Origin of the sequence: Delftia sp. GW456-R20 (genome assembly GCF_001622915.1) — a bacterium.
Lineage (GTDB): Bacteria > Pseudomonadota > Gammaproteobacteria > Burkholderiales > Burkholderiaceae_C > Comamonas > Comamonas acidovorans.
This window is the reverse complement of record NZ_LWCN01000004.1, coordinates 1,250,250-1,304,028: the sequence shown is the minus strand read 5'-3', so window position 1 is coordinate 1,304,028 and position 53,779 is coordinate 1,250,250. Positions and strand designations below refer to the sequence as shown.

Sequence of the window (53,779 nt, the reverse complement as noted above, 5' to 3'; positions counted from 1 at the left end):
CCGTGGACTTTGAACCGTGCCCGGAACCTGCCGAAGCCGTGCAGCCCTGGCTGGCGGGCCGCACCGTGGCGGTGGCGCGTGATGCGGCCTTCAGCTTCATCTACCAGGCCAACCTCGACTGCCTGCGTTCCATGGGTGCGCGGATCGCCTTCTTCTCGCCCCTGGCCGCAGAGCGCCTGCCGGATTGCGATGCGCTGTGGCTGCCCGGCGGCTATCCGGAACTGCACCTGGACGCGCTGGCCGCCCATGCCGCGCTGCGCGGTGACATTGCCGCCCACGTGGCTGCCGGCCGCCCGGTCTGGGCCGAGTGCGGCGGTATGCTGGCGCTGTGCGAACGACTGACCGACACTGCGGGCCGGACCACGGACCTCTGGGGCCTGTTGCCCGGCCATGCACGCATGCAGCCGCGCCTGGCCGGCCTGGGCATGCAGCAACTGCCCACGCCCTGGGGCCTGTTGCGCGGCCATACCTTTCACTACAGCCGGCTGGACACGTCCATGGCCGAGGCCGGGCGCAGCAGCCGCCCGGGCCAGGCTCCCCAGCCTGACCGGGGCGAGGCGCTGTACCGCCAGGGCAGCGTGCACGCCAGCTATTTCCACGCCTGGTTTGCCTCGCAGCCGCGCGCCGTGGCGGCGCTGCTGGGCGCTGACATTCCCGCAGGCCAGGCGTCATGACCGACCAGATCTCCACCTATTCGCTTGCGCGCAGCCAACTCATTCTGGGCGGCCAGAAAAGCGGCAAGTCGCGCCGTGCCGAATTGCTGGCCCGCGCCTGGCTCGATGGCGCCCTGGACCGCGAGGCCGCGCTGATCGCCACCGGCCAGCCCTGGGACGACGAAATGCGCGAGCGCATCGCCCGCCACCGGCGCGACCGCGCCGAGCGCGTGCCCGGCATGGCCACGCTCGAGGAGCCGCTGGACCTGGCCGCCATGCTTGCGCGGCACAGCACGCCGCAGCGCCTGCTGGTGGTGGACTGCCTGACGCTGTGGCTGACCAACTGGATGATGCCGGCCCAGCCTTCCGAGGAACTGGCGCGCGGATGGGAGGGCCAATGCACGGCCTTTCTTGCCGCCTTGCAAGCTGCGCCCGGCCCGGTGATCCTGGTCGGCAACGAGATCGGCCTGGGCGTGATCCCGCTGGGATCACAGGTGAGGGCCTTTGTGGATGCGCTGGGGGTGCTCAACCAGCGTGCGGCGCAAAGCTGCGAAACCGTCACGCTGATGTGCGCCGGCCTGCCGTTGGCGCTCAAGGGCCCGCAGCCGTGAGGCCATGGCGTCTCGCCCTGTGGGGCCTGGCGTTGGCACTGGCGCTGTCTGCGGCGCAGGCTGCCATCCGGGTCACGAACGGGCGGGGCGTTCCGGTGGAGCTGCCACAGCCGCCGCAGCGCATCGTCAGCCTGCTGCCCTCGCTGACCGAGACCGTATGCGAGCTGGGCGGCTGCCAGCGCCTGGTCGGCGTGGACCGCTATTCGAACTGGCCGGCCCATGTGAAGACCCTGCCCGTGGTGGGCGGCGGCATGGACCCCAATATCGAGGCCATCGTCGCGCTCAAGCCCGATCTGGTGCTGGTGTCCATGGCCTCGCGCTCGGTGGCGCGGCTGCAGGCATTGGGCCTCAAGGTGGTGGCGCTGGAGCCGCGCACCCATGCCGATGCGCAGGCCGTGCTGCGCACCGTGGGCCAGTTGCTGGACCTGCCGCCCGCGCAGGGCGCCGACCGTGTCTGGTCCGCCATCGAGGCGCGCATGCAGGAGGTGGAGCGCAGCATGGACCCCGCGCTGCGCGGGCAGACCGTGTATTTCGAGGTCAACCGCGGCCCCTTTGCCGCCGGCGAGTCTTCGTTCATCGGCGAGACCTTGGCGCGCCTGGGCATGCGCAACGTCGTGGGTGCGCAGCTGGGGCCGTTCCCGCGCATCAACCCTGAATTCGTGGTGCGCGCCGACCCGGACTTCATCCTGGGCGGCGACCGCAGCCTGGGCACATCGGGCGAGCCCTATCCGGGCTGGGGCCGCATGCGTGCCATGCAGGCCGGGCGCGTCTGCCGCTTTGTGCCGGCCGAGCTGGACGTGCTGGTGCGCGCCGGCCCGCGCATGGCCGAGGGCGCTGCGCTGATGGCGCGCTGCCTGAACGGGGCCGCACCGTGAGGCAGGCCCGCAGGCACCACAGCGGCCTGGCTGCGCCCTGGATGGCACTGGCCCTGCTGGTCGTGAGTGCCCTGCTCATGCTGCTGGGCGCGGGCGTGGGCAGCACGGGCTGGGAGAGCGTTTGGGCGGCGCGCAGCGATCCGCTGTCCTGGCAGATCGTCACCGAGATCCGGCTGCCCCGCACGGCGGGCGCGTGGCTGGCGGGCGGCCTGCTGGGGCTGGCCGGGGCCATCGCCCAGGGCGTGTTCCGCAACCCGCTGGCTGATCCCTATCTGCTGGGCAGTGCCTCCGGCGCCTCGCTGGGCGTTGCGTTGAGCATGGCGGCGCTGGGCGCCTCGCCCTTCGCACTGGCGGGACTGGCGCGCCTGGGTGTCACGGGCGCGGCCTTTGCGGGCGCGGCCCTGGCCGTGCTGCTGACCCTGGTGCTGGCCCAGGGCGTGCACAACACCATGCGCCTGCTGCTGGCCGGGGTGGTGGTGGGGGTGGTGCTGGGCGCGGCCGCATCGCTGGTGCTGCTGATGAACCCGGACATCATGCAGGCCATGCAGGCCTTCATGCTGGGCAGCACCTCCTTCATCGGCTGGGGCGCCTGCGCGCTGATGCTGGCCGTGCTGCTGGCCACCGCCCTGGGTGCCTGGTGCCTGGGCCGCGTGCTCGACGGCCTGTCCCTGGGCGAGGCCACGGCCCACAGCCTGGGCCTGCCTCTGGCGCCGCTGCGCATGGTGCTCATCTTGCTGCTGGCCCTGGCCACGGGCACGGCCGTGGCGCAGACCGGGCTGATCGCCTTCGTCGGCCTGGCCGCGCCGCATCTGGTGCGCTCCATGGTGCGCTCCATGCACCGCTGGCTGCTGGTGCTCAGCGCGGGCATGGGCGCCGTGCTGCTGCTGGCCGCCGACCTGCTGGCGCGCTGGCTCATCGCCCCGCAGGAGCTGCCCGTGGGCGCGCTCACGGCCCTGCTGGGCGGCAGCTACCTGCTGTGGCTCATGCACCGCCGCCACGCCCTGCGCGGCGGGGAGGGCGCATGACGGCACTGGCCCCCGCCCTGCAAGCGCGCGCCCTGAAGGTTCGCCTGGGCGATCGACAGGTCCTCAGCGGCCTGAGCCTGGCCCTGCCCGCCGGCCGCTGGACCGCCATCGTCGGCCCCAACGGCGCCGGGAAATCCACGCTGCTGCGCGCCCTGGCGGGCATGGAGTCCGGCGCTGGCGTGCAAGGCGAGGTGGAGCTCCTGGGCCGCCCGCTGCGGCAATGGAGTGCGCGCGAACGGGCCTGCTCGCTTGCCTGGCTGGGCCAGAACCAGCCCGTGGCCGGCGACATGCAGGTCCATGACGTGGTCATGCTGGGCCGCCTGCCGCACCAGGGCTGGCTGGCTGCGCCCAGCCAGGCAGACCATGCCGCCGTGGAGCAGGCGCTGCGCCAGACCCAGGGCTGGGACTGGCGCATGCGCAGCGTGGGCAGTCTATCGGGCGGGGAGCGCCAGCGCGTGCTGCTGGCGCGCGCCCTGGCCGTGCAGGCCCGCGTGCTGCTGATGGACGAACCCCTGGCCAACCTCGACCCGCCACACCAGGCCGACTGGCTCGAATGCGTGCAGGCCCTGGTCGCCCAGGGCCGCACCGTGGTCAGCGTGCTGCATGAGATATCGATGGCCTTGCAGGCCCAGGACCTGGTCATTCTCGACAAGGGGCAGGTGCTGCACCAGGGCGCCTGCGCCGACCTGGCCACGCATGCGGCGCTGGAGGCCGTGTTCGAGCACCGGCTGAGCATCCGCGCCATCGACGGGCAGTGGCTGGCCCTGCCACGGCTGCGGGGGCAAGCCGCGGCTCCCTGATCGCCTGTTAGAAAAAAATGTCTCTCCATGCGCCGTATCTGAGCCGCTGGGCTCTGACCATCGATGACCAGCCCCTGTCCACGCCGCGCGGTGTTTTGCTGCCCGTGCGCCAGGGCGGCACGCCCGCCATGCTCAAGATCGCCCAGGAGCCCGAGGAAGTGGCCGGCGCCCAGCTGATGGCCTGGTGGAATGGCGATGGTGCCGCGCCCGTGCTGGCCCATGAAGGACCGGCCTTGCTGATGCTGCGCGCCACAGGACCCGAATCGCTGGTGGAGATGGCCCGTGGCGAGCGCGATGAGGAGGCCACGCGCATCCTGTGCTCCGCTGCCAAGCGCCTGCACCTACCGCGCGCCAAGGCGTTGCCACCCCTGGTGCCGCTGACGCAGTGGTTCCATGCATTGCTTGCACAAGGCCATGGAACCGCCAGCCTGCTCGGCCTGTGCGCCGCCACGGCGCGCGAGCTGCTGGCCGCACCGCGCGACGTGACCGTGCTGCATGGTGACCTTCACCACGGCAATGTGCTGGACTTCGGACCCCTGGGCTGGCTGGCCATCGACCCCAAGGGCCTGCACGGTGAGCGCGGCTTTGACTACGCCAACATCCTGAGCAATCCCGACCCCGCCAGCGCGCTGGCGCCGGGGCGCTTTGCGCGCCGCATGGCCACCATTGCCGAAGTCTCGGGCATGGAGCAAAGGCGCCTGTTGCAATGGGTGCTGGCCTGGTCGGGACTGTCTGCCGTCTGGAGCATGGAAGACGGTGACGATCCTGGCGCTGCGATGGCTGTGGCGCAAATGGCGGCTTCGGCCTTGGGCTAGTCGCGACCGGCTTTCCTCGACCGAGGTGCCTCCAGATACGCACCGCTGGTAAACAATTGCTCCTCGGCCTGGTCGATGCGCTGCACCACGCCTTTGCCGGCGCGGCTGGCCAGCAGTTCCACCAGGGCCTCGGACAGCGCCACGGCCGAGGTGATGGAGGGGAAGAACGACGGGCTGTGCAGCGAAAACAGCAGCGTGGCGTCGGCCAGCAGCGCCAGGGGCGAGGCGGGGCTGTCGGTCAGCGCCACGATGCGGCAGCCCGCATCCCTGGCGGCCTGGGCCACGGCCAGCGCCTCGCGCGAGTAGGGCGCAAAGGCGACTACCAGCAGGGCGTCGCCGCGCTCCATGGCGCGGCATTGCATCTCCAGCGTGCCGCCCTGGCCGTCCAGCAGGTGCACGCTGGCGCGCAGCAGCCGGTACACATAGACAAATGAAAAGGCCACGGGGTAGCTGGCGCGAAAGCCCGCCACATGCACGCTGCGGGCCTTTTCCAGCAGGGCGCAGGCCTGCTGCAACGCATCGCCCAGGCGCCGCTCGGTGGCCTCCAGATTGCGGCGGTGCACCTCGAAGGTCTCGCCCACCAGGTCATGGTCGCCAGCGCGGCCCACCAAGGCCTTGGCGCGCTGGCCGTAGGCCTCGTCGCTGCCCAGCCCCATGTCCTGCGCGAAGGCCTGCTTGAGCTGCGGCCAGCCGTCAAAACCCAGCCACTGCGCAAACCGCACCAACGTGGCGGGCGGGCTGCCGGCGCGCGTGCCCACGCTGCGCATGGAGGCCGTGACCACATCGTTGGGATGCTCCAGCACGAAGCGGGCCACCTGTTGCAGGGCCGGGCTCAGCTCGGCAAATCGCTGGCGGATGTCGTCTTGAACGGACATGGGTTTTCAGGAGGAAGGAGAGGAAAAGGGCGGTGTTGGCTGCGCCGACTGTAGCCCAGGCGCGGGCCGGCTTGGAACGGCTGTGGTTGAAATCTCTGTTGACGGAACAAATGTTCCGTCAAATAATGCGATGAAACATTTGTTCCTTGAAAGAACTGCCATGAGCCATGTGTTCCATCGTCACCTGCACCACACGCCCCCCGTTGCCGTCGCCGCCAGCGGCCTGGAGATACGCGACGCGCAGGGGCGCAGCTATCTCGATGCCTCGGGCGGCGCGGCCGTGTCCTCGCTGGGCCACGGGCATCCCGACGTGATCGCCGCCATGCATGACCAGATCGACCGGCTGGCCTATGCCCACACCAGCTTCTTCACCACCGCGGTGGCCGAGGAACTGGGGCAGGAACTGGTGCGTGGCGCGCCCGAAGGCACCAGCCACGCCTACCTGGTCAGCGGCGGCTCCGAGGCCGTGGAGGCCGCGCTCAAGATGGCACGCCAGTACTTCGTGGAAATCGGCCAGCCCGAGCGCACGCACTTCATCGCGCGCCGCCAGAGCTACCACGGCAACACGCTGGGTGCGCTGGCCGTGGGCGGCAATGCCTGGCGGCGCGCGCCGTTCGCGCCCATCCTGGTGCCGGCCACCCATGTCTCGCCCTGCAATGCCTACCGCGACCAGCGCGACGATGAAACCCCAGAGCAATACGGCCAGCGCCTGGCCGACGAGCTGGATGCGGCCATCGGCGTCCACGGCCCGCGCAGCGTGATCGCCTTCGTGGCCGAGACGGTGGGCGGCGCCACGGCTGGCGTGCTCACGCCCGTGCCCGGCTACTTCAAGGCCGTGCGCGAGGTGTGCGACCGCCACGGCGTGCTGCTCATCCTGGACGAGGTCATGTGCGGCATGGGCCGCACGGGCACCCTGCATGCCTGCGAGCAGGAAGGCGTGGTGCCCGACCTGATCACCGTGGCCAAGGGCCTGGGCGGTGGCTACCAGCCCGTGGGCGCTGTGCTGGCGCAGGGGCGCATCGTCGATGCCATGTCGCGCGGCAGCGGCTTCTTCCAGCACGGCCATACCTACCTGGGCCACCCGGTGGCCTGCGCGGCGGCGCTGGCCGTGCAGCGCGTGATACGGCGCGACGGCCTGCTGGACAAGGTGCGTACCGATGGCGAAGCCTTCGGGCAGATGCTGGCGCAGGCCCTGGGCAGCCGCCGCCGCGTGGGCGAGCACGTTGGAGACATTCGCGGGCGCGGCTTCTTCTGGGGCGTGGAGCTGGTGGCCAACCGCGCCAGCAAGGCGCCCTTCGATGCAGGCCTGAAGCTGAACGCCCGCATCAAGACCGAAGCCATGCAGCGCGGCCTGCTGTGCTACCCCGGCGGCGGCACGGCCGATGGCCGTGCGGGCGACCACGTGCTGCTGGCGCCGCCCTTCATCGCCACGCGGGAACAGCTGCAGACCATTGCCACGCGCCTGGCCGAGTCCATCGAGGCCGCACTCGCCCAGGTTCTCTGATCCGTTCCTGCGCTCGCGCGCACTTCCTCGCTTTCCCACGCTTTCCCCAACCCCGCCACAGGAGTGTCCCCATGACCCCAACCCGCCCGACCCTGAAGCGCACGGCCCTGGCCGTGACCAGCGCCCTGATCGCCGCGCTGCTGCCGCTGGCCGCCAGCCATGCCCAGGACAGCGGCACGCTCGCCAAGATCCAGCAGGCCGGGGCCATCACGCTGGGCTACCGCGAGTCCTCGTTCGGCTTTTCCTATCTGGATGGCGATCTCAAGCCCGTGGGCTACAGCATGGACATCTGCCGGCGCATCGTGGACGAGGTCAAGGCCCAGCTCAAGCTGCCCGCACTGCAGGTGCGCTATCAGGCCGTGACCTCGGCCAACCGCATCCCGCTGGTGGCCAACGGCACGGTGGACCTGGAGTGCGGCTCCACCACCAACCTGGTGGAGCGGCAAAAGCAGGTGGCCTTCTCGCCGGATATCTTCCGCTACAACGTGCGCATGCTGGTGCGCGCGGACTCGGGGCTGCGCTCCGTCGCCGACCTGCAGGGCAAGACCGTGGCGACGACGGCGGGCACCACGTCCTTTCGCCTGCTGCGCGAGGCGGACCGGGGCCGCAACCTCGACGTCACCAACCTTTCGGGCAAGGACCATTCGGACTCCTTCATGCTGGTGGAGAGCGGCCGTGCCCAGGCCTTTGTGCTGGACGACATCCTGCTCGCCGGCCAGATCGCCAATGCCAAGAACCCGCAGGACTACCTGATCACCGGCGAAAGCCTGCGCACCGAGAACCAGGCGCTGATGCTGCGCAAGGACGATGCCGGCTTCAAGTCCATCGTGGACCGCGTGGTGACGGGCATGATGCAGTCCGGCGAGATGGAAAAGCTCTACAACCGCTGGTTCATGTCGCCCATCCCGCCCAGGAACATCAACATCAACTACCCGCTCAACGCCGAGACGCGCGAGGCCTTCGCCCATCCCTCGTCCAAGGGCATCTGAACTTATTGCACGCATCCATGACCCGCATCGCCCTCATCCACGCCCTCAGCCACTCCGTCGCTCCCATCAACGAAGCCTTTGCGCGCGACTGGCCCGAGGCGGTTCGCATGAACCTGCTGGACGACAGCCTCTCGGCCGACCTTGCGCGCAACGGGCGCGGGCTGGACGCCGCCATGCACGAGCGTTTCCAGCGCCTGGCGCAGTACGCCGTGGACACGGGCGCGCAGGGGATCTTGTTCACCTGCTCGGCCTTTGGCCCCTGCATTGAGGCCGTGGCCGCGCGCCACGCGCCGCTGCCCGTGCTCAAGCCCAACGAGGCCATGATCGAAGAGGCCGTGCAGGGCCAGCAGGGTGCCTTGGGTTTGATCTCCAGCTTCGCGCCCACGCTGCAGTCCATGCCGCCGGAGTTTCCGGCCGGCATCGAGCTCGTGCCCGCCCTGGCCGATGGCGCCATGGACGCGCTCAACCGGGGCGACACCGCCACGCATGACCGCCTGGTGGTCGAGCAGGCCAGGGCACTGGCTGCGCGTGGCTGCACGCGCATTGCACTGGCCCAGTTCAGCATGGCGCGTGCCCGCGCCGCCTGCGAGGCCGCCACGGGCCTGCCCGTGCTCACCACGGTGGACAGCGCCGTGCGTGCCCTGCAGCGCCGGCTGGGCGTCCGCCTCGGTTAAAGTGGCGCTCCGCTGCGGCGCATGCCCGCCGCAGCGCGTGCAACTTTTGAGGATGACAGACCCATGCAGATCGAACAGGCCCCGACGGAAAAGCCCTATGAAAAGCCCGAAGGCGAACGCCGTGGCCTGGTGCTGGTGAACACCGGCGACGGCAAGGGCAAGAGCACGGCGGCCTTCGGCCTGGCCCTGCGCGCGCATGGCCGGGGCAAGTCCGTCAAGATCTTCCAGTTCATGAAGGTGCCCACGGCGCGCTTTGGCGAGCACCGCATGTTCGAGCAGCTGGGCATGCCCATCGAGGGCCTGGGCGACGGCTTCAGCTGGAAGAGCCAGGACCATGAGCGGTCGGCCCAGATCGCGCGCGAGGGCTGGGAGCGTGCGCGCACCGCCATCCTCTCGGGTGAGCACTTCCTGGTCGTGCTCGACGAAATCACCTATCCGCTGATCTATGGCTGGCTGCCGCTGGAGCCTGTGCTGCAGGCCCTGGCCGACCGCCCGCGCCATGTGCACGTCATGCTCACGGGCCGCCGCTGCCCCGAGGAAATCATTGCCGTGGCCGATACCGTCACGCGCATGGAACTGGTCAAGCACGCCTTCCAGGCCGGCATTCCCGCCCAGCGTGGTATTGAGGACTGATGCCGCCCGCAGGCCCGGCCTGCGGCGGACAATGGCGGCATGAGCAGCGAAACGCAATCCCGGGCGCCAGAGACCATTTCCGCCCAACCCTTTGCCGAGGCCGAGCGGGCAGCCGTCTACCGCGCCATCCATGAGCGGCGCGACATGCGCCACTTCTGCGGCGGCGAAGTCGCGCCCGAGGTGCTGCTGCGCCTGCTGCGCGCCGCCCACCATGCGCCCAGCGTCGGCTTCATGCAGCCCTGGCGCTTCATCCGCGTGCGCGATGCGCAGTTGCGCCAGGAGATCCATGACGTGATCGAGCAGGAACGCCTGCAGACTGCGCGTGCGCTGGGCGAGCGCGAGGAAGACTTCATGCAGCTCAAGGTCCAGGGCGTGCTGGATGCGGCCGAAGTACTGGTCGTGGCCATGCCGCCAGGGCGCGAGGCCCATGTCTTCGGCCGGCGCACCCTGCCCGAGATGGACGTGGCCTCGGCCGCCTGTGCCATCCAGAACCTGTGGCTGGCCGCGCGTGCCGAGGGGCTGGGGCTGGGCTGGGTCTCGCTGTTCGATCCCGAGGTGCTGGCCGCGCTGCTGCAAATGCCCGTGGGCAGCCGGCCGCTGGCCGTGCTGTGCCTGGGCCCCGTGTCGGCCTACTATGCCGAGCCCATGCTGCAGCAGCAAAAGTGGGCCAGCCGCGCACCGCTGCAGGACATGCTCTACGACGACTTCTGGGGCCAGCGCGCCGCCGCCCCACAACCGCAGGCATGAGCGACAGCCCTTCCTGGCAACTGCTGGGCGCCGCGCTCAGCCCGCTGTGGTGGTGCTGGCAGGCGCTGTCGCAGCCGCAGGCCCAGGTCCAAGCCGAACCCTGGGCGCGCCACGCCCTGGCCGCCGCGCTGGCCATCCCCGTGGCCTTGCTGATCGACCGGCTCTGGGGCGAGCCGCCCGTGTGGATGCACCCCGTGGTCGCCATGGGCCGGCTGCTGGGTGCGGTTGGGCGAAGAATTGCCCCACGCGAAGAACATGTGCGCGACTGGCCACGCTTTGCGCTGGGCGCAATCGCCTGGTGCCTGCTGGCTCTGCTGTTCTTCGCCATCTACGCGTTCATCCAGTGGCTGCTGCCGCCCATGCCATGGTGGCTGGGCGCCCTGGTGCTGGGCGTGCTGCTCAAGCCGCTTTTGTCCTGGCGCATGCTGCGCGACGAGGTGCTGGCCGTGGAAGCCGCACTGCAGCAATCCCTGCCCGCAGGCCGCGAGCGGCTGACCTGGCTGGTCAGCCGGGACACGGCGCAGCTGGACGCAGGCCAGGTGCGCGAAAGCGCCATCGAAACCCTGGCCGAGAACCTCAGCGACTCGGTGCTGGCGCCGCTGTTCTGGTTTGCCGTGGCCGGCCTGCCGGGCGCGGCCCTCTATCGCTTTGCCAATACGGCCGATGCCATGTGGGGCTACCCGGGCTGGCGCGGGCAGGGCGATGAGCGGCGCCACTGGCAATGGGCCGGCAAATGGACGGCGCGTGCCGATGACCTGCTCAACTGGATACCGGCGCGCCTGACCGCCTTGCTGCTGGCCTTGTCCGGCCTGGCCGCTGGCCGGCGGCCGGGCTGGGGTGCGCTGCGCCAGGACGCGCGCATCACCCCGTCGCCCAACGGCGGCTGGCCCATGGGCGCCATGGCAAGGCTGCTGGGCGTTCGCCTGGGCAAGCCCGGCGTCTACGTGCTCAACCCCGCAGGCCGCGTGCCGCAGGCGGCCGAGCTGCAGCAGGCCGTGGCGCATGCGGGCCGCGTGGTCGCCATGCTGGTGGCTGCAGCGCTGGCCGCCGCCCTGGTCCTTGGATGGGCGATGGCAGGAAAGACACCATGAAACCGATCCCAGTCACCCACGGCGGCACGGATGCGCTGGGCGTGCCCGCGCACGATTTCTCCACCAACCGCAATGCCTGCGGACCCTGCCCGCAGGCGCTGGACATGCTGGCCCAGGCCCACGCGGCCCAGTACCCGGACCCACACTACACGGCGCTGCGCACACGGCTGGCGGACTTTCATGGTGTGCCGGCCGAGCGCATTGTCATTGCGGCCAGCGCCAGCGACTTCATCCACCGCATCACCATGCATGCAGTGCGCGAAGGCGCGGCCGTCGCCAGCCTGCCGGCCCACCATTACGGCGACTACGCCCACGCGGCGCAGGTGTGGCGCCTGCACCAGGCCGCGCGCGACGGCATCACCGAGGCCGGCCCCGGCCTGCACTGGGCCTGCGCGCCATCGAGCCCGCTGGGCCAGCCCGAAGACGTCTGGCCCCTGTGGAGCGAGCCCGCACCGCCCGGCACCTGGCGCGTGATCGACTGCGCCTATGCGCCCCTCAGACTGGAGCCGGGCATGGAACCCGCCGTGCCCTCCCAGGTGCGCGATGCCTGGCAGATGTGGACCCCCAACAAGGCCCTGGGCATGACCGGCGTGCGCGCGGCCTACGCCATTGCGCCCGAAGCCGTGCCGCACGACGAGATCGATGCCTTGCGCGCCCTGTCACCATCCTGGCCCGTGGGCGCCCATGGCGAGGCCATGCTCACGGCCTGGACCGCACCGGCCACCCGGCAATGGTTGGCGCAAAGCCTGCAACGGCTGCGCGATTGGAAGGCACAGCAGCTCAATCTGGTGCAGCGCCTGGGCTGGCAGGTACTGCCCGGCTCGCAGGCCAATTACTTTGTGGCGCGCTGGCCGCAAGCCCAGCAGGGCGGCGCCATGCAGACGCGTCTGGCCCAACTGCGCGCGCAGGGCATCAAGCTGCGCGACTGCGACAGCTTCGGCCTGCCCGGCTGCGTGCGCATGGGCGTGCTGGCGCCCGCATCCCAGAACGCCTTGCTGGTCGCCTGGCAGCCAATGGAGAAACACCATGCAATCGAATGAACCCGCCGCCGTGAATCTGCCCCTGCCCAGGCCCGGCCAGCGCCCCGCGCTGTGCGTGATGGTGCTGGGCACCAGCAGCGGCGCCGGCAAGAGCTGGGTCGCCACCGCGCTGTGCGCCTGGTACCGCGCGCAGGGCTACAAGGTGGCGCCCTTCAAGGCGCAGAACATGAGCAACAACGCGCGGGTGGTCTCCGCGCCGGGCGGTGCCTGGGGCGAGATCGGCACGGCACAGTACCTGCAGGCCCTGGCCGCAGGCTGCGCGCCCGATGTGCGCATGAACCCGCTGCTGCTCAAGCCCGAGGCCGACATGCGCAGCCAGGTCGTGCTGCTGGGCCGGGTCAGCGAGGAGCTGTCGGCCTTGCCCTGGCGCGGCCGCAGCGCCCGCGTCTGGCCGCAGATCGCCGAGGCGCTGGACAGCCTGCGCGCCGACAACGATGTGGTCGTCATCGAAGGCGCCGGCTCCCCCGCAGAAATCAACCTGCATGCCAGCGACGTGGTCAATATGCGCGTGGCGCGCCACTGCGGCGCGCATTGCCTGCTGGTGTCCGACATAGACCGGGGCGGCGCCTTTGCCCACCTCTACGGCACCTGGGCCCTGCTGCCGCCGGACGAACAGGCGCTGATCCGCGGCTTCGTGCTCAACAAGTTCCGGGGCGACGCCAGCCTGCTGGCGCCCGCCCCGCAGATGCTGCAGGAGCGCACCGGCGTGCCCACCGTGGCCACCATCCCCATGCAGTTCCAGCATGGCCTGCCGGAGGAGGATGGCGTCTTTGACGACCGTGGCTCTGGAGGAGGGGCGGGGCGCGCCGTGCACACCACCATCGCCATCATTGCCTACCCGCGCATCAGCAACCTCGACGAATTCCAGCCCCTGCTGCAGGTGCCGGGGCTGCGCGTGGCCTGGGCGCGCACGCCGGCCCAGCTGGCAGGCGCCGACTGGATCATCCTGCCGGGCTCCAAGGCCACCGCCGCCGATCTGGCCTGGATGCGGACCCAGGGCCTGGACGCCGCCGTTGCTGCACACGCTGCGGCAGGCCGGCAGGTGCTGGGCATCTGCGGCGGCCTGCAGATGCTAGGCGAGGCGCTGATCGACCTGCATGGCGTGGACGGCAACGCAGCCGGCCTGGGCCTTCTGCCGCTGACGACCCTGTTCGCGCCCGACAAGACCGTGCTGCCCGCCAGCGTGCAACTGCCGCCGCTGCCGGGTGCGCTGGCGCCGCTGTCTGGCGTACAGGCGCAGGTCTATGAAATCCACCACGGCCAGACCAGCGTGCGCCCCGACATGGTGGCCGCTGGCAGTGCCGTGGCCGAGCCCGTGCCCGGCCTGCTGTGGCACAGCCCTGACGGCCGCATCGCGGGCTGCTACTGGCACGGCCTGTTCGAGAACGCCGAGGTGCTGCGCGCCCTGTGGGGCGCCGAGGTGCCCACGCTGGACAGCGTCTTCGCGCGCATGGCCGAAGGCGTGCAGCGCTGGTTTGCGCACCAGGCTTGACCCAGGTCAGGGGCCGCTTGCAGGGGGCACGGCAAGCTGTAGGCCATGGCCTGCATGCGCAGCCGTGCTGTACCGATAAATGGGGAGCTGGAAAACACGCATGCTTGGGCCTTGACTTTTTTCACGAGGAATGGAGTGAAGCTATGAAAAACCCATGGATTCGTCCCCTGCAGCTGTGTATTGGCGCCGCCGTGCTTGGCATGGCCGGACTGGCCACTGCCCAGCCCGCCCCTGGCCCCGATGGCATGCCGCCCCCGCCGCCCGCTGCGGAAAAGGCCAAGCCCCATCACCACCACAAAAAGCACGCCGAGCCCAAGGGGCCCGCCAAGCGCGGCTATGACCGCCGCGACCCGGCACAGCACGAGGCTGCAGCCGTCCAGGAGCAATCGCGCCGAGGCGGCGTCCAGTCGGGCGACCACTTCCAGCGCAATGCCGTGGCCCGCTGCGATGTCTTCAAGAACGAAGGCGACCGCCGCTCCTGCGTGGAGCGCGTCAAGGACGGCCAGGTCAGCGGCTCCGTCGAAGGCGGCGGCGTGCTGCGCGAGTACACGGAACAGGTTCCTGTAAGGCAATAACAGCGCTGGCTGTTGTTCACCTGAGAAAACCCGCCGGGCCACGAAGCCGGCGGGTTTTTTTGTGGGCGAATGCAGGCTCCCGCGTCAGCAGCCTGTGGTGTGGTCCCTGCTGCAGGCAGCCGGTCGGTATCGAATCTCGACCGCAGAGACCTGGCTCGCGCCACGCCCCTGTCCACCGGATTTGACCTGGGTCATACAAACCCATTCCATCCGCTGCGCAGCGGTATGCAAGGCCAAAGGCATTTCTATGATGGCGCCGTACTTCCCATATGGAAAAAGGATTCATCCCATGCAAGCCTTCCGGATCGTGGTCATTGGTGCGGGGCAGACCGGCACTCCCTTGCTGCAGCAATTGCTGGACGCGCCCTTCGTGCAGTTGCTTGGGGTGGCCGATCTGGATTTGAACCAGCCCGGCATCGCACTGGCACGCGCGCGCGGCGTGCCGGTCACCACCCGGTTCATGGAACTGGTGGACGCAGCGGTGGACATCATCATCGACGTGACCGGCTCGCTGCAGGTGCGCGAATCGCTGCGCAGCAAGATGGTGGAGACCGGCAACACGCACACGCTGATCATGCATGAGGCGATTGCGCTGCTGATGATGTCGCTGTCGGCCGGCCGGCTGGTGGTCGGCAAGCACAGCGATCTGGAGTATTCCTGAACGCAGGCGGCGGATACGCAGGACAGCTATCCGCCCCATCCTCCCGTGCCCGGCGGATGACGGGCTGCCGCAGCAGACGCTACAGCTACAGCCACTCCTTCATCCACCCCAGCCCCTCGCTGGTAGCGTGCGCCGCCGCGCCGCGCGCGGGGCGGTATTCGCAGCCTATCCAGCCGTCGTAGCCCAGCTGGTCCAGCAGGCGGAATAGGTAGGGGTAGTTGACCTCGCCCACGGCGGGTTCGTGGCGTTCGGGCACGCCTGCGATCTGCACATGCCCCACGCGGCCCGTGGGCAGGTACTGGCGGATCTTCATGGCGAGGTCGCCTTCGACGATCTGGCAGTGGTAGAGGTCCATCTGGACCTGGACATTGGGCTCTGCGATGTCGGCCAGCAGCGCATGGGCCTGGTCCTGGCGGCTCAGGAAGAAGCCGGGCATGTCGCGGCCGTTGATGGGCTCCAGCAGGATGGCGATGCCGTGGGGCGCGGCCAGCCGTGCGGCATGGCGCACGTTGGCGATGTAGGTGGCGCGCAGGATGTCATCGCTGGCGCCTGCAGGCTTGAGCCCGGCCATGACGTGGATGCGCGGGCAGCCCAGGGCCTGGGCGTAGGCCACGGCGCTTTCCATTCCCTGGGCAAATTCCGCCTCGCGCCCGGGGATGCAGGCCAGGCCGCGCTCGCCCGCATTCCAGTCGCCGGGCGGGGCGTTGAACAGCACTTGCTGCAGGCCGTGGTCCTGCAGGCGGCGGGCCAGTTGCTCGGGGGCGAAGTCGTAGGGAAACAGGTATTCGACGGCCTGGAAGCCGTCGCGCGCGGCGGCCTCGAAGCGGTCAAGAAAGTCCAGGTCGTTGTAGAGCATGGACAGGTTGGCGGCGAAACGGGGCATGAAAGCTTTCCTGAAAACGGAGGCTGAGTGTGGCATCAGGCGCTTGCCAGCGCGCCGAAGGCCTTGGTGAAGAAGTCCGTGGTGCCGAAGTTGCCGGACTTGAGCGTGAGGTGCAGGCCCTGCGGCGCCAGGGGCGAGGCGGCATGGCACCAGGGTACGCCAGGGTCGATCTGCGGCCCTATGCGCATCTGCTCGATGCCCAGCGCCTGCACGCAGGCGCCCGAGGTTTCTCCGCCGGCCACGATGAGCTGGCGCACGCCCATCTCGACCAGCCCCCGGGCGATGGCGGCGATGGTCTGTTCGACCAGTGCGCCGGCCTGCCCCACGCCCAGGCGGCCCTGTACGGCCTTGACGGCCGCGGATTCGGCCGTGGAGTAGATCAGCACGGGGCCGCTGGCGATGTGCTGGCGGGCCCAGGCCAGGGCCTTGCCGGCTTCGTCCTCGCCGGCTGCGATGCGCAGGGGCTCCAGCGCCAGGGCAGGGCGCCCCGAGGCGATGAAGTGCGCCACCTGCGCATTGGTGGCCACCGAGCAACTGCCCGAGACGACCGCCTGCAGGCCGGTGGCGGTTGGCAGGGCGGCGGCCTGGGCCGTGGGCTGGATGCCGAAGTTCGCGGGCAGGCCGATGGCCACGCCCGAGCCCGCCGTGACAAGCGGCATGCCGGCCAGGGCCGGGCCCAGGCGCAGCAGGTCGTCGTTGGAGACGGCATCGACCACGGCCATGCCCACGCCCTCGGCCTGGAGTGCGGCGATGCGCGCGCGGATGGCGGCCTCGCCCTGCGCGACGGCCACATGGTCGATCAGCCCCACCTTGCGCCGTGTCTGCGCCTGCAGCACGCGCACCAGGTTGGCATCGGTCATGGGGGTGAGGGGGTGGTTGCGCATGCCGCTGTCGCTGAGCAGCACATCGCCCACGAACAGGTGGCCCTTGAAGACGGTGCGCTGGTTGTCGGGGAAGGCCGGCGTGGCGATGGTGAAGCCACAGCCCAGCGCATCCATCAGCGCATCGGTCACGGGGCCGATGTTGCCCTGCGGCGTGCTGTCGAAGGTGGAGCAGTACTTGAAGTAGATCTGCGGCGCGCGGCCATTGGCGCCCTGGGCCTGCAGCCATTCGAGGGCCTGCAGCGATTGCGCAATGGCGTCGGCCGGCGCGATGGTGCGCGACTTGAGCGCGACCACGACGGCGTCCACGCCCTCGTCCACCGGGCCGGCGGGTACGCCAATGCTTTGCACCACGCGCATGCCTGCGCGCACCAGGTTGTTCGCCAGATCGGTGGCGCCCGTGAAGTCGTCGGCTATGCAGCCCAGAAGAAGGGTCATGGGGATTCCGATGGAGCCTGGGGCAGGGTGATGCCCGGGAAGATCTTGATGACGGCGCTGTCGTCCTCGCGGCCATGGCCGGCGGTGGATGCCTGCATGAACATCTGGTGGGCCGTGGAGGCCAGGGGCAGCGGGAATTTGCTGTGGCGCGCGGTGTCCAGCACCAGGCCCAGGTCCTTGACGAAGATGTCCACGGCCGACAGCGGGGTGTAGTCGCCGGCCAGCACGTGGGCCATGCGGTTCTCGAACATCCAGCTATTGCCGGCGCTGTGGGTGATGACCTCGTAGAGCGCGGCGGCATCGACGCCTTCGCGCAGGCCCAGGGCCATGGCCTCGGCCGCTGCGGCAATGTGCACGCCGGCCAGCAGCTGGTTGATGATCTTGACCTTGCTGCCCGCGCCCGCGCTATCGCCCAGGCGGTAGACCTTGGCGGCCATGGCGTCGAGCACGCCTTCGCAGGCGGCATAGGCCTCGGGGCGGGCGGCCGTCATCATCGTCATCTGCCCGGACGCGGCCTTGGCCGCGCCGCCGGAGATGGGCGCGTCGATGTAGTGCACGCCCTGCGCCTGCAGCCTGGCCTCCAGCGCCACGGACCAGTTGGGGTCCACGGTGGAGCACATGACGAAGACGGAGCCGGGCTGCAGCGCGGGGGCGATGCCGCCTTCGCCGAACAGCACGGCCTCGGTCTGCTGGGCGTTGACCACCACGCTGACGATGATGCGGCAAGCGGCGGCCATGTCGGCCAGCGTGGCGCAGGCCGTGCCACCTTCGGCGGCGAAGGCGACTGCGGCCTCGGGGCGGATGTCGTGGACGTGAACGTGGTGGCCGGCGCGGCGCAGGCTTTGCGCCATGCCGGCGCCCATGGCGCCCAGGCCGATCACGCCGACGCAGCGTGCTGCGGGCTGTGGTGTGGAGGTGCCGTTGCTCATGGCTTGGCCGGTGTCAGGTCATCGGCGATGTAGGCGCGCACGATGGCCGCAAAGTCCTCGTCGCCGCGCAGGCCCAACTGGTTGGCGCGCGTGGTATCCCAGCGGCCGGGCCAGCTGCCGACGATGCGCTCGACCTTGTCGTCGGGCTGCCAGCTCACGCGGTTGGCCACTTCGTCGCCCGCCACTTCGCGCAGCGCGCGCACCATGTCGCCTGCGCTGACGGACACGCCGGGCAGGTTGATGGGGCGGCGGTCGGCGACGGCGCTGGCATCGAGTTCGCAGCCTGCGACCAGGGCCTCGACGGCGCGGCGCGGGGACAGCAGCCACAGGCGCGTGGTGGCACCCACGGGGCAGTTGGCCGCTTCGCCGTTGAGGGGCTCGCGGATGATGCCGCTGGCAAACGACGAGGCGGCCGCATTGGGCCGGCCCGGGCGCACGCTGATCGTGGGCAGGCGCAGCACGCGGCCGTCGACAAAGCCGCGCCGCGTGTAGTCGGCCAGCAGCAGCTCGGCAATGGCTTTTTGCGTGCCGTAGGAGGACTGCGGGTTCAGGGCGGTGCCGTCCAGCACGGTGTCGGGCAGGTCGCCCCCGTAGACGGCCACCGAGCTGGTGAAGACCACGCGCGGCATGTGGCCCACGGCGCGGCAGGTCTCCAGCAGGGCGCGCGAGGCATCGAGGTTGATGCGCATGCCCAGGTCGAAGTCGGCCTCGGCCTGGCCGCTGACCACGGCGGCCAGATGGAAGATCACGGCCGTGTCCTGGTCTATGGCGCCGCGCAGCACCTGCGGGTCGGCAATGTCGCCCACCAGGGAGTGCACGCGCGTGTCGTCAATGGCGTGGGTGGCCACCACGTCGAGGAGGTCGATCTGGTGGATGGGCCAGCGGGTGCCGGCCAGCGTCAGCGCGCCCTGTTCGAGCAGTTTGCGGGCCAGGCGCTGGCCCAGGAATCCGGCGCCGCCGGTGATCAGTACTTTCATGTGTCTTGGGGCTTGGAGCTTGAAGGATGGGAAGAAAGACCGGTCAGCGGTTGACCATCTTTGCGGGGGTGAGCCAGACCGCGATGGCGCCCACCACGAGCACTCCCGCCAGCACGAACATGCCGGCCTGCGTGGACTGGGTCAGGTCCTTGAGGTAGCCGATCATGTAAGGGCTGGCGAAGCCCGCGAGGTTGCCGACCGAGTTGACGATGGCAATGCCCGCCGCCGCCGCCGTGCCCGACAGAAAGGCCGTGGGCAGAGACCAGAACAGCGGCGCGCAGGTCAGCACGCCGGCTGCGGCCAGCGACAGGAAGATCAGGGAAAGAACGGTGTTGTCGGCGAAGAAGGCCGTCATCGCAAAGCCCACGGCGCCCATCAGCGCGGGCACGATCAGGTGCCAGCGGCGCTCGCGGCGCTTGTCGGCGCTGTGGCCCATGAGGTTCATCACCACGATGGCGCACAGGAAGGGGATGGCACTGAGCAGGCCGATGTTCAGCGCGCCCGTGACGCCCGTGGACTTGATCAGCGTGGGCATCCAGAAGGTCAGCCCGTACTGGCCGGCGACAAAGGCGAAGTAGATCAGGCACATCCACCAGACGCGGCGGTCGGCGAAAACGGCCTTGAGCGAATGCTTCTGGGCGCCTGAGTGCTGCTGGTCCAGCTCGATCTCGCGCGCCAGCAGCTGCTTTTCGGAGGCCGTCAGCCACTTGGCGCTGGAGATGCCGTTGTCCAGATAGAAGATGGTCACCACGCCGATCACCAGGGCGGGGATGGCCTCGATCAGGAACATCCACTGCCAGCCGTGCAAGCCATGGTCGCCGTGGAAGGCCTGCATGATCCAGCCCGACAGCGGGTTGCCGAAGATGCCGGCCACGGGAATGGCCGACATGAACAGCGCCACGATCTTGGCGCGCCGGTGGGCCGGATACCAGTAGGTCAGGTACAGGATCACGCCGGGGTAGAAGCCCGCCTCGGCCAGGCCCAGCAGAAAGCGCAGGATGTAGAAGCCCGTGGGCGTTTCCACATACATGAACATGGCCGACAGAATGCCCCAGGTGATCATGATGCGGGCGATCCAGACGCGCGCGCCCAGGCGGTGCATGAGCAGGTTGCTGGGCACCTCGAAGAGGAAGTAGCCGATGAAGAACACGCCTGCGCCCAGGCCGAACACGGTCTCGCTGAAGCCCAGGTCCTGGGACATCTGCAGCTTGGCAAAGCCCACGTTCACGCGGTCCAGGTAGGCGATCACATAGCACAGCATCAGGAACGGCACGAGGCGCCAGAACACCTTGGCGTAGGCGCGCGCCGTCTCCGGAGAGTCGGCTTGGGCAGGGTGGGCCCCGGCCTGGCCGGATGCGATATCCGTTGTCGTCATTTCAAGTCTCCCTTGGGTTCGCCGCTTGATTCGCCGCTTGGTGCGCCGCCTTGCGGCTGCGCGGCTGTGGATGGGCTGGGTGGTGGAATGCGGCCGTGGGCGCCGCGGTGTAAATCAGTAGCGCGCCCCGAAGGTGGTGCGCAGCTCGTCGATGGCGGCCGCGTCCAGGGGCTGCGGCCGGGGATGGGTCATGAGCCAGAGCCTTGCGGTTTCCTCCAGCTCTTCCAGCACATGGCTGGCCTGCTCCACCGAGCGTTCCCAGACCACGGGGCCCAGCCGCTCGAACAAGGCGCCGCGCACCTGGCCGGCCAGCGCGGCCACCTCGGCGGCGGCCTGCGGGTCGCCGGGCCGGCGGTAGCGGATCAGCGGGATGCGGCCCACCTTCATGACCTGGTAGGGGGTGATGGGCGGCAGCACCTCGTCCTCGCGCCAGACGCCGGACAGCGTCAGCGCCACCAGATGCGTGGAATGCGTGTGGATGACGGCACGCGCCTCGCCGTCATTGGCGTAGATGCCCCGATGCAGGACCAGGGTCTTGGAGGGCTTGGCGCCGCTGACCCACTGCCCGCCGGCATCGACCTTGGACAGCTCGGCCGGGTCGAGCCTGCCCAGGCAGGCGTCGGTGGGGGTGATCAGCCAGCCGTCATGCAGGCGCGCGCTGATGTTGCCGGCAGCGCCGACGGTGTAGCCGCGCTGGAAGAGGCTGGCGCCGGTGGCGCAGATCTGCTCGCGGATGCGGGATTCGTCGCTCATGGGTGAACGCCCAGGCAAAGGCCAGGTGTGCGGGGTGCAAAAAGAGGTGTGACTGATATTGTCATCAGGTCATCATACAAATTTTGCGCAAAAACCCAAACAAGGTGGAAACCCTTGGCCATGCGCCAAGGGGTGGTTTCGGAGGTTCAGGGCTTGGCGGCCAGGATGTCGCGGGCCAGGCGTTCGCCGTCCTGCTCCCAGAAGCTGGCGTCGGCGCGGTGGATGCGGTCTATGGCGTTGCCCATGTGCGTGGCGGCGGCCTTGCGCGCGGCCTTGGGGTCGCCGGCCTCGATGGCCAGCACGATGCTGTGGTGCTCGCGTTCCACGGCCTTGCCGAAGTCCTCGCGCCGCGCCTCGTTGGCGCGCGTGATGCGCATTGCACCGCGCAGGAACTGCGACAGGTAGTCCAGCGTGCTGATCAGGAACGGATTGCCCGAAGCCTGGGCAATGGCGCGGTGAAACGCCATGTCCTCCTCCACGCCATCACGGCCCAGCCGCACGGCCTCGGCCAGGGCGCTCTCCGCATCGTGGATGCGCTGCATGTCCTCTTCGCTGCGCCGCCGCGCCGCGAGTTCGGCCACCTCGGCTTCCAGCGCGCGGCGCACCTCGGTGATCTGGATCAGCGCATTCCTGCCGGCCGCCGGCAGGCCTTCGAAGTCCAGTGGCTCTATGCCTGCCGCCTTCACGAACACGCCGCTGCCCTGGCGCGATTCCACCAGGTTGCGCGACTTGAGCTGGGACACCGCCTCGCGCACCACGGTGCGGCTGACCTCGAGCTGCTGCACGAGCTCAGCCTCGGTCGGCAGCTTCTGGCCCGGCTGCAGGTTGCCGGCGCGGATGCGCGCCTCCAGCTGCCGGGCAACCTGGTCCGCAAGCTTGAGACCGGGCTGGATGGCCGAGAAGGAAACCGTCATGGAGGGAGTGGGGGGCTGGGGAGACACGTGTGGCAGCGATTGTCTCAGAACGGTGCGGCCTGTACGGCCTGCTGCGGCAATCGACGCCCAGACCGTCCATGGCGGCAGGAAAGAGACCGATGGTTCTGCCGGAGTTGCGCGGCGCGCCATACTTGCGCCTTTGCAATCCGCCCGCCACGCCCGCCCCGGGCCAAGGCCGCTTCGCCATGTCAACGCCCACCCCGCATTCCGCTGCACCCACAGAACACTCGCACGATGGCGCCAATGCTGCCACTACCGCTATAGCCGCTATTCCCGCCATCGCCTCCCTGGCCGATGCCGCCTTCACCCAGCGCGTGCAGCACGCCATAGACCACAAGACCAAGCCGCTGGGCGCACTGGGGCGGCTGGAGCAGCTGGCGCTGCGCATTGCCTGCATCCTGGGTCAGGACAGGCCGGTGCTTCAGCAGCCGCAGATGCTGGTGTTTGCGGCCGACCATGGGCTGGCTGCGCGCGGCGTGTCGGCCTATCCGGTGGATGTGACCTGGCAGATGGTCGAGAACTTCATGGCCGGCGGCGCCGCCGTCAGCGTGCTGGCGCGCCAGCATGGGCTGGCGCTGAACGTGGTGGACTGCGGCGTGGCACGCGACTTTCCCGCGCGCGAGCAGGACCCCGACGACAAGCTTCCCCAGCCCGGCCAGCCGCGCCTGTGGCGCCGCAAGCTGGGCTACGGCACGCGCGACTGCAGCCAGGGCCCGGCCATGACGGCCACCGAATGCGCCATGGCCCTGCGCAACGGCTCGGCCCTGGTGCGCCAGCTGCCGGGCAATGCGCTGCTGCTGGGCGAGATGGGCATCGGCAATACCTCCAGCGCATCCTTGCTGCTGGCGCGGCTGTGCGGCGAACCGCTGGCCGAGGTCACGGGTGCGGGCACCGGCCTGGATGCGGCCGGGCTGGCGCGCAAGATCGGGGTGCTGCAGGAGGTGCTGCAACTGCACGCCCAGGCCACGCAACCGCTGGACGCGCTGGCGGCCATGGGCGGCTTCGAGGTCGCCACCATGGTGGGCGCCGTGCTGCAGGCCGCCGCCGAGCGCCGTGTCATCGTGGTCGATGGCTTCATCACCACGGCCGCCGTGCTGGTGGCCAGCCGCCTGCAGCCGGCCGTGCTGGAGCGCTGCGTTTTCTCGCACCGCTCGGGCGAGCCCGGCCATGTGCGCATGCTGGCCCACCTGGGTGCCGAGCCGCTGCTGGACTGGCAGCTGCGCCTGGGCGAAGGCTCGGGCGCGGCCCTGGCCTGGCCGCTGCTGGTGTCGGCCTGCGCCATGCTGGGCGAGATGGCCAGCTTTGCGCAGGCCGGTGTGAGCACGCGTTCGGAGGAGGCATAGCCGCTGGAGCCGCGCCGCGGCTAGCGCGGTAACGCAGCTGCCGTCAGCTTGCCCAGCCGCCTGACCAGCGCGCCGAAGCGCGCGGCATCGGTGTTGCCATAGCCGATCACCAGGCCGTTGTCCTGGGGCAGCGGTGCCAGGGCGAAGGACGAGAGGGCGCCCGGGTTCATGCCGGCGCGCCGCGCCTGCTCCACGATGGCACGGTCGGACAGGTCCGGCGGCAGCCGCACCGTCAGGTGCAGGCCACCGTGGCCGCCCAGCACCTCGTGCTCCACGCCCAGTTGCGTGGCCAGCGCTTCGCGCAGGGCTGCCTGGCGCTCTCTGTACAGGCGCCGCATGCGGCCCAGGTGGCGCGAGAACTGGCCGCTTTCCATGAAGTCCGCCATGGCCAGCTGCTCCAGGCGGTGGCCGCCGCGCAGCATCTCCTGCACGGCGGATGCCGCGCTGGTGGCCAGGGCCTGCGGCAGCACCACAAAGCCCAGGCGCAGTGCCGGGAACATGGTCTTGCTGAAGGTGCCCACATAGAGCACGGGCGCGTCCGGCACCTGGCCCTGCATGGCGGCGATGGGCGTGCCCTGGTGGCGGAATTCGCTGTCGTAGTCGTCCTCGATGATCCAGGCCCCCGCGCGGCGCGCGCGCTCCAGCAGGTCCAGCCGGCGCGCCACCGACAGCACGGCGCCCGTGGGATATTGGTGCGACGGCGTGATCTGGATCAGCCGTGGAGGATGGCTGTCCCACAGGCCGGGCGCAATGGCTGCGCCATCCGCATCCACGCGCAGTGTGCTGACGCACAGGTCACCCCCTGCAAAGGCCGACTTGGCGCCCCGGTAGCCGGGCTCCTCCAGCCAGGCATGGTCGCCCGGGTTGGTGAGCAGCTGCACGCACAGGTCCAGCGCACCCTGGGCGCCTTCGGTGACGATGATGCGCGAGGCATCGCAGCGCACGCCGCGCGAGATGCGCAGGTGCTGCGCAATGGCCTGGCGCAGTGCGGGCTCGCCCGCAGGGTCGCCATAGTCCAGCGTGGCGTTGGCGGGAAGGCGCAATGCGCGGTCCTGCGAACGGCGCCAGGCGGGCAGGGGGAATCTGTCCAGGGCGGGCGTGCCCGGCGTCAGGGGCAGGCTGCGGTCGATGGCATGGCGCGTGGGCGCGATGCGGTCCAGGCGCCGTGCCGTGCGGGGTGCGCAGGGGGGCGCGGCGGCCGCCTCGGCGGCTGCCGTGGAATGGGTGGATACAGCCGCCACGCGCGTGCCCTGCCGGTCGGCGACCACATAGCCTTCGGCCGCCAGTTGCTCGTAGGCGATGAGCACGGTGTTGCGCGAGACCCCCAGATCCTCCGACAGCGCGCGCGAGGCCGGCAGGCGGTCGCCGGCCGGCAGGCGGCCCGCCAGGATGGCCTGCTTCAGGCGCTGGATCAGTTGGCGCTGGCGGGGAGCCGCTCCAGGGCCGGATTGCAAGGGACTGGTCAGCAGGTCGGAGGCGTGCATGCAATGGGTGGCGTGGCACCATGAAATAAGAGGGATATGGCGCTTTCAATGATGCCACGCCAGCGCTATCGTGGCCTTGCCAAATGACCTGACCAGGAATCTCCCATGCCCCCCGCACTCAATGCCCACTCCCAACCCGTAGGCCACGACCTTCCCAACTGGACCCCACGCCAGCGCCCGCCGCGCACGCCCATGCAAGGCCGCTACTGCCGGCTGGAGCCGCTGTCCGCCGCGCGCCATGCAGCCGATCTGTTCGATGCCTTCAGCCAGGCGCCGGATGCCAGCGACTGGACCTACATGTCGGTAGGCCCCTTCGCGGATGCCCAGGCCTATCTGCGCTTTGCCGAGGCCGCCCAGGCCGGCGATGACCCGCTGCACCACGCCGTCATCGACCTGGCCACGGGCCGCGCCATCGGCTCGCTGGCGCTGATGCGCGTGGACACGGCCAGCGGCGTGATGGAAGTGGGCTTTGTCTGCTACTCACGCCGGCTCAAGCGCACGCGTGCGGCCACCGAGGCGCAGTTCCTGCTGATGCAGCGCGCCTTCGACGAGCTGGGCTACCGCCGCTACGAGTGGAAGTGCGACAGCCTGAATGCGCCGTCGCGTGCCGCAGCGGCGCGCCTGGGCTTCCAGTTCGAGGGGGTGTTCCGCCAGGCCGTGGTCTACAAGGGCCGCAGCCGCGACACGGCCTGGTTCTCCATCATCGACAGCGAATGGCCGGCGCTGCGCGCGGCCTACCAGCGCTGGCTGGAGCCGGGCAACTTCGATGCGGGCGGCGGGCAGGTTCTTTCGCTGTCCAGCCTGATGGAGCAGGGTGCGCCGCAGGCTCAGGAGACGGCAGGCGCGGCGTAGTAGGCCTGCAGCACCTCGATCAGGGCCTGCGCATGGCGCGGCAGCCGGCCCTGGTCGCGCACGAGGATGCGGCGCTCGCGCACGCTCCAGGCGTCGGTCAGATCGATCAGCGCCAGCCCCATGCTTTCGCGGTTGCGCCGCGCGGCGCTCTCGGGAACGATGCCTATGCCCACGCCGGCGCCGATCATGCGGCACATGGCGTCGAAGCTGGACAGCTGTATGCGCAGCTTCATGGGCTTGCCCAGGCGCTCGGTCACACCTGCCAGAAATGTCTGCAGCGTGCTGCCCTGCTGCATGCCGATGGCGTCCTCGTCCAGCGTCTCGGCAAACGCAATGCGCTTGCGCCGCGCAAAGCGGTGGCCGCGCGGCGTGGCCAGCACCAGCCGGTCGGTGCTGAAGTGGATGGTCTGCAGGCCCAGCGTGTCCACCTGGCCGGCCACGATGCCCAGGTCGGCCCGGCCGTCGAGCACGCCGCGCGCGATCTCGGCGTTGGGCCGCTCCTGCAGGTCCACATTCACGCGCGGGTGGTCGGCAAGAAAGGCGGGCAGGATCTCGGGCAGGAAATCGGTCACGGCCGTGGTGTTGGCAAACACCCGCACATGGCCGCGCAGGCCGGCGCCGTACTCCTGCAGGTCGTGGCGCAGTTGCTCGGACTGCAGCAGCATGCCGCGCGCATGGTGCAGGAAGGCTTCGCCGGCCGGCGTGGGCCGCACGCCGCGCGCCTCCCGGTACAGCAGGGGCATGCCCGCCTGCTCCTCCAGCGCCTTGATGCGCAGGCTGGCTGCGGCCAGGGACAAGTGCTGCCTTTGCGAGGCGCGCGTGAGGCTGCCCAGTTCGGCGGCATGCACGAACAGGCGCAGGTCCGTCAGGTCGAAATGCATGAGGGGCATGAAGGGCGAAGAGGGCATGGGCTGGGTCAAGGCTTTGTCAATTCCGAAGGCCGGGTCAGGAAATGCGCGATTGTGCGCTGGCCCGGCACGGGCAACCATGCGGGCTTGCGACAAGAACAAATGGAGACATGACCATGCCGGATTCTTCCTTTCCCCTGCCGTCGAGCCTTTTGCGCCGCCGAAGCCTGCTGGCCGCTGCACTCGCCTCCCCGCTGCTGGCCCATGCCCAGGCCTGGCCCGCGCGGCCCATCGTGATGATCGTCCCGCAGGCGCCGGGCGGCACCAACGACATCGTGGGCCGGCTGGTGAGCCAGAAGCTGGCCGAGGTACTGGGCGCCAGCGTGGTGGTCGAGAACCGGCCCGGCGCGGGCGGCAACATCGGCACCCAGGCCGTGGCCAAGGCGCCGCGCGACGGGCATACCCTGCTGATGACCATCAGCAGCAGCCAGGCCATCAACCCCGCGCTGTACCGCAAGCCGGGCTTCGATCCGGTGAAGGACTTCCGGCCCATCGGCCTGATCGGCTCCGTGCCCAATGTGCTGCTGGCCCACCCCGGCTTTGCGGCCAAATCCGTGCCCGAGCTGATCGCCATGGCCCGGGGCCGGCCCGACGAGTTCCGCTATGCCTCGGCCGGCAACGGCACGCTCAACCATCTGCTGGGCGAGATGCTCAACAGCATGGCGGGCATCCAGCTGCAGCATGTGCCCTACAAGGGCGTGGCGCCCGCGCTCAACGATGTGCTGGGCGGGCAGGTGCCGCTGCTGTTCGGCAGCCTGCCATCAACGCTGCCCCATATCCAGGCCGGCCGGCTGCGCGCACTGGCCGTGAGCGGCGCGGCGCGCTCGCCGCTGCTGCCCGATGTGCCCACCATTGGCGAGACCGTGCCCGGCTACAACGGCACGCTGTGGGTGGGGCTGTTTGCGCCTGAAGGCGTGCCCGCGCCGGTGCTGGCGCAGTTGCAGGACGGCATGGCCCGCGCGCTGGCGGCCGGCGATCTGCGCGGCAAGCTCGAAGCCTCGGGCGTGGAGCTGGCCGGGCCGGCGGACAGGCCCGTGCCGCCCGCCCAGATGGCGGCCCTGCTGCGCGAGGACATCGCCAAGTGGGCGCGCATCGTCAAGGCGTCCGGCGCATCGCTGGATTGACGCAAGGCCTCAGCCCTGCGGCTCCATGGCCAGCGCGAACAGCTCGCTGCGAAAGTGGATGCCCAGCCGCGCGAAGGCGCGGTTGCGGTAGGTCTTGACGGTGGGCAGGCTCAGGCACAGGTCGCAGGCAATGCCCTCATGCGTCATGCCCTGCAGCAGCCGGGCGCAGACATCGAGTTCGCGCGGCGTCAGGTCGGGCTGTGCCTGCAGCAGGCGCATGCGCAGGGCCGGCAGTGTCTGCCGCTGCCGGGGCTGGCTGGGTGGGGTGGCAGGGGCCGAAGCCAAGGCCGTTACCACGGCGGGCTGCGCCTGCGCCTGCGTCAGCGCGATGTGCTTGTGCGCCAGGGCCAGCAGTACGGGCGCCATGCTCCCGAAGCGGTCGATCTGCGCATCGCCCAGTGCCCTCTGGTGCTGGTGGCGGTAGAAATTGACGGCAAACACACCGCCGTCGTCCTGGTGCTCGACGATGGACACGCGCTCGGCCATGCCGTGCGCGTCGTAGACCAGGGCGCGGTGCTCGCCTTCCACCTCCTGGGCCGTGATGTGGCACAGCGCCGTGCTGCGTGCCGGGCCGGCGTCGCCGTGGTTCCAGGTGCTGTCGCGCAGATAAGGACCCGAGAGATAGGCCCACCAGCAGTCGCGCGTGGTGTCGCGCGCCTCGCTGCTGGCCGACAGGAACAGCTGCGGCCGGCTGCGCGGGCCCGTGCGGTAGACCGACCAGGAGGCGGCGGGCAGCAGCGGGTTCATGGCCTCCAGCACCTGCCGGGCGAAGCCGGGCTCGCCCAGGCTGGCGACCATGTGGCCGATGGCGTGGCTGGGCACGTGGCCGGACGCATGGCCGGACGCATGGGCGCCCAGTGCGCTGGCGTCAGGGGTGTCGGAGGGGGCGGTCCAGTGTCTCAAGGGATGGCAGGGGCGGGCAGGGCGTTGTCATCTTCCGGGATGACGGCCGGCCCGGGCAATGGTGCTTATGCTAGGTCCCGATTCCATCCACCGGAGCCCCAGAACCATGCCAGATGACGTGCCGCAGCTTGCGGCCTTGCCCGATCCGTGCTTTCGCTTCTTCGCCGACCTGAGCGTGCAGGTGGGCCCGCCGCAGGAGGTCGGTGCCACGGCGCACGGCGGGCGCCGACTGATCCCCATCCTGGGCGGCACGGCCCAGGGCGACGGCTGGAGCGCGCGCGTGCTGCCCGGAGGCGCGGATTTCCAGCGCATCGTGCACGGCGGGCTGGCCGAGCTCGATGCGCGCTATGTACTGGAGACCGATGCCGGCGACCTGATCTATGTCTGCAACCAGGCGCTGCGCAGCGGCGACCCAACGCACATGGCAAAGCTGGCGCGCGGCGAGCCTGTGGACCCCGCGCACATCTATTTCCGCTGCGCGCCCCGCATGGAGACGGCCAGCCGTGCGCTGGCCTGGATCAACGAGCGCCTGTTCTTCGGCACCGGCGCGCGCCATCCCGATCGCGTGCAGATGCGCTTTCACGAACTGCTCTGAGCCGCGCCTTTCCCCTCTCGATACCCACAATGCAGGAGACAAGACACATGAAAAACCAGGCATCGAAGTCGCGCCGCACCGCCGTGGCCTGCGCACTTGCCGCCGTGCTGGCCACAGGACTGGCTCCCTGGACCGTGGCCGGCTCCCAGCCGGCCTTCCCGAGCAAGCCTGTGCGCCTGCTCGTCGGCTTTCCTGCGGGAACGGGGCCGGACATCGTGGCGCGCCTGCTCGCGCAGAAACTCTCCGAGCAATGGGGCAACCTGGGCGTGGTCGTGGACAACAAGCCGGGCGCTGGCGGCCTCATCGCCGCCAGTGAGGCGGCACGGGCCGTGCCTGACGGCTACACGCTGATGCTGGGCGAGACCGGCCAGCTCAGCATTGCGCCCAACACCTACCAGCGCCTGCCCTACGATCCGCAAAAGGACTTCGTGCCCGTCAGCCAGGTCGTCACCTCCGACTTCGTGCTGCTGGTCAATCCGCAGAAAGTGCCGGCCCGCAATGTGCCCGATTTCGTGGCCTGGGCGCGCCAGCGCAAGGAGCTGTTCATCGCCACCTTCGGTGCCGGCACGCCCGGCCACTTCGGCGCCTTCATGTTCGGCAATGCCGTGCAGCTCAAGCCCGAGCCCGTGCACTACAAGAACACCAACGATGCCCTGGGCGGCCTGTTCAGCGGCGACGTGCAGGCCGTCTTCGCCACGGCGGCCCTGGCCGCCCCCCAGGTCAAGGCCGGCAAGCTCACGGCCCTGGGCAGCACGGGCGCCACGCGCACCCAGTCCATGCCCGAGCTGCCCACCATCCGGGAGCAGGGCTATCCGTCGCTGGAGTTCAATTCCTGGTTCGGCGTGGTCGCGCCCGCCAAGACACCGCCCGAGATCGTGGCCAGGCTGCAGGCCGACATCGTGCGCGCCCTGCAGCAGCCCGACAGCCGCAGCCGGCTGGAAGAAGCCGGTTTCCGCGTGACGGGCACCACGGGCGACGAACTCGCCCGCATCATGCGCGCCGACACGGTCACCTGGGGCAAGGCCGTGGCGGCCACGGGGTTCAAGGCCGATTGAGGCTCAGCGCTTGCCCGCAGCCGGGGCAGGCGTCTTGGGCGAGTAGTCGCAGTACGACGCCACCACGCACTCCCAGCAGCGTGGCTTGCGGGCCTGGCAGACGTAGCGGCCCAGCAGGATGAGCCAGTGGTGCGAGTCCACGGCATAGACCGGCGGCACGCGCTTCATGAGTTGCATCTCCACCGCCAGCGGCGTCTTGCCCGGCGCCAGGCCCGTGCGGTTGCCCACGCGGAAGATGTGCGTGTCCACGGCCATGGTGGGCTCGCCAAAGGCCACGTTGAGCACCACGTTGGCGGTCTTGCGGCCCACGCCGGGCAGGGCTTCCAGCTCCTCGCGCGTGCGCGGCACCTGGCCGCCGTGGCGCTCGACCAGGATCTGGCAGGTCTGCATCAGGTGTTTGGCCTTGCTGCGGTACAGGCCGATGGTCTTGATGTAGCCCTCCAGCCCTTCAAGTCCCAGGTCCAGGATGGCCTGGGGCGTATTGGCCACGGGAAACAGCTTGCGCGTGGCCTTGTTCACGCCCACGTCCGTGGCCTGGGCCGAGAGCAGCACGGCAGACAGCAGCTCGAACACATTGGTGTATTCCAGCTCGGTCTGGGGCGAGGGATTGGCGGCCTTGAGCGTGGCGAAGAAGGGTTCGATGCTGGTGGTTTTCATTGTGGGGGCGCGTATCCATCGATGTGGCGTGCATTGTCATGCAAGCGCGGGTATTTGAAAGTGCGTAACAGGCTCTAGGAATGTTCTGATTTTTCATGTCTGCCAGGGTCAGATCGTCTGGTTATGCAGATGCGGCGTTGACTGGCCAAGGCCGCATCGCAATAGTCGGCCGGATCGATTTCGCCGACACCAGACATCCAGACATCACGCCACCAGGAGGGGGGCGACCACATGGCCACTCGCAAGATATCCGTTTCTCCCGCGCTCGCATCGTCACAGGCCCTGCTGGGCAATGTGCGGGACCTGATCGAGGCCGCGCGGCTTCGCGTGGCAGCCAACGTCAACAGTGAACTCACCCTGCTGTACTGGCACATCGGCCAGCACATCCATGGCCATGAATCCGAGGTGCGGCAGGCAGGCTGCAGCGATGAGGTCCTGCCGGTGCTGGCCGGGCATCTGGTCCAGGACTATGGCAGCAGCTTCTCGGAGAAGAACCTGTGGCGCATGACGCAGTTCTCCACCGCGTTTCCCGACCAGCCCCTGGTCGTCTCGCCGACCCGGAAATTGAGCTGGGCGCATTTCATCGTGCTGATTGCGATCAAGGACCCAGTGCAGCGCGAGTACTACGCCAGCATGGCGAGCCTCGAGCGCTGGAGCGCACGCACGCTGCGCAGCCGCATTGACTCCCAGCTCTATGAACGCCTGGCGCTGCCCTGCGATGCCGAGGCGCTGATCGCGCAGGAGCCGGTCACGCCGCGCAGCACCGAGCGCATGTCGCCGGCGCTGTTCATGCGCGATCCCTATATCTTCGACTTTCTGGGGCTGCACGATGCCTGGCAGGAGGGCGACCTGCAGGCCGCCATCATCCGCGAGATGGAGGCCTTCCTGCTTCGGTCGGGCACGGGCTTCACCCTGGTGGCGCGACAAATGCACATGCATATGGATGAGCAGGACTTCCACCTCGATCTGCTGTTCTACAACCGCAAGCTGCGGCGGCTGGTGGCGGTGGAGCTGAAGGTGGGCGAATTCACGGCCGAGGACAAGGAGCAGATGGAGCAATACCTGCGCTGGCTGGACCGGCATGAGCATGAGCAGGGCGAGAACACGCCGATGGGCATGGTGCTGTGCACGGGCAACAGCTCCGAGCAGATCGAGCTGCTGGAGCTGGGGCTGCGCGGCGTGCAGATGGCCGAGTACCTGCCCGGCCTGCCTGAGCGCCAGACGCTGGCACAGCGGCTGCGGCAGGCCACGCGCCGAGCGCAGTGGCATTGGGCGCAGCGCCAGCTGGAAGGCGGGCCGGCCTGAGCGCCTGCCGCTGCGCTTGAGACCCGTTCCCCTTCTTCTTCCTTCGTTCCCTTCTCCTCTTCCTCCTACCCAGGCGGCAGCAGTTCCCGCAGGTGCTCCACAAAGGCCCGCACGCCCTTGGACAGGGTGCGTCCGGACAGCGTCTGCAGCTCGATGGCGCGCGCATTCATGCCGCGCTCGCGGATGGGCGCCGCATGCAGCTCGCCTCGTCGCACGCGCTCGCGCATGGTGACCTCTCCGCCCAGCGACAGGCCGCCGCCGTGCAGCACGAAGTGCACCAGGGTCTCGAACTGGCCGCTGACCAGGGCGGGCTCGAACACCAGGCGGCGGTGGCTGCAGGCGATGTCGAACAGCTGGCGCGCGGTGTTGGCGTCCTCGGGCAGGGCAATCGCATGGGGATGCATCTGGGCCAGGGTGATGCTGGCATGCCGGGCCAGCGCATGGTCGGGCCGCATGATGGCGACCACGGGCGAGACCTGGCGGTGCCAGACCTCGATGTCACGTGCCGCCGCGCGGCTGTAGGTCAGGCCCACATCGGCCTCGCCGCCCAGCACGGCCTGGGTCACGGCGGCAGGCGCCTCCACACGCAGGTGGAACTGCATGCCCGGGTACTGTTCGCGGAACAGCGCCATGGCGCGTGGCAGGAACTCGATGGCAAAGCCGCCCGAGCTGCACACGCGCACCACGCCCCGGCGCAGGCCCTGCAGGGCCTCGATGTCGGAGACCACACGGTCGGCCTCCAGCGCACCGCGGCGCGCGTGGGCGGCCAGCAGCTCGCCTGCCGGGCTGGGCGCCATGCCGCGCGGGCGGCGCTCGAACAGCGGCACGCCCAGCATCTCTTCCAGTCCGGCGACCTGGCGGCTCACGGCCGAGGGCGAGACATTGAGCCGCGTGGCGGCTTCGCTGACCGAGCCGCTGCGCACCACTTCGAGAAAGTAGCGCAGGGCCGTGTCCTGTAGGCGGTTGGAAAGCATGGTGGCCTGCTCGTGGTTTGCGAAAAACGCAACGATAAGCCAAGAAAAAGGCGATTGTCGAAATAATTTCGCCTGCTTATGCTGACTTCGTTCTGTCACAAAAACGAGGAAATCCATGGAGTCAAACGCAAGCACCGCAACGCAGCAGCCGGATCTGGCCACCGGGGGTGGTGGCGTCGTGGAGATGTCGGCCGTCGCGCTGTCCAAGGCCATCCAGGGCCGCGATCTGTCCTGCGTGGAGGTGCTGGATGCCTATTGCGCACAGATCGACCGCCTCAACCCCGTGGTCAACGCGCTGGTGTCTCCGCTGGACCGCGACTGGCTGCGCGGCCGCTCCCGCGAGCTGGACACGCTGCTGGCGCGCGGCCAGAGCCTGGGGCCGCTGCACGGCTTTCCCCAGGCACCCAAGGACATCATGCCGGCGGCCGGCATGGTGACGACCAAGGGATCGCCTATCTTCGCGGGCCAGGTCTCGCAGACCGATTGCGTGGTGTTCGAGCGCATGCGCGCAGGCGGTGCGCTGTTTGTGGCGCGCAGCAATTCGCCCGAGTTCGGCCTGGGCGGGCATACCTACAACCCGGTCTACGGGACCACGCGCAATGCCTTCGATCCCTCGCGCTCGGCTGGCGGCAGCAGCGGCGGAGCCGGCGTGGCCGTGGCGCTGCGCATGCTGCCCGTGGCCGATGGCTCGGACATGATGGGCTCGCTGCGCACGCCGGCCGCCTTCAACCATGTCTATGGATTGCGCACCTCGGTGGGCTGCGTGCCGCATGGCCCTTCGGAGGAGGTGTTCTTCCAGCAGTTCAGCGTGGCCGGCCCCATGGCGCGGGACATTCCCGACCTGGCCCTGCTGCTGTCCGTGCAGGCAGGCTTTGATGCGCGCCTGCCGCTGACGCGCCGCAGCGAGCCGCCCAAGGACTGGACCGCGCAGCTGCAGCGCGACTGCAAGGGCCTGCGCATCGGCTGGCTGGGGGACCTGGGCGGGCACCTGCCCACCGAGCCCGGCCTGCTGGAGACCTGCCGCGCGGCGCTGCGGCATTTCAAGACCATCGGCTGCACGGTGGAAGAGGCCGTGCCGGCCTTCGACTTCGAGCGCCTGTGGCGCGCCTGGATCGACCTGCGCAGCTTCAGCGTGGCCGGGGCCAACGCCGCCCTGTACCGCGACCCGGCCACGCATGCCCTGCTCAAGCCCGAGGCCCTCTGGGAAATCGAGCGCGGCCTGGCGCTGCCGGCCATGGCGGTCTATGACGCGGCGCGTGTGCGCTCGGCCTGGTACGAAACCCTGCGCCGCCTGTTCGACAGCTACGACTTTCTGGTGCTGCCCTCCGCCCAGGTCTTCCCGTTCGATGCGGCGCTGGACTGGCCGCATGCCGTGGGCGGCCGCGAGATGGACACCTACCACCGCTGGATGCAGACCGTGGTGCCCGCCACCATGGCCGGCTTGCCGGCCCTGGCCGCGCCCGCAGGCTTCGGGCCGCAAGGGCTGCCTGCCGGGCTGCAGATCATCGGCCCGGCACAGGCCGATCTGGCCGTGCTGCAGATCGGCCATGCCTATGACCAGGCCGGCGGCTTCTCGCGCGTGCGCAGCCCGCTGCTCGAATGAAACCTCTGCATCGAGTTTTCCCAGGTTCCCGTTCCCTCGTCCCCCAGGAGATCCGCGCCATGGCCTTGTCCCGTTCCCGTTTTCTGTCGTGTCTGATGGCCGGTGCCACGGCACTTGCGCTGCCCGCAGCCAAAGCCCAGCCCCAGTCCTACCCGGATCGTCCGATCAAGCTGGTCGTGCCGTTTGCGCCGGGCGGCGCCACCGACATCCTGGGCCGGCTGCTGGCCACTTCGCTGGGTGAACGGCTGGGCCAGCCCGTGGTCGTGGAAAACCGCCCCGGTGCAGGCACGGTGGTGGCGGGCGTGCTGGTGGCCAAGGCGCCGCCCGACGGCTACACGCTGCTGCTGGGCGCCAGCACCACGCTGACGCTCAACCCCGCCATCCGCAACCCGCTGCCCTATGACCCGCTGCGCAGCTTCACGCCGCTGGGGCTGGTGGCCGACATGGGCCTGGTGCTGGTGGCCCATAACGAAACGCCTGCACGCACGCTGCCCGAACTCGTGGCCCTGGCCAAGGCCGACCCCGACAAGCTGTCCTACGGCTCCTTCGGCACGGGATCCTCGGTGCACTTCGGCGGCGAAATGCTCAAGACCGCCACGGGCATGCGCATGGTGCATGTGCCCTTCAATGGCAGCTCGCCCAGCCTCACCGCGCTGATGGGCGGCCAGGTGCAGGTGGCCGTGGACACGGTGGTGGCCACCACGCCGCTGATCAAGGCCGGCAAGATCCGTCCCATCGCAGCGCTGGGCCCGCAGCGCCTGGCCCTGCTGCCCCAGGTGCCCACCGTGGCCGAAAGCGGCTACCCGGGCTTTGCCATGGACACCTGGTTTGCCTTCCTCGCCCCGGCCGGCCTGCCCGCACCCATCCAGAAGAAGCTGGAAAAGGCGCTGGCCGACGCCATGGCCGAGCCGGCCATGAAGAAAAAGCTGGTGGACATCGGCCTGTCGCCCGCATGGGGTCCGGCCAGCGCGCTGCAGGAGCGCATAGAGCGCGAACTGCCGCAAATGCGCGCCGTGGCCGCCAGAGCCGACATCAAGGTGGATTGAACGCAGCTGCCTTCCGGGAGAGAGGGGGAAGGCGCGAATCGACTCAGGGGGCTTCTAATCGTGCAGGAAAGCTGCGGCAGGATTGGCGACAATGCAGGCTTCGCCTTTTCATTGCACCGACAAAGAGACTCCTGCCCATGCAATTCGCCGACCGTCTGAACAACGTAGAAACCTCCGCCATCCGCGAGCTGTTCAAGCTGCTGGGCAAGCCCGGCATCATCAGTTTTGCGGGTGGTTTCCCGGACAGCGCCATGTTCGACGTGGCCGGCATCAGCGCCGCCTCCCAGGCCGCGCTGCAGCAGGAACCCGGCGCCGCGCTGCAGTACGGTGCGACCGAGGGCTACCAGCCGCTGCGCGAGCAGATCGCAGCCTTCATGGCCGCCAAGGGCGTGCGCGAGCTGGCCCCCGAGCAACTGGTGGTGACCACGGGCAGCCAGCAGGCGCTGGACCTGCTGGGCAAGACCATGATCAACCCCGGCGACAAGGTCATCGTGGAAGGCCCGACCTTCCTGGCCACCATCCAGTGCTTCCGCCTGTACGGCGCCGAAGTCATCAGCGCGCCCATCGATGCCGAAGGCGCCCAGGTCGATGCGCTGGAGCAACTCATTGCCGAGCATCGCCCCAAGCTGGTCTACCTGATCCCCACCTTCGGCAACCCCAGCGGCGCCATGCTGAGCCTGGAACGCCGCAAGAAGGTGCTGGAGCTGGCCGTCAAGTACCAGACCCTGGTGGTGGAAGACGATCCCTACGGCGACCTGTATTTTGGCGAAGCGCCTCCGCCCAGCCTGCTGGCGCTGTCCAGCCAGGTGCCCGGCAGCCGCGACTGGCTGGCGCACTGCGGCTCGCTGAGCAAGGTGCTCAGCCCCGGCCTGCGCATTGGCTGGCTGGTGGCCCCGGCCGAGCTGCTGGGCCGCGCCGTGATGTGCAAGCAGTTCAGCGATGCCCACACCAGCACCTTTGCCCAGGCCACGGCCGCGCAGTACCTGAAGTCCGGCGCCATGCCCGCCACGCTGGCCCATGTGCGCGAGGTCTACGCGCGCCGCGCCAAGGCCATGGGCGATGCGCTGCGCGAGCACCTCGGCGATGCCGTGGAATTCCTGCAGCCCCAGGGCGGCCTGTTCCTGTGGGTGCGCCTGACCGGCAAGGGCGGCGCGCTGGCCGATGCCGGTGAGCTGGCCAAGCGGGCCATTGCCCAGGGCGTGGCCTTTGTGCCGGGTGCGCCGTTCTTTGCGCAAAACCCCGATGCCACCAGCTTCCGCCTCTCGTTCGCCACGGCTGACGAGGACAAGATCCGCGAAGGCATTGCCCGCCTGGCCCAGGCGCTCAAGGCATGAGCGTGGCTGACGACGCAGAACATGGCGGCGGGCACGCAGACGCCGATGCCCTGCAGGCGCGCGTGATGGAGCTGGAGATCAAGGCCAGCTACACCGAAGACCTGCTGGAGCAGCTGAACCTGACCATCTACCGCCAGCAGCAGCAGATCGACCGGCTGCTTGACGAGCTGCGCGACCTGCGCCGCCGGGTGCCCGAAGGCGGACCCGCCGGCGGCGCGACCAATCTGCGCGACGAGCTGCCCCCGCACTATTGAGTGCGCAGGGCGGCTGCGTGCGAATGCCCAGGCCAGCCCCTGCCTGGGCATTTCTTCATTCAAGCGGCTTGTTGGCCACGTGCTTCATCTTGCCCAGGAACAGGCGCAGGAAAAAGCCCGCCATGATCAACATGAAGACGATGGCGCCCAGGCTCATCAGGCCGTAGTCGGTGGAAAAAAGATCAATCATCAGCTTCACAAGTCCTCCTGTGGTTTGTTGGTATCGGTGGGGTCCCGATCCAACTATCGCCGTGGCCTGGCGCGGAGGGCTTGTGATGGGTCAACGCGGCGGCGGGGTGGGTTTGCGGCAGCGCAAAGGGGCAAGCCCCGGCAAGCCCGGGCAAGCCCGGGAACTGGGCATCGGGTACGAGTCGATCATCCAGGGCGAGCCAAGCCCATCACCCCCGCATGAACGGCAGGGGCACCTCCGCAGGAATCGGGCACGCATAGGGTCGGCCGCCGCGGCGCTCAAGCAGCTCCGCCTTGGCCTGGGCAATGCGTTCGGGCTGCTCCAGCAAGGCGATGGCCGTGGCCGCCAGCACCTGGGCGGCGCGCACCATGCCTGCGTGGGCCAGGCCGGACTGGCCTTGCGAGACCATCTGCCAGGAGTGCAGCGGCGTGCCGAAGGCGTAGCAGGCCACCCAGGCCTGGACGGTGGGCGTGATCCAGCTCACATCGGCCACGTCGGTGGAGCCGAACAGGGTGTCTTCCACGGCAGGATCGTAGGGCGCCAGGCCTTCGAACACGGCCGGCACCTTGCCGCGCAGCACGCTGGCCAGCGGGCGGCTGACCTGGTCCACGTCGTTGCTGTCCAGCGTGGCCTGGAAGTCTCCGGCCAGGCGATGCAGGCCGGGGTCCACGCGCAGCGGGCCCAGGGCCTGCATCTGCGCATACATCACCTGGTTCAGCGTGCGGTTCTGCAGCAGGTTGGAGCAGGCCTTGTCAAAGACGATCTCCAGCCGGCAGTCCGTCATCAGCGCGGCGCCGCGCGCCACGTTCTGCACGCGCTCGTACAGCGCTGCTGCCTCGTGGTTGCGCGCGGCCCGCACCAGGTACAGCACCTCGGCGCGCGCCTGCACCACGTTGGGCGACAGGCCGCCCGAGTCGGTGATGGCGTAGTGCACCCGCGCATCGGTGGGCATGTGCTCGCGCAGGTAGTTCACGCCCACGTTCATCAGCTCCACGGCGTCGAGCGCGCTGCGGCCCAGGTGCGGGGAATGCGCGGCATGCGCAGCCTTGCCGTGGAAGATGAATTTCGCCTGGATGTTGGCCAGCGTGCTCTGGCTGAACACGCCGGTGAAGCTGGCCGGGTGCCAGGTCAGCGCCGCGTCCACATCGTCGAAGACCCCGGCGCGCGCCATGAAGGTCTTGCCCGATCCGCCTTCCTCGGCCGGGCAGCCGTAGTAGCGCACGCGTGCCTTGGCGCCGCTGCGGCGCAGGTGCTCCTGCAGCGCAACGGCCGCGAAATGCGCCGAGGTGCCCAGCAGATGGTGGCCGCAGCCGTGGCCCGCCAGGCCCGGGCTGTCGGTGGAGGGCGTGCAGACCAGGGCGCCGCTTTGCTGGTTCAGGCCCGACAGCGCGTCGTACTCGCCCAGGAAGGCCAGCACCGGGCCCTCGTCGCCCCATTCGGCCAGGAAGGCCGTGGGAATGCCGGCCACGCCACGCGTGATGCGAAACCCGGCCTGCTCCAGCGCATCGATGTGCAGCCGGGCAGAAGCGGTTTCGGCATAGCGCAGCTCGGCCAGGGACCAGATGCTGTCGGCCAGGGCCGCCATGCGCGGGGACTGCTGCTGGAAGAAGTCCTGGAGATGCTCGACTGCGCTCATTCCGGCTTCACCCCTGCCTTGTCCAGCAGCGCCTTGTTGCGCTGCAGTTCGCTGGCGATCTGGGTCGGGAAGCGGCTCTGGTCCATCTCGGTGACCGAGGCGCCCAGCAGCTTCAGGTGCTTTTGCACCTCGGGCAGGCGCACGGCCTTCACCGACGCATCCTGCAACTGCCGGACGATGGCCGGTGGCGTGCCGGCCGGCACGACCAGCCCGAACCAGCTGATGCCCAGTTCGTTGAGCTGCGCGTAGCCCAGCTCCTTGAAGGTGGGCACATCGGGCAGGTCGGGCGAGCGGCTGTCGCCCGACAGCGCCACGGGGATGAGCTTGCCGCCCTTGATCTGGGGCATGGCCGAAGGCAGCTGGTCGGTCATCACCTGCACCATGCCGGCCAGCGCATCGTTGAGCGCCGGCCCGTTGCCGCGGTAGGGCACGATCTGCACCTGGGTCTTCATGGTCTCGTTGAAGGACGCCACCATCAGATGGCCCAGCGTGCCCAGGCCCGGCACGCCCGCGCTGTAGGCGCCGGGCTGGGCGCGCAGCTTGGCCAGAAAGCCCGGGAAATCCTTGACGCCCATCTTGGGGTGGACCATGTAGACCGACGGCATGGTCACCAGATTGGCCACGGGCAAAAGCCTGCCTTCCAGCTTGGCGGCGCGCGTGTACAGCGAGGGATTGATGGTGGCCGTGCTCACCGTGGCCATGCCGATGGTGTAGCCGTCAGGCGCGGCCTGGGCCATGCTTTCGGTGCCGATCAGGCCGCCAGCGCCGGCCTTGTTGTCCACCACCACGGGCTGGCCCAGCGTGCTGCGCAGGCCCTCTGCGATCACGCGCGCAACGATGTCGGTGGAGCCGCCTGCCGCAAACGGCACGATGAGCTTGACCGGCTTGTTCGGATAGGCGTCGGCCGCATGGGCCGTGGAGGCCGTGTGGGCCAGGGTGAGGCCGCACAACACGGCGGCAAGACCGGACGTGCCCAGCGAGAGCAGGGTGCGCCGCGGCAGTTGAAAGAGGGGTTTGGCTTGCATGGCATGGGTTCCATCAACGGTGAAGGAGCCGCAGGCCTGGGCCGCGCCGGCTCCCGATGCAGGCGACTATAGAAATCCTGCCGCCCGCGTGGGCCACGGTATTTGTGCCAAGCTATAAGCCGTTCCGATAGCTTGCCCTGCGCCGCCAGTGGCGCGCCAGGGCCTGCCTGGGGAAAACACTGAGACTCCCATGAGCAATGACTTCGATGACCGCGACGGCCTGGACGATGCTGCCACGCCCCAGGGGCGGCTGCTGTATTCGCGCCTGACCAAGCATGTGCGCCTGCGCCAGCTGCAGCTGCTGGTGGCGCTGCAGCAATGCGGCTCGGTGGTGCAGGCCGCCGCCACGCTGCACATGAGCCAGTCGGCCGCCACCCAGGCGCTGGCCGAGATGGAGCGCGTGCTGGACATCCGCCTTTTCGAGCGCCATGCGCGCGGCATACGCCCCACGCTGGCCGGCCAGACCCTGGTGGACACGGTGCGCGGCGTGCTGGCCGCACTGGAGGAAGTGGCGGAATCGCTGGCCGCCATTCGCCGGGGCGCCGCGGCCGCGCTGCGCCTGGGCGCCATTCCGGCGGCAGCCCTGGCCATTCTTTCGCCCCTGCTGGCGCGGTTCTATGCCGAGCACCCCGAGGTGCATGTCGATGTGCACGAAGACGCCAGCACCCGGCTGCTGTCCCAGCTGCTGGGCGGCGGGCTGGACGCGGTGTTCTGCCGCGAGCCGGCGCTGCTGCCCGGCCCCTTCGTCTTCGAGCCGCTGCTGGCCGACACGGCCGTGGTGGTGGCCGCACGCTCGCATGCACTGGCCGGGCGCCGTGACGTGCCGCTGCAGGCCTTGACCGGCGCGCGCTGGGTGCTGCCCACGGCCAACATCGCCGTGCGCGGGATTTTCGAGGCCGAGGTGCTCCAGGCGCTGCCCGATGCGCCCTGGTTTCCCGTCTCCACCGTTTCCCTGCCGATACTGGAGGGCCTGTTGAGCCAGCCCGGCGCCGTGGCCCTGGTGCCGCTGAGCATTGCGCCGGGCCTGCAGACCCATGCGCGCGTGTGCCGGCTCGATGTGCGGCTGACGGGCAGGTTGGCGCCGCTGGGCGTGGTCTGCCGGCGCGACCAGGCGCCCGCCCTGCTGACCGAGATGCTGTCGCTGTGCCGGCAGATGCTGCCAGCGCCACCGGCCCGCTGAATGCCAAAAGCTGGCGACATGGCTTCTTGCCGCCCCCGCTTGCGGCCACAATACTGTCCGCGCGAAAACACGGCAGCATGGCCGCACCAGACAACAGAAAGCACGCAGAGGACCGCATGATCAATTGGTCGCTAGACGCCGATACCGTCACCCACAGCATCCAGCTGGCGCTGGCGCCGGTGTTCTTCCTGACTGCCGTGGCCGGCATGATCGGCGCCGTGGCCGGGCGGCTGGCCCGCATCATCGACCGCGCGCGCAAGCTGGAAGAACTGCTGCGCAACCCGCAGGAAGAGGACTTCATCGCGCGCAGCCTCACGGAACTGCACTTTCTGCGCAAGCGCGGCCGGCTGGCCAATGTCTGCATAGGGCTGCTGACCGTCTGCGGCTTTTGCATCGGCCTGACCATTGCCCTGCTGTTCCTGGGCGAGGCCTACGGCATCAACGGCCATGGCTATGCGGTGCTGGGCTTTCTGTTCGGCGTGCTGATGTTTCTCTCGGCCCTGGCCTGCTTTCTCTGGGAAACCATCATGGCCACCAGCCTGCTGGACTTCCACACCCTGACCCGCGTGCGCGCGGCCGTGCGCACCATACAGCGGCCCGAGCCTGCCGGGCCCGGGGCGCCGGCCCCGAGCCCTGGGCCGGGCAGCGAACCCTGAGCGCGGCTGCTACCAGCAATCGCGCGCAGGCAGGGTGCCATTGCGGACCCCGCCCACGCCCAGGTGGTCGTAGGTGAAGGTATGGCATTTGTCGCTGAGCTGGCTTCGCAGCGGCGAGGCAATGAGGGTGTAGCTCGATGCGGTGGGGTCAGGGCTCAGCGACAGTTCGTAGAAACCGTCGGGAGATCGGCTGGCATAGACGCCGGTGCCTCCCAGCGTCGCACCCTCGTAGGTCAGGTTGGCGGAAAAGTACTTCTCCATGGCGCCTGCGGCCTCCAGCAAGGCGCGCCTGCCATCGGTGCGGCGGGACTTGCGCAGGTATTCGGCATAGCTGGGATAGGCGATGGCCGACAGGATGCCGATCACGGCCACCACCACCATCAACTCGATCAGGGTGAAGCCGCCTGCCGCCCGGCGGCGGCGGCCGGGCGTCGGCAACGGGTTGTTCTGCATGCCCATGGTCAGTCCAGGCCCAGCGGATGGATGTCGGCCGGGGTGTCCTCGCGCCAGGAAATGCGCCTGTTGCTCAGCGGCCCCTTGCTTTCGGCCAGCGATTGCAGGCCTGCGGTGCTGTTCATGACCTTGGTTTCCTGCTTGCCGTTGTTCAGGATGGCGGGCTGCGAGCTGATGCCCTCCAGCCGCGCGCCCCCGGTGGCGCGGTCGTTGTCGCCGTAGCGGTCGCTGCCGTCCACCGTACCGTCGCCGTTGATGTCGAACAGGCCGTCGGCATACTTCTCCGCGCCCTGGCCGTCCAGGGAGAGTTCCATCAGCCAGCTATGGCCGCCTGCCGTACACATCTGCGTGCTGGGCACGGCCGTGGTGAAGATGATGCGGTCGCGGCGCAGCATGGGATGGGTGATCAAGCGCTCGCCCGCGTCGGCCAGGGGCATGATCCAGTTCCTGTTGCCGGGGCGGCCGTCGGAGATCAGCCGCAGGGACATCTGCGTGGTGCGGCCATCGCCGTTGGCGGCGCCGGCGTCGACACTGGTGACCTTCAGCACGCTGTGGCTTGCGGAGGAGCCCCCGGTGCCTTCGTCCAGCAGGCTGAAGAAGTACTGGGATGCGGAGGCCGGGGCCGCAGCGTCATGGTCGCCGACCTCGAAGCTCTTGCCCGTGCCGTACAGCAGCTGCACGTGCGATTGCAGCGTGCCGTGGCTGATCTTGGCCTCGGGCCGCGTGGTGATGGGCTGCCCGTGGAAGCTGCCGCCCCAGGGGGTGCTCATCGGTGCAGGAGTGCCGTTGACCGACGGCACGATCCCGTCCCCGTCCCCGCTCGCGGCCATGAGGTCGAAGCGCCACATGTTGCCCTGCAGGTCTCCCGCATAGACGCGGTCCACCAGCCCGTCGTCATCCAGGTCCACGGCAGCCGGCGTGCTCAGGCCATTGGGCCACCTGCGAGTGCTGTCTTGCACGCCTCGGCGAGTGTCCCATTTCCTGTGCAGCGCGCCGGTCTCCAGGTTGACGACGTACAGCACGGCATTGCCGCTGGTGCTGGCCGCGCCGTCCGCCTCCACATTGTTGTAGCCGTTGCCGAACAGGGCCATCCAGCCTGCCCGGGTCCTGGCGATGGAAGGCTGCGCGAAGCTGAAGCCCATGTCCATATCGAAACCGGCCGGTCGGTTGCTGCCCGGTGCGCGCCGGTCGCGGTCGCCGAACTCCCACAGCACGACGTCCTTGGCGGCGGCTTCGGTGATCGCATCGGGATCGGTGATGTCCAGCGCGTACACGCCCTGGCCCCCTGCGCCCAGACCCCCCACGAGGATGGTCCGCCACCGGCCGCCGATGAAGGCATCGGACACCATGGGCGAGCCGTCCACGTAGAAGCGGTGGCGGTAGTTCGGATCGGACAGCTGGCGCAGGTGGGGGATCACGGTCGAGGGGACATAGGCAAAGAGCTCCTGCCCCGTGTCCGCGTCGAAAGCATGCAGCATGCCGTCGTTGGCTCCCACGTAGACCATCTTGCGGCGATCGGCCCGTGCCTTGCGGAATTCGCGGTAGGAGGCCTCGGTGTAGGGCATCTCGGGCGCGCCCACATACACCGGGGCCGAGTTGACGATGTCGCCCAGCAGGCTGGTGCGCCTGCGCAGGGGTCCACGGGGCGCTTCCTGCGCCTGGCTGCCCCGCAGGTAGGCCAGCACGTCGGGCGATCCGATCTGCCTTTGCTGCTCGGGGTTCAATTCATCCCAGGCAAAGGCCACGCCTTGGCGCGTGTCGGGCCGGTAGCTGAGGATGCGGCGTGTCGCAGGAATGCGTGCCTCCCACTGCGCCTGTTCGGCCACCGCAGTGCCTGTGATGCTGTGCGCTGACAGCGTGCCGCTCCAGTCGCGGGGATCGAAGCGTGCCTGGTAGATCCTGGTGCTGCTGGACACGTTGGTGGAGTTGGCCGCCACGGCGGCCACGCTGGAGGAGCGGGCGGCGATGTCGGCGAAGATCGCCTGCAGGGCGGTATCGAGGGTCGCGGGGTCGTTGGCCGCGAAGGCGCGCTCCGTGCCCCCGGCGGCGGCCACCTCGTTCAATTGCTCGGGATTGGTGCCGAAGGGCAGGGCGAATCCGATGACGAAGGTCTCCACGTTGGCCTCTTGCCTGAGGCGCCGCGCGGCCTCTGCCGTCTGGCGCAGGCCGGCCGCCATGTCCTGGATGATGGTGCCGTCGGGCCGGGTCGAGGGCAGGCCGTCGGTGAGCAGCACCAAAAAGTTGCGGCCGCAGGACTGGGGCAGCGGATAGCAGGCGGGCACATAGCCCTCTGCCGCATCGCGCCAACTGCCCCCTCCGCCCTGGAAGTAGTCGAGCGCCGTCAGCAGCGTGCCCTCCAGCGGCGTACTGCCCGCGTTCTGCAGGGGCAGGGCGGGATTGGTCGGCCCGTTGACCTCAAACTGCGAGGTGGCCAGCTTGCGATCCAGCGCGGCCCTGTGGGCGCCGTCCAGCGGCCGGATGGGCTGGTGCAGGAAGCCGCGGCCTGGAAAGCGGCGGGAACCGTCTGTGTTGCGCCACCCGTTGCTGAACCAGGCCAAGCCTATGGGCGTGAGGAACATCTGCCTGCCGAAGTCGAAGATGCCCTGGGCGAAGTCGGAGTCGGTGGCCTCGAAAGGTCCCTCGAACCAGAAATCGCGATAGCCCGCAATGCCGGTGTCGTTGGCACCGGTGACATTGTCGGTACGTATCTTGCTGCGGAAGCAGGCATAGCGGTCCCAGGGGCCATCGGGTGTCTCGGTTGTGCGGAAGCCGTCGGGATTGGCGGGCGTGGCCGCGGCGTTGGCTGTGGCGGAAAAGCAGTGGGCGGCCGTGTTGCCGAGGCCGTACATCGGCAAGGCCACGTTGAAGTGGATGAAGCGCCCAGGGTCGTTGGGGTTGGGGAGGCGGAAGCGCTTGTTGTCGGGGCTGGCGCGCGGGCCTTCCCAGTCCCGGTTCCAGTGCCTGGGGTTGTAGCTGACGTCGTACAGCGAGTTGCCCAGGCTGGTGATGTCAACGTGGTCGTTCTGCTGGTAGGCCATCAGGCCCAAGTTCATGCGCCCCTGGTGGCGTTCAATGATGGTGCGGGCCGCGGTGCGGGCGATTTCGGACTTGCTGTTCGCACTGGCGCTGCCCACGGCCCAGCCGTTGGGTGCCTCGTCCATGCTGTTGGAGTTGTCCATGATGAGCAGCACGTTGGGCGTGGCGTTCTGCGTGGCCATCAGGGGCGCCTGTGAGATGTTCAGGGGCACGGGGCGCACCGGTGCCGGAGGCTGCTGCGCGCGGGGGCCGGCCATGCAGGCGAGCAGCAGCATCGCCACTGCCGCCGGCAAGAGGGGGTGCTGGGCTGGCTTTTGCAGAGGGAGTTTGCGCATGGTCTTTCCTTCAATTGATGTACATGCTTTGCAGCACCACCCGCGAGGCCGGACTGCCATCGGCGCGCCGGGCCGCTCCCATGCCGATGGCCGTCACGCGAAAGACGGGAGGGCGGCCCTGGTCGGCGCCATAGCCCTGCACCACCACGCTTTGCGCAGGGGTCTCCAGCCGCTCGATGAGGTAGCGCGGTGCCGGTGCTCCCTGGGGGCCGGGGGCGGTCTGCCCGGTGTGCGTGCCCAGCGCCACGCCCAGCGTGTCCTGGGCAATGAGCGCCTCGGACCACGAGCTGCCGTCTTCCCTGGGCAGGCACAGGCCCGCTGTGCAGGCATCGTCAAAGGCCTCCAGGGCCGGGTTGCGGGTGGTGATGTCATGCTCCCCGTCGCGCAGCGCGGCCTCGGCGGCCTGGAAGGCGATGTGCCAGTCGTTGCGGTTGCCCGTGGACCGGCCCTGCAGCAGGCCCATGTTCATGGCGGCCAGCGACAGCATCACCAGGGCCATCATGATGATCATGGTGGTGATGAGCGCCAGGCCGCCCTGTGTCCGTGTTTGTGTCCGTGTCCTTGCCATGCTCATTCCACCCGGTTTCGCAGCGTGAAGACCGCGCTGAATTCACGGTACAGCCGCCGATCGGCGGCGGTGGTGCGCCGGGGGGCGCCGTTGCCGTCGCGATAGAAGGTGTAGCTCTGGGGTGCGTGCAGCAGCGCACCCATGCCAGGCGCGGAGGCCATGAGAAGGCGCACTTCCACGGCGCGCACGGCAGGAGGTGGTGGCGGCGGAGCCGGGCCCGGCGTCGTCGCTCTGTCGGCCAGGCCGGAGCCGGTGTTGTTCCATACGCTGTTGCCGGGAGCCTTTTGCTGAACGGCGGCCGAGGGCTGGCCGTGTATGGCCTCGATCTTGAGATCCACGGCCCCTTCGGCCAGCATGCGGCAGCTCAGGTTATTGGCTTTGCCTTGCTCGGGCTTGGGATCGATCAGGCTGCTGGAGCAGTGGATGAGGCCGGTGGCGCCCTGCTGCCCGGTGCCCTCGCTGAGCCGCCCGATGAAGAACAGGTCATTGACTGCGGGCAGCACGCGTGCATCGCGCTTGAGGGGCGTCAGGCCGCAGGCGCCACGGTCCGGAGAGAAGCCGGAAATTCCCGATCCGGGCGGGGGCTGGATGCAGGTATCCAGTAGCACCCGGCGGGAAATGTAGGTCTGCGAGCAATCGGTCGCGACGACCACATCGTTGTCGCTCAGTTGCTGGCTGCTCTTGTGCGTGCCCGTGCCCGCGGTCCTGAGCACGTCCGACCGGGCGCTGGCCTGGGCAGGGACATCTTCCGCGAAACTGGTCCAGGCATCCTGTGCCTGTCCGCGCCGGATGCCTATGGGGTCCAGCAGGTTCCAGTGGGGCCCGAGCCTTTCGGGCTCGGCGATGAAGGGGGGAACCTTGGTCAGGGCCGTGCTGCAGCCCGTGAAGCCCGCATTGCGCACCGCCTGGCCCATCACGCCAAAGCTCAGGCGTGCATCGCTTTGCATGCGCGCCAGTGCATTTTCATGGCGCAGCAGGCCTCTTGCGTTCACATACAGTCCCGCCAAGGCGGCCAGGAGAAACAGGGCGATGACCACCGCCACCATGAGTTCCACCAGGGTCAGGCCCTGTTGCGGGCCTTGCTGCGGGCCACGGGATGCCAGCCGATCTCTCATGGGATGACCTCGATGCTGTGTTCTTCGGGGTTTCCATCCCCGCTGCGGGGATGGCTCCAGGTCACGGTGATGAGGGTCTTGCCTTCGGCAGTCTTGACGCTGCCCTGGCCCTGGGCCAGGGCGTTGCCCAGGTCCCTTTGCCACAGGCACAGCCGGTACTGGGCATGGGCCTTGTCGTCTCCGCCTTCGCCAGGGTCGCTGCAGGATCTGGGCGCGGTGCCGCCACCGCCGTCGAAGTCGCCTGCCAGTGCGCCCCGGCGGTTGGCGCGCAGGCGTTCCACCATCTCGGCGGCCTTTTGCACGGCCGCCGTGCGCTGGTAGGAGGCATTGAGGTCGCCCAGGTTCTGATAGAGCCCCTTGAGGGTGCCCAGCAGGCCGGCGGAAATGACCACCAGGGTGACCATGACCTCCACCAGCGTGAAGCCTGCCTGCGATGCCGCAGCTGCGGCGGGGGTGGGAGCGGGGTGTGGATCCTTCCTGTCCATGCGAAGTCCTCGCTTGTGTTCAGAGGCTGGCGGCGCAGCCTATGGCTGGCGGCTTGCTGCTGCCAGAGGCGCGGGGCAGCGGGTCGCGCGGTGCCAGGTCCTGCAGGCCACCGGCATACATGGCGATATGGCGGGCGGGCAGGTGCCGGGCGCGACTCGGGCAGGCCGTGAAGGTCACGTCGGGGTTGCAGGGGTAGGCCACGCGGTGGACCTGCTCGGCGCCCGGTGCGCCCTGGCGGGCCGTGGGCCAGCAGATCTGCCCGTCCGGAAGCGCGTGTACGGCGTGGCCCGCCGATTTCATGCCCTGGCCGCCCGTCGGATACCAGGCGAAGAGATCCACGCTGCGCACGCTGGGAAACACCCTGAGGACCTGGTCGTCCTCGTCGATCACGCGGGGGGTGCTGCCGTCGCTGAAGGCGATCAGCTCGCCGGACCAATCCTGGAGCCCCTGATAGGGACCACTGCCGATGGCGGTGTCGCTGCAGGCCTTGCGGCCCGCGCTGGCAGGGCAGATGGTGATGCGCTGGTTGCGTCGTCCCGCCTCGTGCTGGGCCATGCGCAGGGCCGCGGACAGGCGCATCAGTGCGGACTCCTGCTGGCTGGCCTGCACCATGTCGTTCATGTTGGGGGCGGCAATGGCCAGCAGGATGACCATCACGGCCAGGGTCACCATGATCTCCACCAGGGTGAAGCCCTGGTGGCGCCCTGCGGGCGGCGCAGGCATGCCGCCGGCTTCGCGGCGCCGCTGGCATGCCGCATGGGCAATGAATGGAATGCGCAAATGAAAAGCGAAGGAGTACTCCTGCATTGCCTGTCCCGTGTATTCGTCCCTGTGTATTCCTGTGGTGGTCATAGGCGAATCCTGAATATCCGGCAATGGAGGCATTGCCGGAGATGTCGATTTCCTGGATATGGCAAGTATTTCGAGGCGCGTCTATTGCCTGGGTGATTTTCAAAAAGAGTGGCAGCTTTATGAAATTGCCTTGAGGCCCGCGAATTCTCTAGGCTCTCGGCAAATGATGTCAAGGCTTTTCAGAAAATCTGAGTCCTTCTTTTGGCCCCCCGGGACGCTTGTATCCGCCTTATGGGAATGCTCCTATTTTATTTCTAGGACTGTTCCTGTTTGCATTTTCCGGGCGTGCGCGGGATTATCTGCTGACGCCGGTATTTCAGCGAATTCAATGAATGGAAGACCTGTTTGTTTCCGGTATTGCGATGATCCCGGGCCGGCAAAAACGTATTGGCCGGGGATGTGGATTCGACGGAGTGGGCGAGGGGGAAAGAGGGGGTCGTCGATGGCCCCCTCACTCCATCGGGTCAAGACAGGCGGCTGCCGCCTGGATCACGCAGTCGGTCAGCCGCTGCAGGCTGGCCTGCGCATTGCGCGCATGGGCCCAGTACATGGGAATGTCCAGGTCGTTGCCGGGCAGCAGCTCCACCAGGCTGCCTTCGGCCAGTTGCGCGCCGATCATCAGCGGCGGGTGCATGCCCCAGCCCATGCCCAGCTCGCAGGCCCGCGTATAGCCCTGGTTGGAGGGAAGAAAGTGGCGCGGCGTGTTGCGCCGCCCCTCCGCGCCCAGGCGCTGCAGCCACTGGTCCTGCAGGCTGTCCTTGCGGCCGTAGCTCATCATGGGCGTGCGCGCCATGGCCTCGGGCGTGATGCCGTCCTTCAGGTAGCGGCGGATGAAGTCGGGGCTGGCGGCCGCCACGTAGCGCATGCGGCCCAGCGGCCAGGTATTGCAGCCCGGAATGGCCGAGGAGGTGGCCGTGACGGCGGCCAGCACCTCGCCCTCGCGGATGCGCTTGGCCGTGTGGTCCTGGTCGTCGATGCTGATGTCCAGCAGCTCGTTGCCGTCGCGCGTGAAGGCGGACATGGCATCCATGAACCAGGTGGACAGCGAGTCGGCATTGACGGCCAGCTTGAGCGTGGGCAGGGCGGTCTGGCCCTCGGGGACCAGTTCCGGGTTCTTGCGGCGCAGATCGTTTTCGAGCAGGGCCACCTGCTCCAGGTGCAGGCACAGCCTGCGGCCCGCATCGGTGCCCGAGCAGGGCTGGCCGCGCAGTACCAGCACCTGGCCCACACGCTCCTCCAGCAGCTTGATGCGCTGGGAAACGGCCGAGGGCGTGACATGCAGCTTGCGCGCCGCGCGCTCGAAGCTGCCTTCGCGCACCACGGCCGCCAGGGCTTCGAGTCCGGCGTAGTCGAGCATTTAGATATTCTTCATTTGGTTGAGTAAATGTAATTTTACTTAACCATTTGCCGGCCAGACAATCCCGGCCATGTGGACTGCAAATGTTTCTTCTTCCTGGCTGGCGGGCTTCACGGTCTGCCTGTCTCTCATCGTCTCCATCGGCGCCCAGAACCTCTATGTGCTGCGCCAGGCCGTGCAAGGCCAGCATGTGCGCGCCTGCGTGGCCTGGTGCGTGGTGAGCGACGTGGTGCTCATCGGCCTGGGCGTGGCGGGCATGGCCCGGCTGCTGGGCGACAACCCCGACCTGGCCCGTTACCTGACGCTGGGCGGCGCCCTGTTCCTGCTGGCCTATGGGCTGATCGCGCTGTGGCGCATGGCCATGGCGCCCGATGCGCAACTGGCGGCATCGGGCGGGCAACTGGCCCCGCGTGGCCTGCTGGGCGTGGTCTCCACGCTGGCCGTGATCACCCTGTTCAACCCCCATGTCTATCTGGACACGGTGCTGCTCATGGGCTCCATCGGCGCGCGCCAGGAAGGCGTGCTCAAGTGGGTCTATGTGGTGGGCGCCGCATCGGCCAGCCTGTCGTGGTTCGTGGCGCTGGCCTTTGCGGGCCGCCGCATGAAGCGCCTGTTCGAGAAGCCGCAGGCCTGGCGCGTTCTCGATGGCCTCACGGGCGTGATGATGCTGGCGCTGGCCTGGTGGGTGGCTGGCAGCGCGTTGGCACCGGCAGTTGGCTGACGGCGCAGATCAGTCTGCGGCCGGGGCTTGTTCGCCGGGCGCCCAGGTGCCCACGGCCTCGATGAGGTTCCAGCTGTTGCATTCGATGCAGTAGTGGCCCGTGGCGCCGGTCTTCTGGCTGGTCGCCTCGATGACGACCTTGTGGCCATGGCGCTGGGCCTCGGACAAGGGCTGGATCTTGTCGTAGTTGTATTGCTCGGCCAGGTCGCCCCGGAAGGAAATGGTGATGCGCTCGCGCTTGGGATAGTAGTCACGCTCGTACTTGTCGAGGGTGCGTGTGGCGACGAGGCGGGCCATGCTGTCCGGTGAAGGTGCGCTCAAAGCAGTCTCCTGGTGTATGTCTAGGTTGTGTCAACTTGTTTCATTGTCGGGCTTGTGTTCTGCCATCGGCAACTGCAGCCCGGTCTTGATGCGTTCCAGAGCGATCGAGGTGGTGTAGCGCCGGATGTTGTCGTCTCCGGAGAACAGCCGCGCCGCCAGCGCCTGGTACTCCTGCATATCGGCAGCCGTGACGATCAATGAATAGTCGGCTTCCCCGGTCACGTAGTAGCACTGCTGCACGGCGGGCTCGCGCGCCACGCGCGCGCGGAAGGCCAGGGACAGGTCCGGGCGCTCGTTGGCCAGCTGCACGTTGATGAGCACGGTGAGCGGGCGCCCCGTGCGCACGGGATCGACCACGGCCACGTTGGCCGTGATCACGCCCAGCTCCTGCAGGCGCCGTATGCGCCGCTGCACGGCCGGTGCCGAAAGGTGGACCTGCTCGGCAATGAGGCGCTGTGGCGTGAGGTTGTCGCGCTGGAGCACGTCGAGGATGGCGCGGTCAAAAGTATCGAGTGCGATGGCGGGCATGGGGGCGGGGCGGAAAACGGGGGCGAGGCGGTTGGAAAGAGCGAATATTGCGCGAAGAGGCCCCAAAACGAGCCTTTTGCATCGCTGGCCTGCAATATCGTACGGGCCATGACAACAAACACCACATGGAACCGCGCCTGGCCCCTGCTGGCCGTGCTGGGCTCGGTCACGGCACTGGGCGTGGGCACTTCTCTTGCCAAGCAGCTTTTTCCGGTGCTGGGCGCCCAGGGCACTTCGGCATTGCGCGTGGGCTTTGCCGCGCTGATCCTGGTGGCCATCTGGCGGCCCTGGCGCTGGACGCTGGCCCGCCCCCAGGCCTGGGCGCTGCTGCGTTTCGGCGTGGCGCTGGGCGCCATGAACCTGCTGTTCTACATGGCGCTGCGCACCATTCCCTTTGGCCTGGCCGTGGCCATCGAATTCTCCGGTCCGCTGGCCGTGGCCATCTACCACTCGCGCCGGCCGGTGGACTTTGTCTGGCTGGCGCTGGCCGTGGCGGGGCTGGCCCTGATTTTGCCTATAGGGGGCGCCGGCGCGGGCGGATTGGTGCTGGAGCCCGTGGGCATTGCCTGCGCCGTGGGTGCTGCCATCTGCTGGGCGCTGTACATCCTGCTGGGGCAGCGCCTGGGCAGCATCCCCAGCGGCCAGGCCGTGTCGCTGGGCCTGGTGTTCGCCGCCATGGTGGTGGTGCCCTTCGGCGTGGCCGAGGCGGGGGCCAAGCTGCTGCAGCCGTCCATCCTGGCCTTCGGCCTGGTGGTGGCGGCCATCTCCAGCGCCTTGCCCTATACGCTGGAGATGATGGCCCTGCGCCGCCTGCCACCGGCCACCTTCGGCATTGCCCTGGCCACGGAGCCTGCGATTGCCGCCCTCATGGGCATGCTGCTGCTGCATGAGCACCTGGTGGGGACCCAGTGGCTGGCCATCGCCTGCATCATGGGCGCGGCCATGGGCAGCGCCATCACGCGGCCCGCTGCGGCGGCCAAGGCGCCGGCCGAGGTGACGCCTGCGGGTTGAGTGGCGATACCAGGGAAGGGGAATGAAAAAGCGCTGCCGAGGCAGCGCTTTTTTTGCGGGGACAGGATGCAGCCGACCGGCTGCATTCCCTGCGCCTCAGAACGCAGGAACGACAGCGCCCTTGTACTTCTCGAGGATGAACTTCTTCACGTCGGGCGTGTGCAGCGCGTTCATCAGCTTGGCGATGTTGGGATCGTTGGCACGGTCCTGGCGCGAGACCACGATGTTGGTGTAGGGCGAATCGGCGCCTTCGATGAACAGCGCATCCTTGGTGGGATTGAGCTTGGCCTCGATGGCGTAGTTGGTGTTGATCAGGGCCAGGTCCACGTCAGCCAGTGCGCGCGGCAGCAGCGGGGCTTCGAGCTCCTTGAACTTGAGCTTCTTGGGGTTCTTGGCCACGTCCAGCGGCGTGGGGGTCAGGCTCTTGGGGTCCTTGAGCTCGATCAGGCCCTGCTTGGCCAGCAGGATCAGGGCGCGGCCGCCGTTGGAGGGGTCGTTGGGGATGGCGATGGTGGCGCCGTCCTTCAGATCCTTCACGTTCTTGATCTTCTGCGAGTAACCGCCGAAGGGCTCCACGTGGACCTTGCCATTGGGCACGGCCACCAGCGAGGTCTTGCGGTCCTTGTTGTAGCTGTCCAGGT

The 53,779-nt window shown here is 68.9% G+C and carries 56 protein-coding genes (2 of these 56 only partly in view); 30 read left to right on the top strand and 26 right to left on the bottom strand.

The window, feature by feature from the left end; all coding sequences use genetic code 11:
- The 6 genes in view from A4F85_RS11230 to A4F85_RS11205 are tightly spaced (at most 41 nt apart) and all read left to right on the top strand, a layout consistent with a single transcriptional unit that may run on beyond the window.
- Positions 1-674 carry the 3' end of a cobyrinate a,c-diamide synthase gene (locus A4F85_RS11230; protein ID WP_063326624.1) on the top strand. The gene continues 727 nt to the left of window position 1, outside the view, so 674 of the gene's 1,401 nt are visible here — the last part of the coding sequence; its start codon lies off the left edge, out of view; the stop codon is at positions 672-674.
- A complete protein-coding gene (locus tag A4F85_RS11225; protein WP_013803219.1) occupies positions 671-1,264 on the top strand; it encodes a bifunctional adenosylcobinamide kinase/adenosylcobinamide-phosphate guanylyltransferase in 594 nt (197 codons plus the stop codon). Before A4F85_RS11230 ends, A4F85_RS11225 begins: the two co-directional genes overlap by 4 nt.
- Positions 1,261-2,139, top strand: coding sequence for an ABC transporter substrate-binding protein (locus A4F85_RS11220; RefSeq protein ID WP_063326623.1), 879 nt, complete (start codon positions 1,261-1,263; stop codon positions 2,137-2,139). Before A4F85_RS11225 ends, A4F85_RS11220 begins: the two co-directional genes overlap by 4 nt.
- A 41-nt stretch (positions 2,140-2,180) precedes the next feature.
- The gene (locus A4F85_RS11215) at positions 2,181-3,164 is read left to right on the top strand and encodes a FecCD family ABC transporter permease (protein WP_063327961.1); all 984 of its coding nucleotides are present in this window, start codon (positions 2,181-2,183) and stop codon (positions 3,162-3,164) included.
- Complete coding sequence (locus A4F85_RS11210) at positions 3,161-3,964, top strand: ABC transporter ATP-binding protein (RefSeq protein ID WP_063326622.1); 804 nt, start codon at positions 3,161-3,163, stop codon at positions 3,962-3,964. Before A4F85_RS11215 ends, A4F85_RS11210 begins: the two co-directional genes overlap by 4 nt.
- Before the next feature lie 17 nt (positions 3,965-3,981).
- On the top strand, positions 3,982-4,779 hold the full coding sequence (locus A4F85_RS11205; protein ID WP_063326621.1) for an aminoglycoside phosphotransferase family protein: 798 nt from the start codon (positions 3,982-3,984) through the stop codon (positions 4,777-4,779).
- Here the strand turns inward: A4F85_RS11205 and A4F85_RS11200 are convergent.
- Positions 4,776-5,654, bottom strand: coding sequence for a MurR/RpiR family transcriptional regulator (locus A4F85_RS11200; protein WP_063326620.1), 879 nt, complete (start codon positions 5,652-5,654; stop codon positions 4,776-4,778). The two genes, A4F85_RS11205 and A4F85_RS11200, sit on opposite strands and share 4 nt — an antisense overlap.
- A 160-nt stretch (positions 5,655-5,814) precedes the next feature.
- Between A4F85_RS11200 and A4F85_RS11195 the strand changes: the two genes are divergently transcribed.
- From A4F85_RS11195 to A4F85_RS11150, 10 genes are all read left to right on the top strand, one after another.
- Entirely contained in the window at positions 5,815-7,158 is a 1,344-nt protein-coding gene (locus A4F85_RS11195; protein ID WP_063326619.1) for an aspartate aminotransferase family protein, read from the top strand.
- A gap of 71 nt (positions 7,159-7,229) precedes the next feature.
- Positions 7,230-8,147, top strand: a complete 918-nt coding sequence (locus tag A4F85_RS11190) for an amino acid ABC transporter substrate-binding protein (RefSeq protein WP_063326618.1) — start codon at positions 7,230-7,232, stop codon at positions 8,145-8,147.
- Positions 8,148-8,164: 17 nt separating this feature from the next.
- Complete coding sequence (locus tag A4F85_RS11185; RefSeq protein WP_013803211.1) at positions 8,165-8,821, top strand: aspartate/glutamate racemase family protein; 657 nt, start codon at positions 8,165-8,167, stop codon at positions 8,819-8,821.
- Positions 8,822-8,884: 63 nt separating this feature from the next.
- Complete coding sequence (cobO, locus tag A4F85_RS11180) at positions 8,885-9,454, top strand: cob(I)yrinic acid a,c-diamide adenosyltransferase (protein ID WP_063326617.1); 570 nt, start codon at positions 8,885-8,887, stop codon at positions 9,452-9,454.
- A gap of 39 nt (positions 9,455-9,493) precedes the next feature.
- Entirely contained in the window at positions 9,494-10,201 is a 708-nt protein-coding gene (bluB, locus tag A4F85_RS11175) for a 5,6-dimethylbenzimidazole synthase (RefSeq protein ID WP_063326616.1), read from the top strand.
- Positions 10,198-11,292 (top strand): adenosylcobinamide-phosphate synthase CbiB, encoded by a 1,095-nt coding sequence (gene cbiB, locus A4F85_RS11170; protein ID WP_063326615.1) that lies wholly within the window; start codon positions 10,198-10,200, stop codon positions 11,290-11,292. Before bluB ends, cbiB begins: the two co-directional genes overlap by 4 nt.
- Positions 11,289-12,332 carry an aminotransferase class I/II-fold pyridoxal phosphate-dependent enzyme gene (locus A4F85_RS11165; RefSeq protein WP_063326614.1) on the top strand — a complete coding sequence of 348 codons (1,044 nt, stop codon included), beginning with the start codon at positions 11,289-11,291 and terminating at the stop codon, positions 12,330-12,332. Before cbiB ends, A4F85_RS11165 begins: the two co-directional genes overlap by 4 nt.
- Positions 12,319-13,824 carry a cobyric acid synthase gene (locus tag A4F85_RS11160; protein WP_063326613.1) on the top strand — a complete coding sequence of 502 codons (1,506 nt, stop codon included), beginning with the start codon at positions 12,319-12,321 and terminating at the stop codon, positions 13,822-13,824. The genes A4F85_RS11165 and A4F85_RS11160 overlap by 14 nt, the downstream gene beginning before the upstream one ends.
- Before the next feature lie 143 nt (positions 13,825-13,967).
- Positions 13,968-14,399: a hypothetical protein gene (locus A4F85_RS11155; RefSeq protein WP_013803206.1), complete on the top strand. Its 432-nt coding sequence runs from the start codon at positions 13,968-13,970 to the stop codon at positions 14,397-14,399.
- Positions 14,400-14,688: 289 nt separating this feature from the next.
- Complete coding sequence (locus A4F85_RS11150) at positions 14,689-15,060, top strand: oxidoreductase (protein WP_012204656.1); 372 nt, start codon at positions 14,689-14,691, stop codon at positions 15,058-15,060.
- An 85-nt stretch (positions 15,061-15,145) separates the two neighbouring features.
- Here the strand turns inward: A4F85_RS11150 and otnI are convergent, their stop codons facing one another.
- The 7 genes from otnI to A4F85_RS11115 all read right to left on the bottom strand — a co-directional run bounded on the left by otnI (position 15,146) and on the right by A4F85_RS11115 (position 22,210).
- A complete protein-coding gene (gene otnI / locus A4F85_RS11145; protein WP_063326612.1) occupies positions 15,146-15,943 on the bottom strand; it encodes a 2-oxo-tetronate isomerase in 798 nt (265 codons plus the stop codon).
- A 35-nt stretch (positions 15,944-15,978) separates the two neighbouring features.
- Positions 15,979-17,262 (bottom strand): 3-oxo-tetronate kinase, encoded by a 1,284-nt coding sequence (gene otnK / locus A4F85_RS11140; protein WP_063326611.1) that lies wholly within the window; start codon positions 17,260-17,262, stop codon positions 15,979-15,981.
- Positions 17,259-18,191, bottom strand: a complete 933-nt coding sequence (gene ltnD, locus A4F85_RS11135; RefSeq protein WP_063326610.1) for an L-threonate dehydrogenase — start codon at positions 18,189-18,191, stop codon at positions 17,259-17,261. Before ltnD ends, otnK begins: the two co-directional genes overlap by 4 nt.
- The gene (denD, locus tag A4F85_RS11130) at positions 18,188-19,168 is read right to left on the bottom strand and encodes a D-erythronate dehydrogenase (RefSeq protein WP_063326609.1); all 981 of its coding nucleotides are present in this window, start codon (positions 19,166-19,168) and stop codon (positions 18,188-18,190) included. The genes ltnD and denD overlap by 4 nt, the downstream gene beginning before the upstream one ends.
- Before the next feature lie 43 nt (positions 19,169-19,211).
- Positions 19,212-20,543, bottom strand: coding sequence for an MFS transporter (locus A4F85_RS11125; RefSeq protein ID WP_043819407.1), 1,332 nt, complete (start codon positions 20,541-20,543; stop codon positions 19,212-19,214).
- 114 nt (positions 20,544-20,657) lie between these two features.
- Positions 20,658-21,296 carry a 3-oxo-tetronate 4-phosphate decarboxylase gene (gene otnC, locus A4F85_RS11120; protein WP_063326608.1) on the bottom strand — a complete coding sequence of 213 codons (639 nt, stop codon included), beginning with the start codon at positions 21,294-21,296 and terminating at the stop codon, positions 20,658-20,660.
- 146 nt (positions 21,297-21,442) lie between these two features.
- Complete coding sequence (locus A4F85_RS11115; protein ID WP_013803197.1) at positions 21,443-22,210, bottom strand: FadR/GntR family transcriptional regulator; 768 nt, start codon at positions 22,208-22,210, stop codon at positions 21,443-21,445.
- Positions 22,211-22,329: 119 nt separating this feature from the next.
- Here A4F85_RS11115 and cobT point away from each other — a divergent pair, with 119 nt between their 5' ends.
- A complete protein-coding gene (cobT, locus tag A4F85_RS11110) occupies positions 22,330-23,574 on the top strand; it encodes a nicotinate-nucleotide--dimethylbenzimidazole phosphoribosyltransferase (RefSeq protein ID WP_082848187.1) in 1,245 nt (414 codons plus the stop codon).
- 20 nt (positions 23,575-23,594) lie between these two features.
- On the opposite strand, the gene pdxR is transcribed toward cobT, so the two are convergent.
- Positions 23,595-25,058, bottom strand: coding sequence for a MocR-like pyridoxine biosynthesis transcription factor PdxR (gene pdxR, locus A4F85_RS11105; RefSeq protein ID WP_063326607.1), 1,464 nt, complete (start codon positions 25,056-25,058; stop codon positions 23,595-23,597).
- A 105-nt stretch (positions 25,059-25,163) separates the two neighbouring features.
- Between pdxR and A4F85_RS11100 the strand changes: the two genes are divergently transcribed.
- On the top strand, positions 25,164-25,910 hold the full coding sequence (locus tag A4F85_RS11100) for a GNAT family N-acetyltransferase (RefSeq protein ID WP_063326606.1): 747 nt from the start codon (positions 25,164-25,166) through the stop codon (positions 25,908-25,910).
- Here A4F85_RS11100 and A4F85_RS11095 read toward each other — a convergent pair.
- A complete protein-coding gene (locus A4F85_RS11095) occupies positions 25,886-26,791 on the bottom strand; it encodes a LysR family transcriptional regulator (protein WP_026062687.1) in 906 nt (301 codons plus the stop codon). The two genes, A4F85_RS11100 and A4F85_RS11095, sit on opposite strands and share 25 nt — an antisense overlap.
- A 143-nt stretch (positions 26,792-26,934) precedes the next feature.
- Between A4F85_RS11095 and A4F85_RS11090 the strand changes: the two genes are divergently transcribed.
- Positions 26,935-27,942 (top strand): tripartite tricarboxylate transporter substrate binding protein, encoded by a 1,008-nt coding sequence (locus A4F85_RS11090; protein ID WP_063327959.1) that lies wholly within the window; start codon positions 26,935-26,937, stop codon positions 27,940-27,942.
- Positions 27,943-27,951: 9 nt separating this feature from the next.
- Here the strand turns inward: A4F85_RS11090 and A4F85_RS11085 are convergent, their stop codons facing one another.
- Positions 27,952-28,845 carry a helix-turn-helix transcriptional regulator gene (locus tag A4F85_RS11085; protein WP_442856597.1) on the bottom strand — a complete coding sequence of 298 codons (894 nt, stop codon included), beginning with the start codon at positions 28,843-28,845 and terminating at the stop codon, positions 27,952-27,954.
- Between the two features lie 106 nt (positions 28,846-28,951).
- Between A4F85_RS11085 and A4F85_RS11080 the strand changes: the two genes are divergently transcribed.
- Positions 28,952-29,440 (top strand): DUF3237 domain-containing protein, encoded by a 489-nt coding sequence (locus A4F85_RS11080; protein WP_063326605.1) that lies wholly within the window; start codon positions 28,952-28,954, stop codon positions 29,438-29,440.
- A gap of 47 nt (positions 29,441-29,487) precedes the next feature.
- Entirely contained in the window at positions 29,488-30,495 is a 1,008-nt protein-coding gene (locus tag A4F85_RS11075; RefSeq protein ID WP_063326604.1) for a Bug family tripartite tricarboxylate transporter substrate binding protein, read from the top strand.
- 3 nt (positions 30,496-30,498) lie between these two features.
- On the opposite strand, the gene nth is transcribed toward A4F85_RS11075, so the two are convergent.
- Complete coding sequence (nth, locus tag A4F85_RS11070; protein WP_063326603.1) at positions 30,499-31,152, bottom strand: endonuclease III; 654 nt, start codon at positions 31,150-31,152, stop codon at positions 30,499-30,501.
- Positions 31,153-31,383: 231 nt separating this feature from the next.
- On the opposite strand from nth, the gene A4F85_RS11065 reads away from it, so the two are divergent.
- Entirely contained in the window at positions 31,384-32,457 is a 1,074-nt protein-coding gene (locus A4F85_RS11065) for a PDDEXK nuclease domain-containing protein (RefSeq protein WP_063326602.1), read from the top strand.
- 65 nt (positions 32,458-32,522) lie between these two features.
- Here A4F85_RS11065 and A4F85_RS11060 read toward each other — a convergent pair whose 3' ends face one another.
- The gene (locus tag A4F85_RS11060) at positions 32,523-33,431 is read right to left on the bottom strand and encodes a LysR family transcriptional regulator (protein ID WP_013803186.1); all 909 of its coding nucleotides are present in this window, start codon (positions 33,429-33,431) and stop codon (positions 32,523-32,525) included.
- 115 nt (positions 33,432-33,546) lie between these two features.
- On the opposite strand from A4F85_RS11060, the gene A4F85_RS11055 reads away from it, so the two are divergent.
- The 4 genes from A4F85_RS11055 (at position 33,547) to A4F85_RS11040 (ending at position 37,668) form a co-directional block, all read left to right on the top strand.
- Positions 33,547-35,034 carry an amidase gene (locus A4F85_RS11055; RefSeq protein ID WP_063326601.1) on the top strand — a complete coding sequence of 496 codons (1,488 nt, stop codon included), beginning with the start codon at positions 33,547-33,549 and terminating at the stop codon, positions 35,032-35,034.
- A gap of 59 nt (positions 35,035-35,093) precedes the next feature.
- A complete protein-coding gene (locus tag A4F85_RS11050; protein WP_063326600.1) occupies positions 35,094-36,080 on the top strand; it encodes a Bug family tripartite tricarboxylate transporter substrate binding protein in 987 nt (328 codons plus the stop codon).
- A gap of 137 nt (positions 36,081-36,217) precedes the next feature.
- Positions 36,218-37,414: an aminotransferase-like domain-containing protein gene (locus tag A4F85_RS11045; protein ID WP_012204677.1), complete on the top strand. Its 1,197-nt coding sequence runs from the start codon at positions 36,218-36,220 to the stop codon at positions 37,412-37,414.
- A complete protein-coding gene (locus A4F85_RS11040) occupies positions 37,411-37,668 on the top strand; it encodes a SlyX family protein (RefSeq protein WP_013803183.1) in 258 nt (85 codons plus the stop codon). The genes A4F85_RS11045 and A4F85_RS11040 overlap by 4 nt, the downstream gene beginning before the upstream one ends.
- A 55-nt stretch (positions 37,669-37,723) precedes the next feature.
- Here A4F85_RS11040 and A4F85_RS29585 read toward each other — a convergent pair whose 3' ends face one another.
- The 3 genes from A4F85_RS29585 to A4F85_RS11030 all read right to left on the bottom strand — a co-directional run bounded on the left by A4F85_RS29585 (position 37,724) and on the right by A4F85_RS11030 (position 40,519).
- Complete coding sequence (locus A4F85_RS29585; RefSeq protein ID WP_012204679.1) at positions 37,724-37,858, bottom strand: DUF3149 domain-containing protein; 135 nt, start codon at positions 37,856-37,858, stop codon at positions 37,724-37,726.
- Positions 37,859-38,066: 208 nt separating this feature from the next.
- Positions 38,067-39,494 carry a M20 family metallopeptidase gene (locus tag A4F85_RS11035; RefSeq protein ID WP_063326599.1) on the bottom strand — a complete coding sequence of 476 codons (1,428 nt, stop codon included), beginning with the start codon at positions 39,492-39,494 and terminating at the stop codon, positions 38,067-38,069.
- Positions 39,491-40,519 (bottom strand): tripartite tricarboxylate transporter substrate binding protein BugE, encoded by a 1,029-nt coding sequence (locus A4F85_RS11030; protein ID WP_063326598.1) that lies wholly within the window; start codon positions 40,517-40,519, stop codon positions 39,491-39,493. The genes A4F85_RS11035 and A4F85_RS11030 overlap by 4 nt, the downstream gene beginning before the upstream one ends.
- 190 nt (positions 40,520-40,709) lie before the next feature.
- Here A4F85_RS11030 and A4F85_RS11025 point away from each other — a divergent pair, with 190 nt between their 5' ends.
- Positions 40,710-41,699 carry a LysR family transcriptional regulator gene (locus tag A4F85_RS11025; protein WP_063326597.1) on the top strand — a complete coding sequence of 330 codons (990 nt, stop codon included), beginning with the start codon at positions 40,710-40,712 and terminating at the stop codon, positions 41,697-41,699.
- 116 nt (positions 41,700-41,815) lie between these two features.
- Positions 41,816-42,355 carry a DUF2721 domain-containing protein gene (locus tag A4F85_RS11020; protein ID WP_051941074.1) on the top strand — a complete coding sequence of 180 codons (540 nt, stop codon included), beginning with the start codon at positions 41,816-41,818 and terminating at the stop codon, positions 42,353-42,355.
- A 9-nt stretch (positions 42,356-42,364) separates the two neighbouring features.
- On the opposite strand, the gene A4F85_RS31250 is transcribed toward A4F85_RS11020, so the two are convergent.
- The 7 genes from A4F85_RS31250 to A4F85_RS10985 form a co-directional block, all read right to left on the bottom strand.
- Positions 42,365-42,814 carry a type IV pilin protein gene (locus A4F85_RS31250; RefSeq protein WP_269447115.1) on the bottom strand — a complete coding sequence of 150 codons (450 nt, stop codon included), beginning with the start codon at positions 42,812-42,814 and terminating at the stop codon, positions 42,365-42,367.
- A 2-nt stretch (positions 42,815-42,816) separates the two neighbouring features.
- On the bottom strand, positions 42,817-46,179 hold the full coding sequence (locus tag A4F85_RS11010; protein WP_197485484.1) for a PilC/PilY family type IV pilus protein: 3,363 nt from the start codon (positions 46,177-46,179) through the stop codon (positions 42,817-42,819).
- A 10-nt stretch (positions 46,180-46,189) separates the two neighbouring features.
- Complete coding sequence (locus A4F85_RS11005) at positions 46,190-46,747, bottom strand: pilus assembly PilX family protein (RefSeq protein ID WP_197485483.1); 558 nt, start codon at positions 46,745-46,747, stop codon at positions 46,190-46,192.
- A gap of 2 nt (positions 46,748-46,749) precedes the next feature.
- Entirely contained in the window at positions 46,750-47,862 is a 1,113-nt protein-coding gene (locus tag A4F85_RS11000) for a PilW family protein (RefSeq protein ID WP_063326594.1), read from the bottom strand.
- Entirely contained in the window at positions 47,859-48,347 is a 489-nt protein-coding gene (gene pilV / locus A4F85_RS10995; protein ID WP_051940613.1) for a type IV pilus modification protein PilV, read from the bottom strand. Before pilV ends, A4F85_RS11000 begins: the two co-directional genes overlap by 4 nt.
- A 19-nt stretch (positions 48,348-48,366) precedes the next feature.
- Entirely contained in the window at positions 48,367-49,200 is an 834-nt protein-coding gene (locus A4F85_RS10990; RefSeq protein ID WP_197485482.1) for a GspH/FimT family pseudopilin, read from the bottom strand.
- Positions 49,201-49,651: 451 nt separating this feature from the next.
- Complete coding sequence (locus A4F85_RS10985) at positions 49,652-50,557, bottom strand: HTH-type transcriptional regulator ArgP (protein WP_012204684.1); 906 nt, start codon at positions 50,555-50,557, stop codon at positions 49,652-49,654.
- Between the two features lie 70 nt (positions 50,558-50,627).
- Between A4F85_RS10985 and A4F85_RS10980 the strand changes: the two genes are divergently transcribed.
- Entirely contained in the window at positions 50,628-51,278 is a 651-nt protein-coding gene (locus A4F85_RS10980; protein ID WP_012204685.1) for a LysE/ArgO family amino acid transporter, read from the top strand.
- A 9-nt stretch (positions 51,279-51,287) separates the two neighbouring features.
- Here the strand turns inward: A4F85_RS10980 and A4F85_RS10975 are convergent, their stop codons facing one another.
- Together A4F85_RS10975 and A4F85_RS10970 are read right to left on the bottom strand one after the other, a co-directional pair.
- Complete coding sequence (locus A4F85_RS10975) at positions 51,288-51,599, bottom strand: hypothetical protein (RefSeq protein WP_047473683.1); 312 nt, start codon at positions 51,597-51,599, stop codon at positions 51,288-51,290.
- A gap of 30 nt (positions 51,600-51,629) precedes the next feature.
- The gene (locus A4F85_RS10970) at positions 51,630-52,127 is read right to left on the bottom strand and encodes an Lrp/AsnC family transcriptional regulator (protein WP_013803176.1); all 498 of its coding nucleotides are present in this window, start codon (positions 52,125-52,127) and stop codon (positions 51,630-51,632) included.
- A 108-nt stretch (positions 52,128-52,235) separates the two neighbouring features.
- On the opposite strand from A4F85_RS10970, the gene A4F85_RS10965 reads away from it, so the two are divergent.
- A complete protein-coding gene (locus A4F85_RS10965) occupies positions 52,236-53,138 on the top strand; it encodes an EamA family transporter (protein WP_034391880.1) in 903 nt (300 codons plus the stop codon).
- Between the two features lie 96 nt (positions 53,139-53,234).
- Here A4F85_RS10965 and A4F85_RS10960 read toward each other — a convergent pair whose 3' ends face one another.
- Positions 53,235-53,779, bottom strand: partial view of a MetQ/NlpA family ABC transporter substrate-binding protein gene (locus A4F85_RS10960; RefSeq protein WP_012204689.1) — the 3' portion only. 241 nt of this gene lie beyond the right edge of the window; only the last 545 of its 786 coding nucleotides appear in the window; its start codon lies off the right edge, out of view; its stop codon occupies positions 53,235-53,237.

Excerpts from the sequence above, each read along its gene's own strand:
- A4F85_RS11155 (WP_013803206.1), top strand. The coding sequence starts at position 13,968 with ATGAAAAACCCATGGATTCGTCCCCTGCAGCTGTGTATTGGCGCCGCC.
- A4F85_RS11065 (WP_063326602.1), top strand. The coding sequence starts at position 31,384 with ATGGCCACTCGCAAGATATCCGTTTCTCCCGCGCTCGCATCGTCACAG.
- A4F85_RS10965 (WP_034391880.1), top strand. The coding sequence starts at position 52,236 with ATGACAACAAACACCACATGGAACCGCGCCTGGCCCCTGCTGGCCGTG.
- A4F85_RS11020 (WP_051941074.1), top strand. The coding sequence starts at position 41,816 with ATGATCAATTGGTCGCTAGACGCCGATACCGTCACCCACAGCATCCAG.
- A4F85_RS11030 (WP_063326598.1), bottom strand. The coding sequence starts at position 40,519 with ATGCAAGCCAAACCCCTCTTTCAACTGCCGCGGCGCACCCTGCTCTCG.
- pilV (WP_051940613.1), bottom strand. The coding sequence starts at position 48,347 with ATGGACAGGAAGGATCCACACCCCGCTCCCACCCCCGCCGCAGCTGCG.
- A4F85_RS11125 (WP_043819407.1), bottom strand. The coding sequence starts at position 20,543 with ATGACGACAACGGATATCGCATCCGGCCAGGCCGGGGCCCACCCTGCC.
- A4F85_RS10980 (WP_012204685.1), top strand. The coding sequence starts at position 50,628 with ATGTGGACTGCAAATGTTTCTTCTTCCTGGCTGGCGGGCTTCACGGTC.
- ltnD (WP_063326610.1), bottom strand. The coding sequence starts at position 18,191 with ATGAGCAACGGCACCTCCACACCACAGCCCGCAGCACGCTGCGTCGGC.
- A4F85_RS11060 (WP_013803186.1), bottom strand. The coding sequence starts at position 33,431 with ATGCTTTCCAACCGCCTACAGGACACGGCCCTGCGCTACTTTCTCGAA.
- A4F85_RS11035 (WP_063326599.1), bottom strand. The coding sequence starts at position 39,494 with ATGAGCGCAGTCGAGCATCTCCAGGACTTCTTCCAGCAGCAGTCCCCG.
- A4F85_RS11190 (WP_063326618.1), top strand. The coding sequence starts at position 7,230 with ATGACCCCAACCCGCCCGACCCTGAAGCGCACGGCCCTGGCCGTGACC.
- A4F85_RS11075 (WP_063326604.1), top strand. The coding sequence starts at position 29,488 with ATGAAAAACCAGGCATCGAAGTCGCGCCGCACCGCCGTGGCCTGCGCA.
- A4F85_RS11025 (WP_063326597.1), top strand. The coding sequence starts at position 40,710 with ATGAGCAATGACTTCGATGACCGCGACGGCCTGGACGATGCTGCCACG.
- A4F85_RS11095 (WP_026062687.1), bottom strand. The coding sequence starts at position 26,791 with ATGCATTTCGACCTGACGGACCTGCGCCTGTTCGTGCATGCCGCCGAA.
- A4F85_RS11010 (WP_197485484.1), bottom strand. The coding sequence starts at position 46,179 with ATGCGCAAACTCCCTCTGCAAAAGCCAGCCCAGCACCCCCTCTTGCCG.
- otnC (WP_063326608.1), bottom strand. The coding sequence starts at position 21,296 with ATGAGCGACGAATCCCGCATCCGCGAGCAGATCTGCGCCACCGGCGCC.
- A4F85_RS11160 (WP_063326613.1), top strand. The coding sequence starts at position 12,319 with ATGCAATCGAATGAACCCGCCGCCGTGAATCTGCCCCTGCCCAGGCCC.
- A4F85_RS11210 (WP_063326622.1), top strand. The coding sequence starts at position 3,161 with ATGACGGCACTGGCCCCCGCCCTGCAAGCGCGCGCCCTGAAGGTTCGC.
- A4F85_RS10990 (WP_197485482.1), bottom strand. The coding sequence starts at position 49,200 with ATGACCACCACAGGAATACACAGGGACGAATACACGGGACAGGCAATG.
- cobO (WP_063326617.1), top strand. The coding sequence starts at position 8,885 with ATGCAGATCGAACAGGCCCCGACGGAAAAGCCCTATGAAAAGCCCGAA.
- cobT (WP_082848187.1), top strand. The coding sequence starts at position 22,330 with ATGGTTCTGCCGGAGTTGCGCGGCGCGCCATACTTGCGCCTTTGCAAT.
- pdxR (WP_063326607.1), bottom strand. The coding sequence starts at position 25,058 with ATGCACGCCTCCGACCTGCTGACCAGTCCCTTGCAATCCGGCCCTGGA.
- A4F85_RS31250 (WP_269447115.1), bottom strand. The coding sequence starts at position 42,814 with ATGGGCATGCAGAACAACCCGTTGCCGACGCCCGGCCGCCGCCGCCGG.
- otnK (WP_063326611.1), bottom strand. The coding sequence starts at position 17,262 with ATGACCCTTCTTCTGGGCTGCATAGCCGACGACTTCACGGGCGCCACC.
- A4F85_RS11200 (WP_063326620.1), bottom strand. The coding sequence starts at position 5,654 with ATGTCCGTTCAAGACGACATCCGCCAGCGATTTGCCGAGCTGAGCCCG.
- bluB (WP_063326616.1), top strand. The coding sequence starts at position 9,494 with ATGAGCAGCGAAACGCAATCCCGGGCGCCAGAGACCATTTCCGCCCAA.
- otnI (WP_063326612.1), bottom strand. The coding sequence starts at position 15,943 with ATGCCCCGTTTCGCCGCCAACCTGTCCATGCTCTACAACGACCTGGAC.
- A4F85_RS11005 (WP_197485483.1), bottom strand. The coding sequence starts at position 46,747 with ATGGCAAGGACACGGACACAAACACGGACACAGGGCGGCCTGGCGCTC.
- A4F85_RS11195 (WP_063326619.1), top strand. The coding sequence starts at position 5,815 with ATGAGCCATGTGTTCCATCGTCACCTGCACCACACGCCCCCCGTTGCC.
- A4F85_RS11150 (WP_012204656.1), top strand. The coding sequence starts at position 14,689 with ATGCAAGCCTTCCGGATCGTGGTCATTGGTGCGGGGCAGACCGGCACT.
- A4F85_RS11000 (WP_063326594.1), bottom strand. The coding sequence starts at position 47,862 with ATGAGAGATCGGCTGGCATCCCGTGGCCCGCAGCAAGGCCCGCAACAG.
- A4F85_RS10985 (WP_012204684.1), bottom strand. The coding sequence starts at position 50,557 with ATGCTCGACTACGCCGGACTCGAAGCCCTGGCGGCCGTGGTGCGCGAA.
- A4F85_RS11185 (WP_013803211.1), top strand. The coding sequence starts at position 8,165 with ATGACCCGCATCGCCCTCATCCACGCCCTCAGCCACTCCGTCGCTCCC.
- A4F85_RS11050 (WP_063326600.1), top strand. The coding sequence starts at position 35,094 with ATGGCCTTGTCCCGTTCCCGTTTTCTGTCGTGTCTGATGGCCGGTGCC.
- cbiB (WP_063326615.1), top strand. The coding sequence starts at position 10,198 with ATGAGCGACAGCCCTTCCTGGCAACTGCTGGGCGCCGCGCTCAGCCCG.
- A4F85_RS11205 (WP_063326621.1), top strand. The coding sequence starts at position 3,982 with ATGTCTCTCCATGCGCCGTATCTGAGCCGCTGGGCTCTGACCATCGAT.
- A4F85_RS11215 (WP_063327961.1), top strand. The coding sequence starts at position 2,181 with ATGGCACTGGCCCTGCTGGTCGTGAGTGCCCTGCTCATGCTGCTGGGC.
- A4F85_RS29585 (WP_012204679.1), bottom strand. The coding sequence starts at position 37,858 with ATGATTGATCTTTTTTCCACCGACTACGGCCTGATGAGCCTGGGCGCC.
- A4F85_RS11040 (WP_013803183.1), top strand. The coding sequence starts at position 37,411 with ATGAGCGTGGCTGACGACGCAGAACATGGCGGCGGGCACGCAGACGCC.
- A4F85_RS11055 (WP_063326601.1), top strand. The coding sequence starts at position 33,547 with ATGGAGTCAAACGCAAGCACCGCAACGCAGCAGCCGGATCTGGCCACC.
- denD (WP_063326609.1), bottom strand. The coding sequence starts at position 19,168 with ATGAAAGTACTGATCACCGGCGGCGCCGGATTCCTGGGCCAGCGCCTG.
- A4F85_RS11090 (WP_063327959.1), top strand. The coding sequence starts at position 26,935 with ATGCCGGATTCTTCCTTTCCCCTGCCGTCGAGCCTTTTGCGCCGCCGA.
- A4F85_RS11100 (WP_063326606.1), top strand. The coding sequence starts at position 25,164 with ATGCCCCCCGCACTCAATGCCCACTCCCAACCCGTAGGCCACGACCTT.
- A4F85_RS10970 (WP_013803176.1), bottom strand. The coding sequence starts at position 52,127 with ATGCCCGCCATCGCACTCGATACTTTTGACCGCGCCATCCTCGACGTG.
- A4F85_RS11115 (WP_013803197.1), bottom strand. The coding sequence starts at position 22,210 with ATGACGGTTTCCTTCTCGGCCATCCAGCCCGGTCTCAAGCTTGCGGAC.
- A4F85_RS11165 (WP_063326614.1), top strand. The coding sequence starts at position 11,289 with ATGAAACCGATCCCAGTCACCCACGGCGGCACGGATGCGCTGGGCGTG.
- A4F85_RS11080 (WP_063326605.1), top strand. The coding sequence starts at position 28,952 with ATGCCAGATGACGTGCCGCAGCTTGCGGCCTTGCCCGATCCGTGCTTT.
- nth (WP_063326603.1), bottom strand. The coding sequence starts at position 31,152 with ATGAAAACCACCAGCATCGAACCCTTCTTCGCCACGCTCAAGGCCGCC.
- A4F85_RS11225 (WP_013803219.1), top strand. The coding sequence starts at position 671 with ATGACCGACCAGATCTCCACCTATTCGCTTGCGCGCAGCCAACTCATT.
- A4F85_RS11045 (WP_012204677.1), top strand. The coding sequence starts at position 36,218 with ATGCAATTCGCCGACCGTCTGAACAACGTAGAAACCTCCGCCATCCGC.